Genomic DNA, 42933 nt, shown 5'->3' with positions numbered 1-42933 from the left:
CCCCCCCCCCCCCCCCCCCCCCCCCCCCCCCCCCCCCCCCCCCCCCCCCCCCCCCCCCCCCCCCCCCCCCCCCCCCCCCCCCCCCCCCCCCCCGAGCCCCTGACCGTGGGCCGAGAGCGTGGCGAGCCGGGCCAGCGCGAGGTCGCCGCGGCGCATCATCCAGCCGGTCGCGAGGGCGGCCAGCAGATGCGCGAGGAACATGGGCAGGGTCGGCAGCTCGGGCAGCGGCCCGGCGGCGGCGAGGGCCGTGTCGGTGGCCCCGCCGGCCGTACCGTGCAGGTGACCGCCCTGCGCGAGCCCGTCGGAGGCCCCGGAGACCGTGGCGGGGTCGATCCCCGCGTCGGCCACGATGCGGTGCGCGTCCCCGGGGCTCAGCGATGCCGGACCGGCCCCGCAGATCAGCTTCGCGGCGAAGCGGACCAGTACGTCGTCGGCGCCGGCGCGCACCGTCAGATGGTGCTGGCTCATCCCGAACAGGGCGTGCAGCGCGAGCTGCCCGCCGGTCAGGGCGAGCGCGATGGAGGGCAGCGAACGGGCGCGTCCGGCCAGTGGCGCGGCCACGGCGAGAACACCGGCGAATCCGGCGACGAGCGTCCACCAGGGGACGGCCTGACACGCCGCGATCACATGTCCTGTCGCGGACAGCACGACACAGACCGCGGTGAACACCGCGGCCCTCAGGAGCCGCAGACCGGCTCCGGCGTGTGCGACACGATCAGGCATGGCCGGGTCATCATCGCACTGCGGCCGGCGGCTTCGTACGGCAGGTCCGGAAGATCACCCTCTGTCCCTTACAACGGGGGACCGGCCATTCGCTTCCGCCGAATGGGTTGTTTCACACAGCCGATGTGCTTACGACACGCCTACAAGGGCAATACGTATCGGTATGTCGAGCTGTGGCCAGGAGGCTGGAGCATGAGCATCTGGTGGTCCCTCCATTTGCGGCGCGAAGCCGCGAGCGTCCCGCTGGCGCGCCGTCTCCTGATCGGCACGATGGAGACCGCGGGCGTCGACCCCGACATTTCCTTCGATCTGTCCCTCGCGCTGAGTGAGGCGTGTGCCAACGCCGTCGAACACGGCGGTGACGGTTTCCCCGGCGACCCCGGGCGGTCGTCGGAGGCGTACCGGGTGACGGCCTATCTGGACGGCGAGAAGTGCCGTATCGAGGTGGCCGACTCCGGGCCCGGATTCCCCGCCCGGCGGGCCCTGCGGCGGCCCACCGCCCTCGCCCCCTTCACCGCGGAGGACGGGCGGGGGCTCTCACTGATCGAGCAGCTGGCCGACCACGTCCACTGCCGGAACCGGCCGGGGCGGGGCGCGGTGATCAGCTTCGACAAGATCCTCAAGTGGCGCGAGGAGACCCCGCTGGCGGCACTGAGCGGCACGATCGCCGGAGTCTGACGCCGCACCGCCGGCTCGTGTCTGCGAAGTCCCGAAGTCCCGAAGTCCTGCCCGGCCCGCGACGCCTGGCGCGGCGCCTCGCCGCGTCGTCGGAGCCGGGCCGAGTACGCCCAGTACGAGACCGATCCTCCGCCTCGCGACGCACCGCACCGGCCGCCACGGGCCCCGCCCCGCGGGCGGACGGCGCTGCCGTGGTCAATACACCCAGGGCCCCGGCCCGGCCGCGCCTCTCGCACGACCGGGCCGGTGCCGGGTACTGCTCCGCTCGCTCAGCCCTGCTTGGTGGCCGCCATCCAGGCCTCCACGTCGTCCGACGTACGCGGCAGCCCCGCCGACAGGTTCCGGTTGCCGTCCTCCGTGACGAGGATGTCGTCCTCGATCCGGACGCCGATGCCCCGGTACTCCTCCGGCACCGTGAGGTCGTCCGCCTGGAAGTAGAGCCCCGGCTCCACGGTGAGGCACATACCGGGCTCCAGCGTCCCGTCCACGTACGCCTCCGTGCGCGCCGCCGCGCAGTCGTGGACGTCCAGGCCGAGCATGTGCCCGGTGCCGTGCAGCGTCCAGCGGCGCTGGAGACCCAGCTCCAGGACCCGCTCCACCGGTCCGTCGAGCAGGCCCCACTCCACGAGCCGCTCGGCGAGCACCCGCTGCGACGCGTCGTGGAAGTCCCGGTACTTCGCGCCCGGCTTCACCGCGGCGATACCGGCCTCCTGCGACTCGTACACCGCGTCGTAGATCTTGCGCTGCAACGCGTCGAACCGGCCGTTGATCGGCAGGGTGCGTGTGACGTCCGCCGTGTAGAGGGTGTGGGTCTCCACGCCCGCGTCGAGCAGCAGCAGATCGCCGGGGCGCACGTCCCCGTCGTTGCGCACCCAGTGCAGGGTAGTCGCGTGCGGGCCGGCGGCGCAGATCGAGCCGTAGCCGATGTCGTTGCCCTCCACCCGGGCACGCAGGAAGAACGTTCCCTCGATGTAGCGCTCGCTGGTCGCCTCGGCCCTGTCGAGGATCCTTACGACGTCTTCGAAGCCGCGGACGGTCGAGTCGACGGCCTTCTGGAGCTCGCCGATCTCGAACTCGTCCTTGACGGCGCGCGCCTCGGACAGATGGACGCGCAACTCCTCGTCGCGCTCCGCCGTGACCTTGTCGGCCAGCGCCGCCTCGATCGACGCGTCGTGCCCGCGGACGACCCGCACCGGGCCCGTCGCCTCGCGCAGTGCCCCGGCCAGCTCCCGTACGTCCTTCGCGGGCAGGCCGAGCAGCTGCTCGGCCTCGGCGAGCGAGTGCCGGCGGCCGACCCACAGCTCGCCCTGGCGGCCGTCGAGCCAGAACTCGCCGTTCTCCCTGTTGGAGCGGGGGGTGAGATAGATCGTCGCCCGGTGGCCCTCGCCGCCGGACTCCGGCTCCAGCACGAGGACGCCGTCCTCCGTCTGGTCGCCGGTGAGATACGCGTACTCCGTGGAGGCGCGGAAGCCGTACTCCGTGTCGTTCGACCGGGTCTTCAGGCCGCCCGCGGGAATCACCAGGCGGTCGCCCGGGAAACGCGCGGACAGCGCGGCGCGGCGGGCCGCCGCGTACGGCGCCTGTGCGACGGGCTCCAGATCGCGCAGCTCGGTGTCGGCCCAGCCCGACTTCATGTTCTCGGCCAGCTCGTCGGACACGCTCATGTACAGGCCGTTCTTGCGCTGTTTGACGGGCTTCTCGGCCGACGCCTCGTCGGCGTCATCGAGAACTGTGTCCGGATTTCCCAGGGTCTCCGGGGTCTCCGGTGTTTCCGGGATGAGCTCCTCGGCCACGGTCTGCCTCCTCCTGTACGACAGTGGACCTTTCGGGTCCCGGCACCATCGTATGTCTGTACGGGAGACAGGCCAGGGGGCCTGTGGACAACGCGACCGGCGGGTGTACCACCACTGGAGTGCATCCGTCCGTTTCGCTCCGGAGCGCGCCGCTACTCGAAGAGGGCGGTGAGGACCACCACGTCCTCCGCGCTCCCGCCGGTGTCTCCCACGGAGCGGGCGCCGGGGCCGGCCGCCTCGGGTCCCTCCGGCAGCACCACTCGCAGCACATGGTCGGCGACCGCCCCGGGATCGTCCCTGAGGCTCCTGGGGACGCTCGCCGCCGCCGCGTGCAGCCGCGCGAAGGCCCGGTCCATCGGATCGCCGGTTCGCCGCAGCAGGCCGTCCGTGTACAGCAGCACCGTTTCTCCTGGCGCCGGTGACAGCTCCACGCTCGGCGCCTCCCAGCAGGACAGCATCCCCAGCGGCGCCGACAGGGTCGTCTCGACGAACTCGGTACGCCGCTCCCCCACGATCAGCGGCGGCGCGTGCCCCGCCCCGGCGAGCAGGATCTTGCGGCGCGCGGGTTCGGCGTAGGCGAAGAGCGCGGTGGCGGTGCGTGCCGGTTCGGTCAGCCGCAGCAGCAGTTCGAGGTCGGACAGCACGGCCACGGGGTCCTCGCCCTCCATCACCGCGTACGCCCGCAGGGAGGCGCGCAGCCGCCCCATGGCCGCCAGCGCGCTCGGCCCCGTGCCGCTGACCGAGCCGACGGCCAGCCCCAGCGCGCCCTCGGGCAGCGGCAGCGCGTCGTACCAGTCGCCGCCGCCGCGCCCGCTCGTACGGTGCCGTACGGCGAGCCGCACGCCCGGCACGCGGGGGAGCCGGCGGGGCAGCAGTTCCTCGGCGATCGTGGCCTCGCGGGCACGGGCGGTCTCCACCTCCAGGAGGCGTGCCAGATGCTCGGCGGCGTACCGCGCGTAGAGACCCACCAGATGGCGCTGTCTTTCGACCGGTTCGGCGGGTTCGTCGTAAAACCAGACCGCCGCGCCGATCCGGCCCGCGGTGTCGGTCGCGAGGGAGACCGCGTACGTGGCGCTGTAGCCGAGCCGCAGGGCCACTTGCCGGTGCAGCGGGTCGAGGCCCGGGTCGCCGAGCACGTCGCGGACGGACTCGGCCGCCGTGGCGGGCCGGGCGGTGTCGTCGAGCAGCCGTCCGTAGGAGGACGCGCCGCGCGGTACGGTCTCCAGCTGGCCGATGTCCGCGTGGCTGAGACCGAGTCCTACGGAGGTGACCGAAATGTGCTCGTCCGCCGGGAGCGCTGGTTCGATGACGACCAGACCGCGCGAGGAGCCGACGAGGGCGGCGCCCGCTCGTACGACCTCGTTGAGCGCCGCGTCCACCGAACGGGTCCTGGCCAGGCGTTCGGTGAGTTCGTGCAGGGTGGTCAGGTCGGAGACCCAGCCGGCCAGCCGGTCCTGGATCAGGAGCACGGGGGCGCCGGGGGACTCGTCGAGTGGCGCGACAGTCTGCGCGGGACCCGGAACTACGGAATCGATTCCAGCCACTTTCGGCATGTGCGGAGCGCTCATGGCAACCGGCTTTCTGACTGGTGCGTTTCGCGCAATAGCATCGCAAACCACCGCGTGAATCTGCGCCACTATGAGTGCATCCACATGTACACGCACAACTGAGGCGATGTCCAGCATTGTCACGGCGGAGGCGCTGGTGTCTGCGCTACGTTCAACTTGGCGAGAAAATGCTCCCAACGCTGTATTCTTGCGATCGACTGAGGGAACTCGACAGGGGCCTCCCCGGTGAAGCGCAGGCGACATCGAGGAGGAGCGTCATCCGGCACGTCATGGGTACGTAAACGGTGACGGACAGGGGCAGTTGGGACTGCCCCGGAACCTGACGGACGGCTTCGGCGTCTTAACCGCCGTAGCCCGCGCGCCATCCCGGAACGGCGGGGGGCTGTCACAGCGCGACAGCAGCCCATTGAGTGCGCCACCCATCGCCACGGGTTAGTTGAAGACAGCGTTCGGCCCAGGAGCGGTGAGCCCAGCCGCAGGTTGGCAAAGTCCGACTGTGCCCTGTCCACGGGGGCGGCGGAGCGTCGACGGCACACGTCGACGGTACGCACAGCGATACGCACAGTGAAGCCATGCACACAGATCGACCGGTGTGGCATGTGGACCTCGGCGTTCAACGGAAAGGAACGAGCGCTCATGCGCGAGATCCTCGGAAGGCGACGCAGGCTCCTGTTCAGGCGCAAGGGGATGCCTGCTCCACTCGAAGCGGCGCTCACGTGCGCCACGGCGTGGCAGTGGCCCGTACTTCCCGGAGCCGGCCTGAAGACGTCCGGCGGCCGGGGCGAGCGTGGCCGCGGCTGTGCCTGCCCGGACCCCGAGTGCGCCGTACCCGGCGCACACCCCTTCGATCCCGGCCTGCTGGCCGCGACGACCGACGAGCGCATGGTGCGCTGGTGGTGGACCAACCGGCCCACCGCCCCGATCGTGATGGCCACGGGGGGCACCGCGCCGTGCGCGGTGAGTCTGCCCGCGGCCGCCGGGGAGCGCGCGCTCGCGGCACTGGACGAGATGGGCATGCGGCTCGGCCCGGTCGTGGCCACCCCCACGCGCTGGTCGCTGCTGGTCGCCCCTTACACCCTGGAGCGGCTCGGGGAGCTGCTCTTCGCCATGGACTGGGTGCCCAGCTCGCTCCGCTTCCACGGCGAGGGCGGCTATCTGGTCCTCCCGCCGTCCGAGGCGGTCGGGGGGCAGGTCCGCTGGGAGCGGGCACCGCTGCCCGGCTCGGCGTCGCCGTGGCTCCCGGACGTGGAGGCGGTCGTGGACGCGCTGGTCGAGGCGAGCACGAGCGCACCGGACGGTGGCAGCAGGCTCGCGTACTGAGCGTCTCACGGTGGCTTCGCCCACCGGCCGGAAACCGGGTCGCACCCATCGGTGCGACCCGGTTTCCGTGTCCGTGCCGTCACCGGTGGCCGTCACCCGTACGGGCGTCGTCGGCCCGAGTCGCGGGGAAAGGGCGCACGGCGGCGGGGAACGGGGCGGGGAACGGCGGTGCGGCGGCCGTCGAGCGCCGCGGACCGGCGCTCACGTCGTGTGACGGTATCGAGGCCCGGACGTGTGTACTCACCGGGAACGGCGACACCCGGGGCCGTACGCACAACCGGAATGCGACAGGCCGGGAATTGAGTTCCGGGCTCGGTGCGATGGGCACCGGCGGGCGGACCGCGCGGTCGCACTGCGCGGTCCAAGACGGCGATGAGCCGGGTTCTTGTGAAACTCCGCGTGAACGCACGGCGGGAAAGCCGACGCGGTGCCGGGCGGTGGCGGAGTTCGCGGGAAGTGCCGGCGGCGCCGGGCCGCCGCTGCTCGGATCCGGCGCCAACTCGGCTGCTCCGTCCGCTGGTTGAGCACGCCCGGCACTGGGCGGGACCGACGGCCAGGGGCCGCCGCGAGCGGGCCCGACAACCCTGCAGTCTCCACTCCGGAAATTGCAGGAACACTCTCGGGGAACGCAGACGCCCGGTCGCTGGCGACGGGGGATGCACCAGCGACCGGGCTTCTAGAACGGTAACAAGAGATCGGCGGTTAGCAAATTCGATCTGATGTATTCGGACAAGAAATTACTTGCCGGTACGGGCAGTTGTGACGACTGTCACCGTGGGCGACGAATTTCTTGAGCTTCAGCTGAGGGTCACCTGCCGGTTGGTGAGACCGCCGCGCGCCCGGCGCTCGTCCCCGGTCAGTGGCGCGTCCACCGCCAGCGCAGCGGTCAGCCGCTCCTGGAGCTCCGCCGCCGGCTTCTCGCAGTCCTCGGCGCGCATCGCGCTCGGCAGGTCCCAGACCGGCACCGTGAGCCCGTGCGCCCGGAAGGAACCGACCAGCCGCGTCCCCTCGCCGAGGCTCGACGTACCGGCGGCGTGCAGCCGCGCGAGCGCGTCGAGCAGCTTCTCCTCCGGGTGCGGCATGACCCAGCGCAGATGGTTCTTGTCCGGCGTCTCGCACCAGTACGCGGCGTCCGTGCCGGAGAGCTTCACCGTCGGGATCGCGGCGGCGTTGGCGCGCTCCAGCGAGGCGGACACCTCGGGGGTCGCGTTCTCGGCGTCCGGCACCCAGAACTCGAAGCCCGGGTGCACGACCGGGGCGAAGTCGGCCTCCGGGTCGAGCAGGTCCTGAAGGCGCGGCCCGTCGGCCGGGACACGCTGCGCCGCGACCGGGTTGCCGGGCTCGGCGGCCAGCGCGCGCCGGAGCGTGTCGGCGAGGTCGCGGCTGAGGTCGCCCGACGAGGTGTCGTTCTGGAGCGCGAGCAGGACCGAACCGTCGTCGCGGCGCAGCGCGGGCCACGCCATCGGCAGGACGGTCGCGAGCGTCACGGACGGTACGCCCTCCGGCATGCCGCCCTTGAGGGTCAGTTCGGCGGTCGCGGCGGGCACCAGTTCGCGCAACGCGATCCAGTCGCACTCGCCGGACAGCCCGTCGAAGGGGCGCTGGACCAGCTCGGTGACGGCGTGTGCGGCGGCCCGGCCGTGGCAGGCCTTGTAGCGGCGGCCCGAGCCGCACGGGCAGGGCTCGCGGGCCCCCACGACCGGAATCGGCCCGTCCGTGAGCTGAGCTTTCGCGGACTGAGCCTTCGCGGCCTTGGTCTGGGGGCGCTTCTTGGCCATGGTGGGCTTCTCCCGATAGCGGCAGTGCGTGTCGGGCGCGAGCCTAGCCGTACCGCCCGCGGCCGTGGGCGCAACGCCCCATCGGGGCAGGGCCGGTGGGAGTGCGCGTACCGGCCCGCGTGCGCGGTTCGGCGCTCCGGCCGTGACCGTCGGGTCTGTCAGCCGAGGTCGTCGAACGGGTCGTCGAAGTCGAGTTCCGGCACGTTGACGCGCGTAGCGAAATCCTCGCGGCGGTGTCCTTCGGATACGAGGACCCACACCGTGACCTCACCGGACGCGCTGTCCCGTACGCCCCAGTCCTGGGCGAGCGAGGTGATGATGTTGAGACCGCGACCGCCGCGAGCGGTGACCGAGGGTGTGGCCGGAACCGGTCGTGTCGGGCCGCCGCCGTCCGTCACCTCGACGGTCAGCCGGCCGGCCGGGTCGACCCGCCAGGCCGCGCGCACGTCACCGTCACCGATCTCCGCCCGGCCCAGGGGCCTGCCGTGCCGGCAGGCGTTGCTGAGCAGTTCGGAGAGGATCAGTACGGCATCGTCCACGACCGCGTCCGACACGCCTCGGTCGCGCAGCTGCTCGCGCATCCGACGCCTTGCCTGTCCCACGCCCGCAGGGCCATGGGGAACGGCCATGCTCGACGACGTGGGCACTTCCTGTGCCACCACAAACGCCACCCCCGAGACCTCCTTTGCCCCACGCCACGGTGTGAATGCCCCGATGGCCTGGACCGGAAACCGGCCAAGGGAGGGTCAGTGACGCACTCGACAAGGTCGAACACTTACCGAACGCGCCGGTGTACTCCCCGTCACACCCTGTGTGTGCGAATCCCCGACAAGTCAGGCAAGGCGCCCCAGCTGGGACAGCACCTGTTTGGGGCGGTTGGTGATGATTGCCTCCACACCGAGGCTCGCGCAGAGTTCGACGTCTTCCGGCTCGTTCACCGTCCAGACGTGGACACGGTGCCCCGCTCTGTGCAGTCGCTCCACGTAGCCCGGCTGATTGCGCACGATGCGGATGCCGGGCCCGGCGATCCGGGCCCCCGCCGGCAGCCGTCCGTCACGCAGCCGGGGCGAGACGAACTGCATCAGATAGACGGTGGGCAGGTGCGGCGCCGCGTCGGCGATGCGGTGCAGCGACCTGGCCGAGAAGCTCATGACGCGCACGGGGGACTCGCCGGGCGCCGTGCCGACGAGTCCGAAGCGCGCCAGCAGGTGCAGGAGCCGCTCCTCCACCTGTCCGGCCCAGCGGGTGGGGTGTTTGGTCTCGATGGCCAGCTCGACACGGCGGTCGGTGTCGGCGACCAGTTCCAGCAGGCGCTCCAGCGTCAGTACGGAGGTGAGGGAGCGGTCCTTCCAGTCGGGACTCTCCTCGCTGTCCGTGCTCTCCAGGGTCTCCCGCCACGAACCGAAGTCGAGGGTGGCCAGATCGGCGAGCTCCAGGGCGGCGACGGCGCCGCGTCCGTTGGAGGTGCGGTTCACGCGCCGGTCGTGTACGCACACCAGGTGCCCGTCGGCGGTGAGCCGTACATCGCATTCCAGTGCGTCGGCGCCGTCCTCGATGGCCTTCTTGTAGGCGGCCAGAGTGTGTTCGGGGGCGTCCTCGGAGGCTCCTCGGTGGGCGACGACCTGGATGCTGGGCTGCCGTACGTGGGTCACCCCGCCATGGTGTCACCGAGACGGGGTAAGCGTGGAGCGGCGCCCCTCCGCGGCCGTCCTGCGGATGCGTCCGGTTTGCCCCGTAATAAAGGATGGCGGGGAGACGCACAGGTCCTGCTTACCGTGGCCTGACGTGCTGTGGGAAAAGCTGAGGGCAGAGACATACGAGAGACGTGTACATGCCGAAGAGGCATGCGCAGACAGCCGAACGCGGCGCAAAACAGCGGAACTCTTGCCGAAGACTGATGTGGAACCGAGGAGTAAAAGACTGTGAGCACCGAGAACGAGGGCACAGCGGTCCCGTCCGCCCCGTCCGTACCTCCTGTGCCGGTTGCCGCTCCCGATGGCACACCCGCGTCCGCTCCGGGGGGAGTCACCCAGGACCAGCGGTACCCCGACCAGCCCGGCCGGGCCAGTGAGCCCGGCGGGGCCGGCGGGTTCGGCGGGACCGCGCAGGGTTCGCCGCCGGCCCAGCCACCGTCGGTGCCCCCGTCCGGGTCCGGCCAGGGCTCCGAGCCGACGACGCCGCTGCCCGGAGCGGTACCGGCGTACTACCCCGGCTCGACGGGGTCGACCGGATCGGCCCCCGACGCGGGATGGCCGCCGCCCCCGCCCCCGCCGGCCCAGCCTTCCTACGGAGGCGGTGGCGGCTGGGGCGATCCGCCCGCGTCCGGGCCGAAGCCGTCCCGCAAGCGCCCCGGCGGTCTGATCGCGGCGGTCCTCGCGGCGGCACTGGTCGCCGGTGTGGTCGGCGGCGGGATCGGCTACTGGGCGGCGGACCGCAACAACGACGACAGCGTCCGCGGCGGATCGACCACGGTCTCGGCGGCGGACGCCCCCGACCTCAAGCGGGAGGCGGGCAGCACGGCGGCGGTGGCCGGCAAGGCGCTGCCGAGCGTCGTCACCATCACGGCGCAGGCCCAGGGCGGCGACGGCGGCACGGGCACGGGCTTCGTCTACGACAAGCAGGGCCACATCCTCACGAACAACCATGTGGTGGCGTCGGCGGCCGACGGCGGAGACCTGACGGCGACCTTCTCCAACGGCAAGGAGTATGCGGCCGAGGTCGTGGGCCGCGCCGAGGGGTACGACGTGGCCGTGCTGAAGCTGAAGGACCCGCCGTCCGGGCTGAACCCGCTCGCCCTCGGCAACTCCGACAAGGTGGCGGTCGGCGACTCGACGATCGCGATCGGCGCGCCGTTCGGGCTCTCCAACACCGTCACCACGGGCATCATCAGCGCGAAGAACCGCCCGGTGGCCTCCGGCGACGGCTCCAGCGACAAGAACTCGTACATGAGCGCCCTCCAGACAGACGCCTCCATCAACCCCGGCAACTCCGGCGGTCCGCTGCTGGACGCGCGGGGCGCGGTCATCGGCATGAACTCCGCGATCCAGCCCTCGGGCGGCGGAGGTGGCGGAGGCGGCGGAGGCCAGTCGGGCTCGATCGGTCTGGGCTTCGCCATCCCGATCAACCAGGCGAAGAACGTCGCCGAGCAGCTCATCAAGACCGGCCAGCCCGTCTACCCCGTCATCGGCGCGACGGTCTCCATGTCGGAGGGCGGCGACGGCGCGACGATCTCCGGCGACGGCGGAGGCGGCACCCCGGCGGTGACGCCGGACGGGCCGGCCGCGAAGGCGGGGCTGAAGTCGGGTGACGTGATCACGAAGTTCAACGATGTGCCGATCGACAGCGGACCGACGCTGATCAGCGAGATCTGGACGCACAAGCCCGGCGACAAGATCAAGATCACCTATACGCGCGACGGCAAGGAGTCGCAGGTCGAGGTCACGCTGGGCGAGCGCAAGGGCGATTCGCAGTAAGGGACTTCGAGGGATCGAGCGAGACCACGAGGGGTGGGGTGAGGGACGAGGCGCCGGACACGGCGCCCCGTCCGTCGTGTTGAGGCGGGAGCGGGCGCGGGCGCGGGTGTGTGCGGGGCGCGCCGGGTGCGGAAGGCCGGTTCGCGGAGTCTGCCGGGGGCGGCCGGTGGTCTGCCGGGGTCTGCCGCGAGTCGCGAAGGCCGGCTCGTACGCGACGAGCCGCTGGAGCGGCCGGTCAGGGGCCGACGCCGTCGGCCCCGGTGCTCGGAGCGGCGCTGGTCATGGCGTTCATGGCGCTCGTGGGGGCGGGTGCCGTACCGCAGGGGCGCGCGTCCCGGACGGCAGGTGACGTTCCGGCCCGCAGATGACCGGGCGTCGACGACGGCTTCACCTTCCGTACGAAGGAGGACCGCAGGGCGTGGTACGGCGCGCCGGGGTCGAAGAACGTGGCCCGCATCCGGGCCAGTTCACGCTCCCGGTACACACGCAGCGGCGCGACCGCCTCGTCCCGTTCGCGGGCCGCCTTCTTCTCACTGACGCGCCGCTGCGTACCAGGCGCCGACGCGAGGTGCCCGGCACGGCGCGCGACAACGGACCCGAAGTCCTCGGGCGTGCTGTCGACGACGACGTCGACGAGCCCGATCTCGCGCGCGCGGGCCGCCGTCACCGGCAGGGCCCGCCGGGTCAGGCGCTCGGCCTCCTCGGCGCCCACCCGGCGAGGCAGCGTGTACGTCCAGTACTCCGACCCGTACAGCCCCATCAGCCGGTAGTGCGGGTTGAGTACGGCTCCGCTCCTGCACCAGACCTCGTCGGCGGCCAGGGCCAGCATCGCGCCGCCCGCCGCCGCGTTGCCGCCGAGCGCGCTCACGACCAGCCGGTCCGTGGTGGTCAGGACGGCCTCGACCAGATCGTCCATGGCGTTGATGTTCTCCCAGGACTCCCGCGCGGGATCGTCGGCGGCCTCGATGACGTTCAGATGGATGCCGTTGGAGAAGAAGTCCCGGCTGCCGCCGAGCACCAGCACCGAGGCCGGCCGTGCACAGGCGGAGCGGTACGCCGTGAGGAGCCGCCGGCACTGCTCCGTACTCATCGCGCCACCGGGGAAGGCGAACGACAGGAAGCCGACCCGGCCGTCCTCGCGGTAGCGGATGTCGCTCCATGTCCGGGGGCTCCGCGAATCCTCCCCGGAGTCCTCCTCGAAGCCCGCACGGGGCGGGGCGATCTCGGGCAGCGACGGCGGCAGCCGGTCGCCGAGGGCGAGCACGGCCGGCAGCTTGAAGGTGGCCGGGCCACCCGCCCGGCGCCTGGGCCGCAGCTCCGGAATCCAGACCGCGCCGTCCACCGTCGCGCGGCAGATCGCGCCGGACTGGGTGGCGAGCAGCTGCCCGGGGCGTCCCCACAGGGTGTCCTCGGCGTGGCCGCCGTGCAGATACCACTCCTCATCAAGAAGCTCGTCCAGGACGCCGGGCTGCGAATCGGCCCCGCGGAGCTTGCGTACGACCGTCTCGGTCCGATCCGACGCCCAGTCGATGCGCCGCAGACCCTGCTCGAAGTACGGCCGGACATGGACCTCCGCGCCGGGACCGGCGCTCTCCTGCGGCCGTGGCACGTACGTACCGGAGGCGAAGCGCTCCACCGCGAGCAGCACCGCCTCCAGCGCGGCGTCGGAGATCTCGTTGCGGTAGATGTCGCTCTTCCCGACGCCGTCCGGTACCGGACACCGCGCCGTGGCCCAGACCGCCCCGCCGTCCATCTCTCCCGATGCCTGAAGGACCGTCACCCCCCACTCGGCGGCGCCCATGTGGATCGCCCAGTCCAGGGAGGACGGCCCGCGGTCGCCGACCGGACCCGGATGAACGATCAGACAGACGTGGGCGGACCAGATGTCGGCCGGGATCGCGGTCCTGAGCATGGGGGCGACGATCAGGTCCGGGGCGCCTTTGCGGACGGCTTCGCGCAACTGCTCGTCATCCAGCGCCAGTTCGACACCGACCCGGTGTCCTCGGTCCCCGAGTTCGGCGAAGACCCGCTGGGTCAGACTGTTGAAGGCACTCGCGACCAGCAGGATGTCCATGACCGGCTAGCTCCTTGACCTGCTCCCTCACGCCGGCCCGAGGCCCGGACGCCGGCCGACGGCGATCATGGCCCCGGCCCGTCCGCCGCCGTGGGAGCCCCGCCCGGGGGCACGCCCGGAGACACCCGACCGGTGCTACCCGACCGGTGCCGGGGCGCTTCCGATCGGGGCAGCTCAGCCGGCCTTGTCGACGGAGACGTCGTCGAAGGCCGCCGCGGTGTTGAAGACCCGTACTCCGGTGGCCCCGCTGCGGTACGTGTCGTCGGTCACCGAGATCGCCGGGGTGGTCATGTCGTCGACGTACACCTCGATGGTGGGGCCGACGGCCGAGATCCGCAGATGGTGGTTTGGCCGGGTGGGAAGGGGCAGTTGGGCGGAGCTCAACGGCGTCCAGGCGCCGCCGTCCGCGCGGCCGAGCACGACGTCGCCGGCCGGGCCGATGCCCGCGTAGTAGCCGGCGTAGCTGTCGACACCGACGGCCGGCCGCGTGGCGCGGAAGATCAGACCGGCGTCGCCTCCGCCCGCCCGGTGGTTGAGGCTTCCGCCGTCCGTGCCCTTGCCCGTGCCCGCGCCTGTGCCCGTGGTGACCGTGACGTCGGCGTCGTACGTGAAGTCGGCGAAGTCCGTGTCGAGCAGCGCCTTGCCGCCCGGCGAACTCTCGGCCCGGTAGCTCCCGTCACCGGCCGACCACGAACCGCCGTAGGTCTTCCAGCCGAGGGAGTTGGCGTCGGCGAAGTTGTCCCTGACCCGCATCGTGACGGGTTCGATCGTGCCGTCCGCCCTGAAGTGCATCCGGTCGTGGGCGAGTTGGCGGTTGTTGCCGGCGCTCTCGCTGAGTGGCCTCCGGTGGTAGACGATGTACCAGACGTCCGTGCCGGGCACGTTGACGACGGAGTTGTGCCCGGAGCCCTTCGCGACGGCGGGGTCCTGGGCGAGCACCTTCTCGATCTTTTCGAAGGGGCCGGTCGGTGAGTCGGACATGGCGTACGAGACCGAGTAGTCCGGGCCGGTCCACCCTCCCTCGGACCACATCAGGTAGTACACGCCGTCACGCTTGAACATCTGCGAGCCCTCGACATAGTCGGCGGGCGTGATCTCCTTGTACGTACTGCCGTCGGCGAACGTGCCGAGGCTGGTCATGTCGTCGTTCAGCTTGACGACGTTCGCGTGTCCCCAGCCGCCGTAGTACATGTACGCCTGACCGTCGTCGTCGATGAAGACGTCCTGGTCGATCGGCTGGGCGCCGTTGTGGAACTGTCCGATGAGCGGGTGACCCAGCGCGTCCGAGTAGGGACCTTCGGGCTTGTCCGCCACGGCGACGCCGATACCGCCGAGGCTGGAGTCGTTCTGGATGTCGTTGGCGGCGAAGAACAGGTAGTACTTCCCGTTCCGCTCGACCGGCGCCGGCGCCCACACCGCGTACTCGGCCCACTCGACGTCGTCGGTCGTCAGCACTCTCTCGTGCTTCGTCCAGTTGACCATGTCGGTCGACGAGAAGGCGTCGAGGTAGGTCTGCTCCGCGTACGTCTTCGAGGTGGTCGGGTAGACCCAGTAGGTGCCGTCGTACATGGTGATGTCGGGGTCGGCGTACCAGCCGTCGACGAACGGATTACCGGCCTCGGCGGTCGTGGGGTCCGCCACCGCGACGGTGTCGGCGCCGGGGGTGGTGGCGGTGGCTGTGACGGGGGAGAACATCGCGACGAGGCAGCCGGCGAGCAGTGCGGCTACGGCCTTGGCGTGGAGTCTGAGCATTCGGACGTTCATCGTCGGCAGCTCCGCATGTGGGGGGTCGGTAGCACGCGCACCGTTCTCCACGAGGACATTCCCGCACAGTAAGCGACAGGAACGTACACGTTCCACCAATGCTGCCCGCGCCCCTGAGCACCCGTCAATACACCCGCGCCACCCGGCGGCCCGTCCAACGTGCATCCGGCGACGCGACGAGCGGGAACCGGACGGACGGCGAAGAAGGCTCTGTCCAACCTCTGACCAGGAATGAGCACCGAGGTGCCACAGCCGGTAGTCTGTACCCGCTCCGTCGCTGGTGGGCGGGGCGTGGGTGGGTTGCCCGAGTGGCCTAAGGGAACGGTCTTGAAAACCGTCGTGGCAGCGATGTCACCGTGGGTTCAAATCCCACACCCACCGCAGGTAGCGCGATGAGATCGGCCCCCGGTCGGCCAACCAGGTCGGGGGCCGTTCTCGTGCAGTCGCACCGCGATCGGCTTGTCCCGGATTGCCCCCAGGAGAGCGCGACTTACGTGTGACTGGGGTGTCCACCGAGGGGATGTCACCGCGTCGCGGTCGAGGATCTCGAAGGCGGTCCACCGACCGGGGAACTGTCTGAGCGCATGCTCGCCGACGCGATGCCGTTGCGTGTGGCAACAGAACGATCCAAGCAACATCGGGCCCCGGGCGGCCGGGGGGCTCCGACCGCGGCGCGGCCGGTCCCTGGCAGGGAGCGGCCGCGCCGGAAGGTGGTGAGGGGTCAGGATTCGGAGACGGCCGGGGCCTTCTCCTCGGTCCCGTCAGGAGCCGTACCGCCGTCGTGCCGGCGTACGTACGCCAGGAACGTCTCGAGTTCCCGCTTGACGACCGGGGCCAGGAAGTAGAGGCCGACGATGTTGATGACGGCGAGCGTGAACAGGACGGCGTCCGCCATGTCGATCAGGGTCTGGAGCGTGAGCAGCGAGCCGGCGACGGCGAACAGGGTGTAGATCACCTTGTACGTGATCTCGCTGGTCCGGCTGCGGCCGAAGAGGTACGACCACGCCTTGAGGCCGTAGTAGCCCCAGGTCAGGACGGTGGAGATCGCGAAGAGCATGACCGCGACGGTGAGGATGTAGGGGAACCAGGGCAACACGGTCTCGAAGGCGTCGGACGTGATCGTCACGCCGCCGATCTCCTCGCCGGTGCGGGCCTCCGCCCAGCTCGCGGGGTTGGCGATCACGATCGTGAGTGCTGTCATCGTGCAGATGATCACGGTGTCGATGAACGGCTCCAGCAGGGCCACCAAGCCCTCGCTGGCAGGGTGCTTCGTCTTGACCGCCGAGTGCGCGATCGGTGCGGATCCCAGACCGGCTTCGTTGGAGAACGCGGCACGCTTGAAGCCGATGATGAGCGCGCCGAGCACGCCGCCCGCCACTCCCTCGGGGTTGAACGCACCCTCGACGATGGTCGCGACGGCCGAGGGCACCTCACCGACGTGGACAAGGATGACCACGAGGCAGGCGGCGATGTAGATGCCGGCCATGGCGGGGACCAGTCGGCTGGTGACCGAGGCGATCGAACGGATGCCGCCGAGCAGGACGATGCCGACGAGTGCGGCCACCAGGATGCCGAAGAACAGGGCGCCGGCCGAGGAGCCCACAGCGCCGTCCTCGCCTCCGGTGACCGATACGAGCTGCGCGTAACTCTGGTTGACCTGGAACAGGTTGCCGCCGAAGAGGCCGAAGAAGAGGATCATCGCCGAGGCGAGGACGGCGAGGACCTTTCCGAACCGCGCGCCGCGGCTGCCGAACCGTTCCGCGAAGCCCTTGGGCAGGTAGTGCATGGGCCCGCCGGAGACAGTGCCGTCGGCGTGCTCCTCCCGGTACTTCACACCGAGAGTGACCTCGACGAACTTGCTGGCCATGCCGAGCAGCCCGCACAGGATCATCCAGAATGTCGCCCCGGGGCCGCCGATGCTGACCGCGACCGCGACGCCGGCTATGTTCCCCAGCCCCACGGTCCCGGAGACGGCCGCCGTGAGCGCCTGGAAATGGTTCACCTCGCCGACCGCCGACTTGTCGTCGTACTTGCCGCGCACCACGTCGACAGCCAGCCGGAACCGGCGGAACTGTATGAACCCGAACCAGCCCGTGAAGACGAGACCCGCGACCACCAGCCAGGCCACGATCAACGGCAGATCCGTACCCCCGACGGGGACGGCGTAGAACACCACCTCCCCGAGCCAGGAGGCGATCGGTTCGAAGAAACCGCTGACGGATTCGTCGACCGACTCGGTGAATGAATCAAGTGACATCTGGCTACCTCGGGAGCACAGGCCGACGTCCAGGCGCACGTCGGGTGGGGGCAGGCGTGGGGAGACAGCCATGTCCGGAACCGTCGGGGGCGACCCGGCCCGCGGACCCGGACCCGGCTCACCCTTGGTTCGTACCGGTGCGCACCGGCGTCACCGCCACCGGAAAGAGAGGCTCCGGAAACGGATTTACGCAGTCCTACCATGCCCTTTGCGTACTATTTAGTGATGCGCGTCACACAACCGGGCCCATGGGCCCGCTGGTCATGATCGTTACGCGGATCTGAGCCTCGGTTGAGACAAGGGCCGTCATTCGAATGTCGACGAGGCTCGTCCGGCGGCGTACCGGGGACCGGCCCGGCAGGCCCACCGGGTGCGGACAAGGGCTGGGGGAGCCCGGCCCGCGGATGCGGTCGGAGGGGCGGTTCTAGCGGTGGGGGAATTCGGGCTGAGGGCCGTGCCAGTCCAGGCACAGGACCGTGGCGTCGTCCTCGAGGTGGCCGTCGCCCGCCTCGGTGACTGCGGCGGCCAGAGCGCGGACCACCTCGCGCGGGTGTTCGGTGGCCGATTCGCGGATGAGGTCCGGCAGGTCGACGGAGCGGGCCCGGCGTTCCTGCATGCCGTCGGTGTAGAAGACGACGCGATCACCGGGGCGGAGGTCGAGATCCTGCACCTGGTACTGGCCCTGCCCGACGACACCGAAGGGCAGGTTCACGGACAGCTCCGCCTCCTCGACCGTGCCGTCACGCAGTCGCAGCGGCCAGACGTGACCGGCGTTGACGAGCTGGGCGCCGCTTCCGTCCAGGGCGATGCGCACGAGCTGCCCGGTGGCGAAGGTCCGGCGGCCGTGGTCGAGGAGTGCCTGGTGGATCCGGCGGGCCTGTTCGGTGAGGTCCGTCCTGGCGCGGCGAGCGCTGCGGGAGGCGTTGACCAGGAGGGTGGCCATCAGCGAGGCGTCGACGTCGTGCCCCATCGCGTCGGTGACGGACAGGTGCAGCGTGTCGTGGTCGAGGCTGTAGTCGTAGGTGTCACCGGCGCTCTCGGCCGCCGGAACCAGGGCGCAGGCCAGGGCGAACTCGGCAGCCTCACACGAGGGGGCCGTGGGCAGGAGCTGGTGCTGGATCTCCGCTGCCAGGCTCACCGGGATTGTGCGCCGCCCCCAGTGGTAGAGGTCGGTGAAGCGCCGGTCGGTGACGACGATGTACGCCAGCGCGTGCGCGGCCTCCTCGATCTGCTCCAACACGTCTTCCGTGGCCAGGGGCAGGAACAGTTCGAGGAGCCCGATGGTGTCGCCGCGGTTGGTGACAGGGGCGAGTACCCGCTCCCCGGGTGCGCGCACCGCCTTCTGGGTCCGCAGGACGTCTTCGTAGACGCTGTCGGCGAGGGGGATCCCCTCGGCGTGGATGATCCGATCGGGGCCGCCCCCTTCCTGCCCGGCTGTCGCGTCGCCGACCCGCACCACCCGTCGGCCCACGATGTCGACGAACAGGAACGACACAGAGCGCGCGCCGAACCGGTCGCGCAGATTCCGCGCCACGACATCGAGGGAGCCCACCGGCGCGGCGGCCTCCGCCGCCGCCAGCACCTCTGCCAGTCCGATCCGTTCACGCGTCATATCCGCCTCCCGGGGTTACGCAGGCTCCTGCCCGCCGAGCGGACGGAAATTACCGCCACGTCCCACTCCGGCCCGTATGCGAGGGAAGCCCTTGACCAGATACGGCGACGTCAGCGGCGTCAGGCCGGGGGCGGAGCGCGCTCGCCCCTGCCCGGCCACCTGGCGGAGCGAGCCGTTCCGAGGATCTCGCCGTGCTGGGAGCGCCACCCGGCCCGGCGGTCCTCGGCGCCTACGATGCCCCCGTGAGCAACGAAAGCGGAGTTCCGGAATCACTGGTCGCTCTCCAGCGGACCCTGAACGCGGCGGCCGAGGAAGCCCGTTCGCACGGCTCCTCGCGAGAGGACTGGCGGCCGTGGGTGGAAGCGGCGGCCGCGGCCGAGAACGCCGTCGCGGAACACGCCGCGGCCGCCGGTGTCGACGTGGACGAGCTGCGGTCGGCCGTCGAGAGAGCCGCGCGTACGGCCTGACCGCCACGGGTTGCCACTCCTCGCCCGTCCGATGTGCTCGACGCCCTGGACGGCTCCACCCGGCACCCGGTGGTGCGAGCGGTTCCGTCGTCCCGGGTGCCGGGACACGCTCCCCCGGCGGACCCGGCGGACCCGGCGGACCCGGCGGACCCGGCGGACCCGGCGAACCCGGCGGAGCGTCGGCGCGTCGGCGCGTCGTCAGAGCGGTGTGCGCAGGCTGGAGCGGCCGGCGCGCCAGGCGGTGAGCGTGCGTTCCCCGGCGTGGGCGTCCAGCAGGTCGGTGGCCGCGACGCCGAAGGCGACGTCCGCCTCCAGCCACGGTTCGTCCGCCAGTAGTCCGCCGACCACCTCGCGGCGCACCACCTGTTCGTGGACGGCGTCGGCCTCCACGTGCTCGGCGTAGAAGTGCACGGCCGCTTCTCCCGCGCCCGTACGGCGCATCGCCTGCGCCAGCCGGCGGGAGGGCGGCGACGAGGTGACCTCGACGGCGGCGAAGTGTCCGACCAGGGCGCCGCGCAGCGCGCGGTGCAGGCCGAACATCGACATCAGGTTGACGCTCGCCAGCGTCTCCGCCGTCGCGGCGTCCACGTAGCGGCCGTACGCCGTGTCCAGGCCGAGGTCCGTCATCAGGCCGGCGAACAGCCGTGAGTGCATCCGGTCCGCCCGGCCGCCGCCGTACTCGTCGAACTCCACCGCGACCATGCCCGCCTTGGCCCTGCCCCGCAGCCGGGGGACCACCCACAGGTGCGGGTCCGCCTCCTTGAGGTGGTAGAGCGAACGCTGGGCGGCGTACTCGCGCAGCTGCCACAGCTCACCCTCGTCGCGGAGGAAGTGCGAGAGCCCCGTGCCGTCCACCGGCTCGGTCAGAATCCCGGCGAACGCCTCGTCGGCGGTGCGCGGCCGGTCCTCGGTGTCCGCGCGCAGGGCGTCCAGGAAGCGGCGTTCCAGTCCCGCCCGCAGCCCGAGCAGGGCCGGGTCCCACTCCCAGGCGGGGTCGACGCCCCCGAAGCCGCGGTAGTGCAGTTCGTAGCAGAGGTAGAGCGCCAGGTGCAGGTCGTCGCCGTACGGGTCGGCGGCCCGGACGGCGCCGTCCGGCGGCGGCGGGGCGCTGCCCCGGCCGGGACCGCTCCGCAGCATGCGCAGAACCCCGTCGCTGAGGGTGCCGCGGCCGGCGGGCGGGACGGGCTCGCCAGGTTCCGCTTCGGTCAGTTCCGCCGAATTCACTCCTCGGCCCCCTCACCGGCGGCACTCGTGTCGTCCGGATCGCGTTCACGGCCGGTCCGATGTGTCCCGGAGTCCTTGGTCCTGCGGCGGTGGCTGGTGTCGCACCAGGGGTAGGTCCTGCTGCGCCGGCAGGCGCACAGGGCCACGGTGAACCGGTCCGACCGCACGGTGCTCCCGTCCTCCAGCGTCACTTCCACCGGTCCCTCGACGAGGAACGGTCCGTCCCGTGTCGGGGTGACGCGGCAGGGGGCGTTGCGTGTGTCACGAGTGTCAGGCGTGTTCTTTATGTCGTGAATGTTACGAGTGTCACGCGGCGCGTTCGGCACGGATGATCACCAGCTCTTCCTTGTCGTCTCCGGGCGCGATCAGGCCGCGGTCCAGCAGCCACTGCCGCCGCGACGACAGGACGGGACCGAAGGGCACGGAGCGCCGGTCCGTCACCCCGGCCGGCAGGCCCGCGCGCTCCAGCATGGCCAGCGTCGCGGGTACCCCGCACAGCGCCGAGTGGACGAGGAGCAGCGCCCCGCCGGGCCGGAGCAGCTTCGCCGCCCCGTCGCACAGCCGGTCGATGATCAGGCGCCCGTCCCGGCCCGCGTCCCACGCCCTGGCGGGGCCCCGGACGGGCGGGCCGGCGTCGGGCGCGGGCACGTACGGCGGATTGCTGAGGATGAGATGGAACCGCCTGCCGACGGCAGGGGCCAGCAGGTCGCCCCGGACGGCCTCGACGCTCAGCCCGGCGAGCACCGCGTTCGCGCGGGTGGCGAGCACCGCGCGGCGGGTACGGTCCACGGCCGTCACCCGCGCACCCCGCCGCGCCGCGGCGAGTGCGAGGAAGCCCGATCCCGTTCCCACGTCCAGGACCGCCGTCCCGGTGCCGACCGTCTCCTGTTCCAGCGCGTCACGCAGCAGCAGCGTGTCCTCCTGGGGGCCGTAGACGCCGCGCGGCAGCATCACCCGGCCGCCCTTGTCGTACGTACCGATCAGACCGAGCACCGGCGCACCTCCTCGCTCATCGCTCCCGCCGGACCCACCGGGCCCGCCGCTTTCAACGCCCCCGCCGCTCCGGCCGGACCCGCGCCGACGGAACCGCCGGGACCACGGGAACCAGCGGGGCGGGCGGTCTCACCGATCGTGGAGAGGCAGGACTGGTCTCCTCCGAATGGAGGGCCAAACACACCACAGAGCGCATACGTCACTTTCTTCACCGTCCTCCCGTGCCCACGAAGCCGCGCTTCTCACGGCGCGGCCCTCATCGGTCGCGGATCACACATCCGGCCCCCGGCCCCGCAGTGCGGCAGGGCACGTGCCGGCCGCCGGTGCCCCGCAGCCCGACCGGCGCCCGCCTGGGCGGACGGCCCCGCCGGCCCCCGGCTGCCCGTCGAGGGCCTCGACGCCCGTCGTCCGGCGTCGGCGAACGGCTTCGCCACTGCGCCACTGCGAGGCCGTTCGGTACGGCTCCGACGACGACCGTGTCCGGCATGGCGCCTCCTGGGGGTTCGCGTCGGGCCCGTGTCAGGGCCGGGACGGCCGCGCGGGCGCACCGCCGCTCCGGCCGGTTCAGACAGCGGCGCGCGGCCGGGGGGAGCGCTCCACCACGTCCGCCAGCCGGGCCAGCATCGTGCGGTGCCGCAGCTGGGCCAGGGCGTCCACGACCGTGTTGTGGAGCATTCCGCCCGGTCCGCGCAGGGGATGTTCGTCGATGACGACGAGGGCGTTCTCGCCCCACGGGCGGATGTCGAGGGCGATCCGGGCGGTGCCGAGGGGGCCACTGTCGGCCTCCAGCTCCAGCACTCCGGGCTTCTCGCACCGGCGGACGGTCGTGGTGCCGGACGCCGTCCACCGTCCCAGCCGGATCGTGTACGTGATGCTGGATCCGACCTCCGGCCACGTCCCGTCCCCGGGGCGGGAGCCGGACGTACCGACCACCCAGTCCCCGTAGCGCGAACCGTCCGCGAGGACCGCCCACACTTCCGCCACGGGCCTCTCGATCAATCGGTGTCGTACGGCCATCGGCCCTCCAGCCCTGGTCCACGGCCCCGAGTGGGTCGGCCGCCGGGATTCGGCGCGCCCACCCGCATGCCTCTCACTGTCGCAGGCGTTCGGCCGGGCCGCCGCTTGTCGGCCGGCGGCGGAGCGCTACGCGTCCCGCTTGGTGTGGGAGAGCAGGTTTCTGCGTATCGCGCTGTCGGAGCGGGGCGTGGCGCGGGGGCCGTGCCATTCGAGGAACAGGACGGTGGCGTCGTCCTGGAGCCGGCCGTCCTGGTAGTCGAGGACGCTGTGCACGAGTCGGCGCAGGGTCTCGGGGACGGGCAGGCCCTCGGCGTTGTGGCTCAGGATGAAGTCCACGAAGCGGGCGAGCCCGAACTCCTCACCGTCGGGGTTCTTCGCCTCGGTGATGCCGTCGGTGTGGAGGACCAGGCGGTCGCCGGGGTGCAGTTGTTCGTGGCAGAGGGTCGCCCCGACGCCCAGGTCGGTGCCCAGGGGGTGGGCCGGCGGACAGGACAGCATGCCCGTCCAGGTCTCGTCGTGGCGGATGATCACGGGCGCGTGATGGCCGTGGCTGATCCAGTCGATCCTGCCCGTGTTGCTGTCCAGGTCGAGCAGGACGGCGGTGCAGTACCGATCGCCGCCGAGCTGTTCGATCAGGGTGCGTTCGACGAACTCGCCGGTCTCGGTCAGGTCCACGTGCTGACGGCGGGCGTTGCGGCAGGCGGCCACGGCCAGGTTGGCGGTGATGCCGGCCGTCACGTCGTGTCCCATCGCGTCGAAGACACCCAGGTGCACCACGCCGTCGGACAGCGCGTAGTCGAAGGCGTCACCGCCGACCTCGTAGGCGGGCTCCAGCGCCGCGCTGATCGTGACCTGCCCGTTGGCGAACGACCGCGGCGGCATCAGGTTCCACTGGAGCTCCGCGGCCACCGTCATCGGCTGCTTGCGGACCAGCCGGGCGTAGGAGTCGCTCTGGTCGCGCACCGAGATGACCAGCAGGGTGAGCATCGACGCCAGACGCTGCAACAGCAGGGTCTGCTCCGGCGAACCGTCGGTGTCGGCTCGCAGGGCACCCAGCCGCTCCGCCCCGTTCAGCAGCGGTGTCCACCACGGCCCCGGCCCCTCCCCGGCGGGCCCCACCGGTGCGAGGCCCGTGAACGAGAGACCCGCCGCCGTGCTGTCGATCCGCAGTTCACCGGCTTCGTCGCCGGAGCCCGACCCGCAGTCCGGCCCCCGGCCGGTGAGCAGGCGGAGAACGTCTTCCTGGAGATCGGCCAGATAGATCAGGGGGTTGCCGAGCCCCGCGCGGGCGGCCTGCTCACGCACCAGGCCCGGCAACTGCTCCAGGGACAGCCCGTGACTGGCGTCCAGCAGCCCGGCGAACATGCGGTCGACGTCGGACACAGCATCACCCGCTCTGGCTCCGTGACCATCCGCGTCCGTCCGGAACCCTGATGGGTCGTCCCGCACGACGCGCACGCCGGGAAGCCGCTGAAGACCGTGCCCCATCAGCGTAGAGGCGATGTGGCCGGACCGCAGGACGGTGCCCCGCTCCGGCCGCGCTCAGAACGCGTAGCGGACGCGCAGCCACGGCGCGTGGTCGGCCAGCAACTGCCGCATCCGCGTGAGGGACCGCCCCTTGATCTCCTGGGAGTACCGCACGTTGAGGTCTCCGTTCTGCGAGCGCTTGACCGTCTGGGCGGCCGGCTGCCACAGCACCTCCTCGGCACGGGGGTGCCAGCCGAGATTGACCTCGTGGAGCGCCTGGTTGTGCGTGAGCATGATGATCTCGGCCGCCGCCTGCTTCTTCACCCGGGCGGGCAGTACGTCGTCGAGACGGGTGAGCAGGTCGGCCCAGTCCCGCTGCCACCCCGGGCGCAGGACGACGGGCGAGAGGTTGAAGTGGACCTCGTACCCGGCGTCGAGGAAGTCGGGGGCCGCGGCGATCCTGTCCGGGACCGGGCTGGTGCGGATGTCCAGCAGCCGGGCGTCGTCGGGAGGCATGAGCGAGAAGCGCACGCGGGTACGCCCCTGGGGGTCGAGCGCGAGCAGGTCCGGGTTGACGAACTTGGTCGCGAACGACGCCTTCGCGGTCGGCAGGCCGCGGAACGCGGCGACCAGGTCCGCCGTGTTGTCGCAGAGCAGGGCGTCGACCGAGCAGTCGCCGTTCTCGCCGATGTCGTAGACCCAGGCCCGCGGATCGCACTGGTTGGGTTCGGTCTTCGGGCCCTGGGCCCGTACGTGGCGTTGGACGTGCGCCACGACGGCCTCGATGTTGGTGAAGAGGGTGATGGGGTTGGCGTAACCCTTGCGGCGCGGGACGTAGCAGTACGCGCAGGCCATCGCGCACCCGTTGGAAGCGCCCGGGGCGATCCAGTCGGCCGACCTGCCGTTGGGGCGGGTGTGGAGCGTCTGCTTCACCCCGAGGACGAGTGTCTCGGTCTTGACCCGGACCCACCGGGCGATGTTGCCGTCACTGCCGTGCAGCGAGGGGATCCGCCAGTGGCTCCCGACCTCGGTCACCCGCGCCCCCGGCAGCCGCGCCATGATCTGCCGCCCGCGCGGAGAGTCCAGCGCGGCCGGTTCCGCGAAGACCTCCCGCACGTCGAGGAGGCGGCGGGCCTGCGGGCCGTCCCGGAACGCCCCGCCCGTGTCCGGGGCCGGTGTGACGTCCTGCCAGCCGAAGAGCGCCGGCTGCTCGGCGTGTTCGGACGGGCCGGTCGACGACGGCTCGTTGCTGCGGTTCACACCGCATTCTCACCTTTCGCCAACGCTGCTGGGACGGCGCCCCGGCATCCTCGCGGTCATGGGACGGACACTCGACACCAGGGCGCAGGTCACGCGCCTGCTCCAACGCACGGGTTTCGACGCGAACGCGGACGCGGTGGACGCCGCGGAGAAGTCCGGCTTCGCGGAGACCCTCGACCGGGTGCTGGCCGGCGGGCGGGACCCCGGCGCCGACGCGACGCCCGCACCCCGGCCGGGGCCCCTGCCACCGCGCAACACCCAGGCCAAGGAGCGTCTGGAGAAGCGCAAGCGGCAGGACGGGCGTACGGAAGGCGAGGACGACGGTGCCAAGCGGGCCGCGTTCCCGGCCACCGCCACCGCTCCCTCCGACGACGCGAGTCCGGCCCCGGACCCCGGCGGCCGGACCGACGAGAAGCCCGGCGGTGCGGACGGGGAGCGAGAGGACGACCCCGTACGCAAGCAGTACCGGCAGGAACTGCGCCGACAGCGCCAGGAGTTGACGCTGTGGTGGCTGGACCGCATGGTCGCGGCCGAGCGTCCGTGGGCCGAGAAGCGCACACTCCTGTGGCACAACCACTGGGCCACCTCGATCCAGAAGGTGAAATCCGCAGCGGCGATGCTCCGGCAGAACGAGACACTGCGGCGGCTGGGCGGCGGCGACTTCCGCACGCTGGCCCGCGCCATGGTCACGGACCCCGCGCTGATGGTGTGGCTGGACGCCGACGGCAGTACGGCGAAGGCCCCGAACGAGAACCTGGCGCGCGAGCTGATGGAGCTGTTCGTGCTCGGCGTGGGCAACTACACCGAGACCGACGTGCGCCAGGCGGCGGCGGCTCTCACCGGCTGGACCCTCGACCGGAGGGCCCACCCCTGGGAGTCCCGCTTCCAGCCGCGCCGCCACGATCAGGGTCCGCAGACAGTCGTCGGTACGAAGGCGGGCTTCACCGCCCAGACCCTCGTCGACCATCTGGTGAGCCTGCCCGACTCGCACGCCCATGTGGCGCGACGCATGTGGGGCGCGCTGGTCGGCAGTGAGAACGGCCCGGCCGATGCGGCTCTGGCGCGGGTCACCGCGGCGTACGGCGCGCGGCGCGACAGCACGGCGATGTTCCGGGCGATGTTCACCGACGAAGCCTTCACGGACGCCGACAACGTGCTGGTCAAGCAGCCGGTGGAGTACGTGGTCGGCAGCCTGCGCGCCTTCGGCGTACGGCCCTCGAAGCTGCCGGAGAAGGTCCGGGAGCCGCTGCTGACCCGGACCCTGGCCGGGCTCGGTCAGGTGCCGTTCGCGCCGGAGAGCGTCGGCGGCTGGCCGGCCGGTGCCGCCTGGCTGACCACGGCCGCCGCGCAGGTCCGGATCGGTTTCGCGCAGGCACTCGTCCGGCAGGCCGATCTGAGCGACGTGGAGAAGGCGTCGGCGAAGGAACGTCCGGAGCTGCTGGCCCGGAAGCTCGGCGTCCCGAGCTGGGGCGACAGCACCCGCGGCGTCCTCACCGCCGCCGCGAGCGACCCGCGCAGGATCACGGCCGTCGCGTTGACCGCCCCCGAACACCTCGTACTGAGCTGAAGGAGAGAGCGCACGTGGACACCTGGACCCGACGCAAGTTCCTCACCACCAGTGGTGTGGTCGGCGGGGCCGCGCTCGCCGCCGGCGCCACCGCGTGGGGTGTGGACGAACTGCTCGCGACCGGCTCCGGCGAACCGGACGCCGACGCGGCCACCCTCGTACTCGTCACCCTCTACGGCGGCAACGACGGCCTCAACACCCTGGTGCCGGCCGCCGATCCCCGCTACCAGGACCTGCGTGGCGATCTCGCCTACGACGAGGACGAGGTCCTGGCACTGGGCGAAGGGCTCGGCCTCAACCCGGGGATGAAGGGCATGAAGGCCCTCTGGGACGAGAAGAGGCTCGCGGTCGTACGCGGGGTGTCCTACCCGAAGCCGGACCACAGCCACTTCCGTTCGATGGGGATCTGGCAGACCGCGTCACCCGCCGGGCCGGTGCCCTCCGGATGGCTGGGCCGCTGGCTGGACCACGCCGGCGGCGGCGACCCGCTCAAGGGGGTCTCCGTGGGCGCCACCCTGCCGCCGCTGATGGCCGGGGAGAGCACCGCCGGCGCGGCCGTACGGCTGGGCGGCCGCGAGCTGCCGGACGCCTGGCGGCGCACCTGCTCCGAACTGTCGCGCGTCGGCGACGGCGCCCATCCGCTGCTGAAGCGGGCCGGGACCTCGCTGGCCGATCTCACGGAAGTCTCCTCGGCCTTCAGCAACGCGGAGGAGCCGGACACCCAGGATCCCGGCGAGCCCCGCGACGAGGACGAGGGGAACGAGGGAGCCTCCGCCGGCGGTCAGGGCGAACTCGGCGCCCAGCTCGACGTCGTGGCCAGGGCCATCGAGGCGGGGGTGTCCACCCGTGCCTACAGCGTCAGCCTCGGCGGCTTCGACACCCATGCCAACGAGAAGGCCACCCAGTCCCGGCTGCTGGGCGCGCTCGACAGCGATCTGAGCCGCTTCCTGGAGCGCGTCCGCAGGACGGGGGCCGGCCGGAAGGTCGTGGTCGTCGTGTACTCGGAATTCGGCCGCCGCCCCCGCGCCAACGCCAACCAGGGCACCGACCACGGCACCGCGGGACCGGTGTTCGTGATCGGCGAACCGGTCAAGGGGGGCTTCTACGGCGACCAGCCGAGCCTGACCGACCTCACCGACGACGATCTGCGCACCACGACGGACTTCCGCGACGTGTACGCCACCGTGCTGCGCGACGTCCTGGACACCGACCCGGCGAAGATCCTCGACGGCCACGACAGGACGCTGGCGTTCCTCTGACGACCGTTCCTCTGACGACCCTCCCGTAGCACCGCCCGCTGGGTCGTGTCTTCGATGTCCCGCCTGGCCCGCGACGCCTGGCGCGGCGTATCGCCGCGTGGTCGTAAGTCGGCCGGGTACGCCCGGTGCGAGACCGGTCCTCCGCCTCGCGACGCACCGCGCCGGCCGCCGCGGGCCCCGGCCCTGCGGGCGGACGGCGCTACTTCGAAGACACGGCCTGACGCCCCGGGGATGCCAGTGGCAGGTGGACGCTCACGCGTGTGCCGCCGCCCGCCTCGCTGGAGAGGCCGACGGTGCCCGCGTGCGCCTCGGCCACCGCCGCGACGATCGCCAGCCCCAGTCCGCTGCCCTCGCCGCTGTGCGCGGGGTCGGCCCGGTAGAAGCGGTCGAACACGCGGGGCAGCGCCCCGGCCGCGATCCCCGGGCCCTCGTCCGCGACCTCCAGCACGGCGGTGGCGGGGCCGGCCGGCCTCCGGCCGTCCCCGGAGGAGGACGTACGGACGGTCCGGACCGTGATCCGCGCCGGGGTCCCGGCCGGGGTGTGGTTGCGCACGTTCGCCAGCAGGTTGTCCACGACACGGCGCAGCTGCTCGGCGTCCCCGTGCACCACGGCCCCCTCCTCCGCCCGGAGCGTCAGCGGGCTCCCGGGGTCCACGACGCGGACGGCGGCGACCGCGTCACGGGCGACGGCGGCCAGATCCACGGGCCCGCGCCGCCCGGCCGGCACCGTGTCCGGGACGGTGTCCAGCCGGGCGAGCAGCAGCAGGTCGTTCACGAGGCGCCGCATGCGCAGGGCCTCGGTGGTGATGCCGTTCATCGCCCGCTCGCGCTGCTCGGGCACGGCCAGCACGCCCTGGTGGTGCAGGTCGGCGTAGCCGAGCACCGCCGTGACGGGGGTGCGCAGTTCGTGCGAGGCGTCGGCGACGAACCGGCGCAGCCGGTCCTGGGCGGCCTGCTGTCTGTCCAGCATCGTGTTGAGTGCCAGACCGAGCCGGCCCACCTCGGTGTCCTCCCCCGCCGGAGCGACCCGGCCCTCGGTGTGTCCGGCGGCGATCGTGTCCGCGGCGTGCGCCATCGTCTCCAGCGGTCGCAGACCGCGGCGCAGGATCCACAGTCCGGCACCGGCCAGCAGGACCAGCGCGCCGCCCGTCGCGGCGGCCTCCGCGACCAGCAACCGCCGCATGGTGCCTTCCAGTTGATCCAGCGGCACGGCCGCGACGAGCGTGCCGCGGCCCGGTACCCGCTGGGTCAGCAGCCGGTACTCCGGGCCGCCCGCCCGTACCGAACCCACTGTGACCGGCTCGCGCCGGCCCGGCTTCGGCAGGGGATCCGGCACCCGCGGGGCGGCGTCCGCCGGGTCGCGCAGACCGGGCGCCAGCTCCCGTACGCTCCCGTCGGGCCGGTGGAGCTGGAGGTGGAACTCCGACGCCCCCAGCAGCCGTACGTCGCCGCCGAGCACCCCGCCGGGGCCGGACTCCGTCAACTGCTGTGCCACGCGCTGGCGTACGGCGCGCAGTGTGATGTCGGTGCGGTCGGTGAGATAGCCGCGCAGCGCCCCGTAGACCACCGCGTCCAGGGCGAGCAGCACCGTGGCCGCGAGCACGAGCACCGCCAGCAGCAGCCGCCCGCGCAGAGAACGCGGCCGTACCGCCAGCCGCGCGGCGGGGCGGGGGCTCACCGGCTCTCCGGTGCGCGCAGCGTGTAGCCGATGCCGCGACGGGTCTCGATCAGGGACGGCCCCAGCGCGTCCAGCTTGCGGCGCAGATAGGAGATGTACGTCTTCACCACTCCCGGATCGCCGTCGCCGAAGTCCCAGACGTGTTCGAGGAGTTGCTCGTGCGTCAGCACCCGGCCCTGATGCGCCAGCAGATGGCACAGCAGCCGGTACTCCGTGGGCGAGAGCTCCACCCGCCGGCCCGCCCGGCGTACCTCGTAGGTGGCGGTGTCCACCTCCAGGTCGGCGCAGCTGAGCACGGTCCGAGCCGTCCGGCCCTCGCCCCGGCGCAGTACGGCCCGCACCCGGGCGGCGACCTCCGCCAGCCGGAAGGGCTTGGTGATGTAGTCGTCGGCCCCCAGATCCAGTCCGTCCACCACGTCCGCCCCGCTCTCCCGGGCGGTGAGGAAGACCACCGGCACCTCGGAGCCTCCCTGGCGCAGGCGCCGGACCACCTCGAAACCGTCCAGGTCCGGCAGCATCACATCGAGCAGTACGAGGTGGGGGGCGTGCTCCCGTACGGCGGCGAGCGCGTCGCGGCCGGTGGCCGCCTCCGTCACCTCGTACCCGAGGAACCGCAGCGAGGTAGCCAGCACATCCAGGATGGCCGGCTCGTCGTCCACGACGAGAAGCCGGCTGCCGCCGCCCGGTGATTCGTTCGGTGTGCTCATGGACAGGCATCCTGACACCCCGGGCCCGGCCGGGTCCCGCGCGTCCGACCAGGCCGCGAACGGCCGCGCAAGGCGAAATGGGCCTCACTGTACGGGAGTTGGCGACTCTACCGGCCGGTATGTCCTTGTTCCCGAAAAGGCGACCCGTTACGGACGCTTGGTCATACTCTGGCCGCCTGCCGGGCCCTTTGGGGGGTGCCCGGCCTCGATCAGAAGGACGTCCATGCGCTACTCCCGCACGCTCTCCACTGTCGCCGCGATCGCCGCGGTGGCCGCCGGAACGGTTCTGTTGCCCTCGCAGGCGCAGGCCGCCGGGTCGGTCCACCTGTACAAGATCTACTACGACAGCCCCGGCACGGACACCCGCTCCAACGCCAGCCTCAACGGCGAGTACGTGCAGATCCGCAACACCACCACCAGGGCGGTCAGTCTGACGGGCTGGTCGGTGGTGGACGGGTCGAACCACAAGTACACGTTCGGCAGTTACTCCCTCGCGCGGGGCAAGACCGTGACCGTACGTACGGGGAGGGGCACCAACACCGCGGCCAACCGCTACCAGGGGCGCGCCGCGTACGTCTGGAACAACGACCGCGACAAGGCGACGCTCAAGAAGTCCACGGGGGCCGTGGTGGACACCTGCTCGTACAACTCGACACGGGTCGACCACAAGGTCTGCTGATCCGGGGCGGCGCCGGTGCTCACCCACTCGACGAGAGGGCGGGCGCCGGCGCCGGCCGCCCGGGGTATAAGGCCCCGGTCCATGCCCCGATCCATGCCCCGGTCATCGATCCTCCACATCCCGACGCACAACCAGCTCTGGAATTCCGGTGTCTAGCAGGTGACCAGTGGGACAAGTCGTCCCGCTTCCGTACGTTCGAGGAGACCCACCGTGCGTCAGCACAAACGCCTCTCGCGCCTGACTTCGACAACCGTGGCCGCGGCAGCGGCCGCCGCGGCCCTGCCGCTCGCCCTCGCCCCCGGTGCCCACGCGGACGAGCCCGTCGCGCCGGATCTGACCGTGTCCGAGCTGTCGGGGAATCAGCTCAGGCCCGGCGAGGTCCGCGACGACTCCGTCACGCTCACCAACAACGGCACCGCCGCCACGGACGGTGTCACCTTCCGGCTGCGGCTCACCCGCGGACTGGCCTTCACCGAGCCCGTCGACGGCTGTACGTACTCGACGGTGGGGGACAGGATCAGGCAGGCGGTGTGCGAGCTGGACGTCGGTATCGCGCCGGGCGAGAGCTACACGGTGCCGGTGAGGTTCAAGGTGCTGAAGAAGGCGCTGATGGAGGTCGTCGAGTACGGCACGAGCCGCACCGGTGAGGACCCGGGGGAGGGTTACGACGAGGCGCACCGGCGCCTCGCGCTGGACACCGACAACTCGGCCGACCTCGTCGCCACGGGGGACAAGGCCAAGGGGAGGCCCGGCAGCCAGGTCATCGTCACGCCGTCGATCCGCAACGACGGACCGGGCTGGATCCAGAACAACGAGAGCGACGACCACCCCGCTCTCCTCGTGAACGTGCCCGAGGGCACCAAGGCCGTCGAAGTCCCCGCCGAGTGCAGGCCGTTCGGGATCGACGGACCGACCGGTCCTTCGGAGCCGGGGCACCCGAAGTACGTCTGCCAGGAGGACGACTACACCCTGGAGGTCGGTGAGACCGAGGCGTTCGCCTTCGTCCTGAAGATCGACAAGGGGCGGAAGGCGGACACGTCCGGCGAGGTCAAGGCCACGTCCAACTACGACATCGACCCCGTCTACGACACCGACAAGGCCAACAACTCCGCCGCGTTGAGCATCGACGTCCTGTAAGCGGGGGAGCGCAGGAAGGCGGGCGGGGGCCCGGGGGCGTTCGCCGGCGACAGCGCCGGTGGCCGCCCCTTCCGGGTGCCCTCTCCCGCCTTCCTGCGCTCCCGTCTTCCCGCCCCTCTCGCGTACCTACGCCGGTCCCGCCGTCAGACGGGAGGCCGACGCGATCGTCGCGCGCGCCTCGCGTTCGGTGAGGCCCGTCCGTACGGCGGCGTCGACGAGCGTCTCCAGGAGGGAGTCGCCGAAGCCGTGTTCGTACGCCCGGCAGGCCGCCCAGAACAGCCGGGTGTTGCGCTGACCCGCGTGCGCGGCGAGCACGAACTGGACGAGGCCGTGCCCCTGCGCGGGACGGCCCCGGTGGCTTCCCGGCCCCGAGTGGCGCCCGCGCTCGGGGGGCGTGAGCAGGCGCAGCAGGGCGCGCGGGCAGGGTGCGGGGGTGAGGCCGGCGGCGCCGGGGGCGAGACGGTACGCGCCCCGGGCGGTGACGGAGCCGGGGCCGACGAGATAGCCGCCCGCGCCCCGTACGTCGATGCCGGGTGCCAGGCGCCCCGCCGAGTTGGGGACGGTGATCCCGGCCGGACCCGACAGCCAGATGTGCCGGCCGCCGCTCGGGGTGAGTACGACCACGGTCTCCGGCAGCGTGAACAGGTGCTGGAAGGCGAGCTGCTGGAGCGCGGCGACCGAATCCGGGGCCGGGCCGGACGCCCCGGTCGGCGTCACGTCCAGGTCGACGCCGATCAGATGGTGCGGCGCCCGCCCGCAGGCGATGCCGTACCCCGTCGCCCAGGGCGCGGCGGCGAACAGCGCCCGTACGGCGGCGGGGTCGGTCGTGGCGTCGTGCACGCCGTGGCCCGGCAGGCCGCACTCACCGCGGCACATACCCGGCCCGCCCGCACCGCCCGGCACGGCTCCACCGCCCGCACCGCCCGTCGCGCCCGGACCGGGCTCGTTGCGGTGTGGTGAGCGCAGCGCGGGGAGCTTGCTGGCGGACAGCGGGATGACGGGGAAGCCGCTCTCGGCCGCGGAGAGGGCGTGAGCGAGGGCCAGGGTGGTCGAGTGCCGGGCGGTGATGGCCATGCGTCCATGTTCGCACTGATGTTCGAAGAACGGGAGTGGGAAAGATTGGCCGAAAGCGTGCCGAAACGCTTCGCCTCTTGCGGGAGCCGGGTTGTGGCGTGGTCCGTACGGCCCGGTACGAGACGAACTGGCCTGTTGATGTCAGGAAGGGGGTTTATCGACTTGTCCTCACGCTTGCGAGGGAATAACCCCCTCGGGGCTGGTTCGCCGGGGATTCGGTGGGCAATTCTTGATCCGCGACGTCGAGCACAACGTCGGGGCGGTCGGCCAACTGCCCGGACAAGAGCCGTACTTCTCATTCACGAAGATCTCGTTCCTGGAGGAACTGACATGGCACGTTTCCGTACAGCCCGCGTCTTCGCCGCCGTCGCCGCCCTGCCTCTTGCCGCGGCCCTCTTCACCACCTCTGCCTCGGCCGACGACTTCGCGGACGACGGATCGAACGCCAGCGTGGCCACGATCGTGGGCAGCGGCGTCGGTGACGACAATTCCGGTAATTCGACGACCACCCAGCAGGTCGCCACGGGTGCCGGTGCGTCCAACCAGAACAACACCGCCAACGTGAACGGCTCCGGCTTCACGGTGATCGACCAGTCCAACGAGAATGTCGCGGTGAACTTCGTCAATCTCTGGTGACACGGCCCGACGGGGGGCTTGGCTGAGGGGTCAGCCACGGTCTGCGCGACGGTACTCCGGTGTCGGCGCGCAGACCGTCCTCATATGTACCCGTCCTCGTGTGCGTCCGTGCGGCGCCCGCTCGTCCGGCGCCCGTACCCCGTCACCGCACGCCGTCGCCACCCCTGGTCGTACACGCCGCGCCGCGCTCCGCCTCCTCATCAAGGTGTACGGCTCCGACACCACCGCCCTCGCGTGCGCGGCCCGCACGGCTCCCACCTGCGGGGCCCGTCCGCACAAGGGCTCAGGACCGTTCCGCCACGCGGGGCTCAAGATCCACACCGGCTCACCGCCTCGGGCGCCGACCCTGACGAGCGTCCACCGCTCCTCCACCTTCAGTAGGTGAAGCCGGTACTCCCCCTACTCCCTGAGGCGGACGCAGCTTCGGGACCTGGGGCCGATCCCCCGGGAGGGGCCCGCTCCTAGCGTGGAGCCATGACCACGCCCGTCTGCACGAGCGCCTCCAAGGCCGTCTCGTATTCGCCGTACCACCCGAACTCGCACCCACCCGCGCACTCCGCGCACCAGCCGCAGTCACACGCGCCCTACAAGTCCTTCTCGTCGTACGTACGGGCGCGGGGGCCCGTGCTGCTGCGTACCGCGCGCTCGCTCACCGCCAATCCGAGCGACGCCGAGGACCTTCTCCAGACCGCTCTCACCAAGACGTACGTCGCCTGGGACCGGATCGAGGACCACCGTGCCCTCGACGGATACGTCCGCCGCGCCCTGGTCAACACCCGTACCTCGCAGTGGCGCAAGCGCAAGGTCGACGAGTTCGCCTGCGAGGAACTGCCCGAGCCGGCCGGCCTCCCGGCGCCGGACCCCGCCGAGGAGCGCGTGCTGCACGACGCGATGTGGCGCGCGGTGATGAAGCTGCCGGACCGCCAGCGCGCGATGGTGGTGCTCCGTTACTACGAGGACCTCAGCGAGGTGCAGACCGCCGAGGTGCTGGGGGTCTCCGTCGGCACGGTGAAGAGCGCGGTGTCGCGGGCGCTGGGGAAGCTCCGCGAGGATCCGGAGCTGGTGCCCGTCCGCTGAGTTCGCGACCGTGTTTTCTACTCCCGGGTAGTGACATACCGCGTGGTATGTGCGCAGAATCGCCGCACAGCTTGTCGACACGCCGCGCTTCTGTCGCGTAGCGCCAGCGCCCACCGGGAGGACGCCGTGCTGAGCACCATGCAGGACGTACCGCTGACAGTGACCCGCATCCTGCGCCACGGGATGACCATCCACGCGAAGTCACAGGTCACCACCTGGACCGGGGAGAGCGAGCCGCAGCGCCGCAGTTTCGCGGAGGTCGGCGCGCGTGCGGCACAGCTCGCCGGCGCCCTGCGCGACGAACTCGGTGTCACGGGTGACGAGCGGATCGCCACCCTCATGTGGAACAACGCCGAACATGTCGAGGCGTACTTCGCGATTCCCTCCATGGGGGCCGTCCTCCACACCCTCAACCTGCGGCTTCCGCCCGAGCAGTTGGTCTGGATCGTCAACCACGCAGCCGACCGCGTCGTCCTCGCGAACGGCTCACTGCTGCCGCTCCTCGTGCCGCTCCTGCCCCATCTGCCGACCGTCGAGCACGTGGTCGTCACCGGCCCCGGTGACCGGGGGCCGCTCGCCGAAGCCGCCGCAGCGACCGACGGCCGTGTCCGGGTGCACGAGTACGAGGACCTCATCGCCGGGCGCCCCACCACGTACGACTGGCCCGAGCTGGACGAGCGCGCCGCCGCCGCCATGTGCTACACCTCCGGCACCACCGGCGACCCCAAGGGCGTCGTCTACTCGCACCGTTCGATCTATCTGCACTCGATGCAGGTCAACATGGCCGAGTCGATGGGGCTGACGGACAAGGACTCGACCCTCGTCGTCGTCCCGCAGTTCCATGTGAACGCCTGGGGTCTGCCGCACGCCACCTTCATGACCGGCATCAGCATGCTGATGCCCGACCGCTTCCTCCAGCCGGAGCCGCTGGCCGACATGATCGAGCGCGAGAAGCCCTCGCACGCCGCCGCCGTGCCGACGATCTGGCAGGGACTCCTCGCCGAGGTCACCGCCAGGCCGCGAGATCTGAGCTCCATGGTCCGTGTCACGATCGGCGGCTCCGCCTGTCCGCCCGCGCTGATGGAGGCGTACGACAAGCTCGGCGTCCGGCTCTGCCACGCCTGGGGCATGACGGAGACCTCGCCGCTCGGCACGACGTCCAACCCGCCCGCCGGTCTCACCGCCGAGGAGGAGTGGCCCTACCGCGTCACACAGGGCCGGTTCCCCGTCGGCGTCGAGGCGCGGCTGACCGGTCCCGGAGGCGACACCCTGCCCTGGGACAACGAGTCGGCCGGCGAGCTGGAGGTGCGGGGCGCCTGGATCGCCGCCGCGTACTACGGCGGCGTGGACGCCGAACCGCTCAGGCCCGAGGACAAGTTCAGCGAGGACGGCTGGCTCAAGACGGGCGACGTCGGCGTCATCAGCCCCGACGGCTATCTCACCCTCACCGACCGCGCGAAGGACGTCATCAAGTCCGGCGGCGAGTGGATCTCCAGTGTGGAACTGGAGAACGCGCTCATGGGCCATCCGGACGTCGCGGAGGCGGCGGTCGTCGCCGTGCCCGACGACCGGTGGGGCGAACGCCCGCTCGCGACAGTCGTGTTGAAGGACGGCGCGAGCGCCGACTACGAGTCGCTCAAGAGCTTCCTCGCCGAGAGGATCGCCAAGTGGCAGCTCCCGGAGAGGTGGTCGGTCGTGGACTCGGTGCCGAAGACGAGCGTCGGAAAGTTCGACAAGAAGGTGATCCGCAAGCGGTACGCGGACGGTGAGCTGGACGTCACCCGTCTCTGAGGGGTGTCCTTTCCCCGCCGTCGCACCGACTGACCCTGGGGCGAACCTGCTTGAGGGTCAGTTGGTGCCGATCTTCGCCAGCAGTTCCACGATCCGCGACTGCACGTCCTCACTCGTGGACCGCTCGGCGAGGAAGAGCACGGTCTCCCCGGCGGAGAGCTGCGGCAGTTCGGCGCGGTCGATGCTCGTCGAGGTGTAGACGACCAGCGGCGTACGGTTCAACTGGCCGTTCGCGCGCAGCCAGTCGATGATGCCCGCGCGCCTGCGCCGTACCTGCATCAGGTCCATGACCACCAGGTTCGGGCGCATCTGACCCGCGAGCGTGACCGCCTCGCTGTCCGTGCCCGCGCGTGCCACCTGCATACCGCGGCGTTCCAGCGTCGCCGTCAGCGCGAGCGCGATCTCCTCGCTCTCCTCGATCAGCAGCACGCGCGACGGGTGCTGTTCGCTGTCGCGCGGCGCCAGGGCCTTGAGCAGTACGGCCGGGTCGGCCCCGTACGCCGCCTCGCGCGTCGCCTGCCCGAGCCCGGCCGTCACGAGCACCGGGACCTCGGCCGCGACGGCGGCCTGGCGCAGCGACTGGAGCGCGGTCCGGGTGATCGGACCGGTCAGCGGGTCGACGAAGAGCGCCGCGGGGAAGGCGGCGATCTGCGCGTCGACCTCCTCACGGGAGTGCACGATCACCGGGCGGTAGCCGCGGTCGCTCAGCGCCTGCTGCGTGGAGACGTCGGGGGCGGGCCAGACCAGCAGCCGGCGCGGGTTGTCCAGCGGCTCGGGCGGCAGTTCGTCGTCGACGGGGCGGGGCTGCGGGCGGTTCGCGACCTCGACCGCGCCGCCGGGGCCGTCCAGCGGCTGGGGACCTTCCGCGCCCTCGTCCGGGGCCCCTATGGCGTAGGCGCGCCCCTCGGAGTGGGGGCCGTGGCCGAGGGAACCGCCCTGGCCGCCGTGGGAGGGGCCGGAGGGGTGCGGGGCCTGAGGCGCGGAGCCGGGGGCGGGCGCGGTTCCGGTGCGGGGGTCCTCGGGTTCCTGCGGGGCGGACAGCCTGCGGCGGCGGCCCGAGCCGAGGGTCTGGTTCTGCTGCTTGCTGATCTGCTGCGAGAAGGGCACGCCCTGGCCGAGCGTACGGACGCTGAACGCCCGTCCCTGTGTGGAGTCCGCCGACACCGGCTCCTCCTCGGGGAGGGGCTGCGCGGGGGGCAACGGCTGTGCGGCGCGCGGGTCTTGGCGGGCACTGCCCTTGCCGTCGCTGTCGCCCTTGTCGTTGCCGCTCGCCGGACCCGCGCCCGTGGCCGCGCTGTCGGCGTCGTCGTGCGCGTGGGCGTGCTCGGCGGCCTGGGCCGACGCCGGTACCGCTCCGGCGACGGGCCACGACGGCTGCCGGCCGGGCGCGCCCGGCATCACGCCGGCGCCCGAGGCGGTGGGCATCGAGGGCGACCAGCTGTTGGGGTCCGCGGGCGGGGGCTCGGTCTCGGCCGCCGCGAGTGCCTCACGCGGGTCGTTCGTGGCGGCGACCGGGTGCGGCTTCAGCGGTGTGTGGTCCGCGCGGGGGTCCGACCGGGCGGTGTCGTGCCGTCCCGGCACGGACGCGTCGGGCGCGCCCTGGGCACCGGGGGCCGGCACGCGGTCCGCGTCGGCGGGCGGGAGCGCGAACTGCGCGCGGGGCGCCGCCGCGTCGGCTGCGGGCGCGGATACCGGCGCCGGGCGCTGCTGCGCGGGCGCCAGCGCACGCCGGGGCCGACGGATGGCCGGCGGCTGAGCCGGTGTCGCGGATGCGGCCGGTGGCTGGGCTTGCTGCGGTGCCTGCTGGGGCGCGTGCTGTTGGGCCTGCTGCGGTACGGGCGACGGGCCGGCGGGCAGGGCCGGCAGGGCGTGCTGGCCGTCACGCCGGGCACGGCGCCCCGTACCCGCCGCCGCGGCCTCCTGCCGCGCGCCGTTCTGCGCTCCGTGCGGTACGCCCTGCGGCGGCACCGCCTGCCCGAGGGCCGCGCGCCCGGTCGGGTGCGCTCCCTCGGCGGCCGTCACGACCGCTCCCTCGGAGGCCGAGGACGCAGGGGACGCCGGCGAAGCCGGCGAGGGAGGGGCCGACACCGCCGGTTCGGCGCCGGTTCCGGGCCCGGTCGCGTTCTCCGCCGGGCTCGGCCGGCCGCGCCTGCGGCCCGTACCGCCGGTGCTCCCGCCCGAATCCTGGGCCGGGATGAGTTCCTGGGGACTCTGCCCCGCCGCCGGCTGCCGCTCCGTGCCCGAGTCCGCCCCCGACTCCGGACCGGGAGCCGATTCCGTATGACGAGCCCTGCGCCGCCCCGTGGGCTCGCCGGGCTCCTCGCCCGCCGCCCCGAGGAACGCGTCCGTGGACGCCCGGCGCGCCCGCCGCCGCCCGCCGCCCGGCCGGCCGGAGCCCCCGGTCGACCCGCCATCCGGGGCCGCGCCCTCCGGGGCCCCGCCCTGACTGCCCTCGGTGACGGGGGCGGGCGGCTGGAACGTGCCCGACCCCTCCCCCAGCGGCACCTCCAGCACATACGCGCTGCCGCCCATGCCCGGCATCTCGTGCGTCTGGAGCACACCACCGTGCGCCCGCACGATCCCGCGCACGATCGGCTCGTGCACCGGATCGCCCCCGGCGAACGGCCCGCGCACCTCGATCCGTACGACATCACCGCGCTGCGCCGCCGCCACCACGATCGTCGAGTCGACGTAACCGCCGCCCGGCACCGCCCGCGTCCGCCCGGTCGAGTCCACGCCCGCCACGTCCGCCGTGAGATGCGCGAGCGCCGTCGCCAGCCGTACCGGATCGACCTCCGCCTCGATCGGCGGCGCGTGCACGGCGAACTGCGCCCGGCCGGGTCCGATCAGCTCGACCGCGCCCTCGACACCGGCCGCCACGACCGCGTCGAGCAGCACGTTCACCTTGCTCAGCTGGTCCAGGCCCTCGTCCAGCCGCTGGTAGCCGAGGACGTTGTCCACCAGCGTCGTCATCCGGGCGTACCCGGCCGACAGGTGGTGCAGCATCTGGTTCGCCTCGGGCCACAGCTGCCCCGCCGGGTCGGCGGCGAGCGTCGACAGCTCACCGCGCAACTCCTCCAACGGCCCCCGCAGCGCGCCGCCCAGGACGGCCGCCAGCTGGTGGTGACGGCGGGCCGTGTCGTCGTAGCGCTCCGCCAACTCCTCGATCTCGGCGGCGTACCGGTCGCTGCGGTCCGCCAGTTCGGCGGTGTGCCGCTCGACGGCGGCGGCGAGCTCCGCCGCGTGGCGCTCGGCCGCCTCCGCCAGCTCCGCCGCGTGCCGCTCGGCGGTCTCGGTGGCCTCGGTGGTGTGCGCCTCGACCAGTTCCTCGTACGGACGCCGGTCGGTGAACGTCATCACCGCGCCGACGAGCTGCTCCCCGTCCCGTACGGGCGCGGTGGTCAGGTCGACGGGCACCTGCTTGCCGTTCTTCGCCCACAGCACCTGCCCGCGCACCCGGTGCTTGCGGCCGGACTTGAGCGTGTCGGCGAGCGGCGACTCCTCGTACGGGAACGGCTCACCGTCCCCGCGCGAGTGCAGGATCAGCGGGTGCAGCTCCTGGCCGCCCAGATCACTGGCCCGGAAGCCGAGGATCTGCGCGGCGGCGGGGTTGACGAGCACGACGCGGCCGTCGGTGTCCGTACCGACCACGCCCTCGGCGGCGGCCCGCAGGATCATCTCGGTCTGCCGCTGCGAACGCGCCAGCTCCGCCTCGGTGTCGACGGTCCCCGAGAGGTCGCGGACGACGAGCATCAGAAGCTCGTCACCGGTGTAGTTGTGCAGGTCGTACGCCTGCTGGCCGTCCTCCAGGTTGGCGCTGGTGACCTCGACGGGGAACTCGGTGCCGTCCGTGCGCCGCGCGATCATCCGCGTCGGCTTCGTACGGCCCCGCTCGTCGCTGGCCTCCGGCCGGCGCATCGAACCGGGGATCAGCCGCGGGTCGAACTCCGGCAGGAGATCGAGCAGACCGCGGCCGACCAGGGCCGTACCGGGGGTTTCGAAGGTTTCGAGGGCGATGGCGTTGGCGTTGACGACGGTCCCGTTGCCGTTGACCAGCACCAGACCGTCGGGAAGCGCGTCAAGTATCGCCGCGAGGCGAGCAGCGCCTCGGGATGGCCTGCCACTCACGACGACGCTTCCTCCCTGGACCACTGCACCTTGCGGACGGCCGGTCCCATCTTGCCCTTCTGAGTCTCAGCCTGTCACGGGAGGGAGTCTAAGCGCTGGGGGCGGGACGGGACGGCGGATGAGGGGGAGCTCTCACCAAGGTTGTGTGCGGACCCCGTACCCACCGTGTCAGCCGCGGGCGGCGGGGAGTACGGGGAGTACGGGGACGAGGTTCTGCCAGCGGGAGATCTCGCAGCCGTTCTTGCGGCTGAACGTCGCGTCGACGCTCCGCCCCTGCCACGTCCCGGTGACCCGGGCGGTGGCGGGCCCGCCCATCTGCATGGTGCACATCTGGCCCTCGGGCACCGGGGCGAACGGGTCCTTGCCCTCGCCGGCGAGGGCGTCGAGCCGCGCGCACGCGGACCTCGCCTCGGGGTGCGTACCGCCGGTGGGGCCGCACGTCAGCTCGTACGTACCGTCCGCCCGGGTGATGTTGGTGTCGACGACGGTCAGGGTGAGCCGGTCCTGCGCCCGCTGCTCCTGGAACAGCGGCGGCAGGGCGGTCCACGCGAGATCGAGCGGCCCGGCGGCGGCGGTGGGCGCGAAGGCGGCCACGGCCGCGAGCGAGGCGGCGACGGCGGCGGTGCGGGTGAGGGAGGAACGACGCGACACGGGAGCTCCTGACGACAGACGATTCCGGAGGGCCCGACGGTGCGCGCCCGCCATCACTAACGCGCGTGAGCCCGAGTCGTTGCGCACCGGCCCGGAACACGAAGAAGCGCTTTGCCCTGCGGGGTTCCCGCCTAGTACCGTGGGCGGCGATTGGTGACACGGCGCTCGGCTGTGTCATCATCTGACACGCACCATCCGCGCCCGCGCGGGTGTGCTGGAGGCGTCGCCTAGTCCGGTCTATGGCGCCGCACTGCTAATGCGGTTTCGGGGTAACCCCCTGATCGAGGGTTCAAATCCCTCCGCCTCCGCGCACGAACCACCGAAGCCCCGTCCACCTGGCCGGGGCTTCGGCCGTTCCGGGCCGACGGGTCCACCGGAGGGCCGTTTCGCCGTGTTTCCGCAGCTCAGACCTGGTCCGGCTAATGGATTTCACGTGACGCCGCAGGTCATGTAGTGTTGTTCTCGCAACGCAGCCGGGCCCGAAAAGCCCAGCACACCAAGCACTCGTAGCTTAACGGATAGAGCATCTGACTACGGATCAGAAGGTTGCAGGTTCGAATCCTGCCGAGTGCACACAGGTCAACGGCCCCCCGGACATCGTCCGGGGGGCCGTTGACGTGAGCGGATGACATCAACGTCGTTCGTCGGCAGGGAAGGACGCCGCGGCCGACACCCAATGGGGAGGGCCGGGCATGGGGACCGCCGGGTCGCTGTCGATCGGATGGAGGACGTACCGGGAGTGGACGCCCCGGCCGAGCCCTAGAGCAGGCCAACCGCCCTGAACGCCGGCGGCCACCAGCAGGATCGTCCCCAGTGATCCTGCGATCACCCTCAGAACGTCGGGGGAGAATCTCGGGTCAATCGCGCCACCGGGCACCCACCTGGCCAGCAGGTCGCAGACCCTCGATCCGACGTCGCGGCGGTCAAGGATCCCGGAGCCGACTCCCTGTCCCCAACGGGCCCGGCGGGCAACGTCGATGGGCTTCGGGCCCAGTTCGCGGGTTGGGCCCGGGGTTGGGTCTTGGGACCCATGCCGGTGGGTGTCGGCTGTTCGTATGTTTCTCATGTCGCCAGCGGGAAC

At 72.0% G+C, this 42933-nt stretch carries 32 protein-coding genes and 3 tRNA genes; 14 read left to right on the top strand and 21 right to left on the bottom strand.

Annotation, left to right across the window (positions count from 1 at the left end):
• The coding region (locus ACZ61E_RS29635) for a hypothetical protein (protein ID WP_469703158.1) at positions 1-723 on the bottom strand (723 nt) is incomplete at its 3' end.
• Between the two features lie 192 nt (positions 724-915).
• Here ACZ61E_RS29635 and ACZ61E_RS29630 point away from each other — a divergent pair.
• Positions 916-1401: an ATP-binding protein gene (locus ACZ61E_RS29630; RefSeq protein WP_469703156.1), complete on the top strand. Its 486-nt coding sequence runs from the start codon at positions 916-918 to the stop codon at positions 1399-1401.
• Between the two features lie 269 nt (positions 1402-1670).
• Here the strand turns inward: ACZ61E_RS29630 and ACZ61E_RS29625 are convergent, their stop codons facing one another.
• Positions 1671-3194 carry an aminopeptidase P family protein gene (locus tag ACZ61E_RS29625; protein WP_469703155.1) on the bottom strand — a complete coding sequence of 508 codons (1524 nt, stop codon included), beginning with the start codon at positions 3192-3194 and terminating at the stop codon, positions 1671-1673.
• Positions 3195-3346: 152 nt separating this feature from the next.
• A complete protein-coding gene (locus tag ACZ61E_RS29620; RefSeq protein WP_469703154.1) occupies positions 3347-4879 on the bottom strand; it encodes a PP2C family protein-serine/threonine phosphatase in 1533 nt (510 codons plus the stop codon).
• Between the two features lie 519 nt (positions 4880-5398).
• Between ACZ61E_RS29620 and ACZ61E_RS29615 the strand changes: the two genes are divergently transcribed.
• Positions 5399-6082, top strand: coding sequence for a bifunctional DNA primase/polymerase (locus tag ACZ61E_RS29615; RefSeq protein WP_469703153.1), 684 nt, complete (start codon positions 5399-5401; stop codon positions 6080-6082).
• Between the two features lie 797 nt (positions 6083-6879).
• Here ACZ61E_RS29615 and ACZ61E_RS29610 read toward each other — a convergent pair.
• From ACZ61E_RS29610 to ACZ61E_RS29600, 3 genes are all read right to left on the bottom strand, one after another.
• Positions 6880-7860: a DUF5926 family protein gene (locus ACZ61E_RS29610; protein ID WP_469703152.1), complete on the bottom strand. Its 981-nt coding sequence runs from the start codon at positions 7858-7860 to the stop codon at positions 6880-6882.
• Positions 7861-8018: 158 nt separating this feature from the next.
• On the bottom strand, positions 8019-8576 hold the full coding sequence (locus ACZ61E_RS29605) for an ATP-binding protein (RefSeq protein ID WP_469703162.1): 558 nt from the start codon (positions 8574-8576) through the stop codon (positions 8019-8021).
• Between the two features lie 117 nt (positions 8577-8693).
• Positions 8694-9512, bottom strand: coding sequence for a glycerophosphodiester phosphodiesterase (locus ACZ61E_RS29600; protein ID WP_469703151.1), 819 nt, complete (start codon positions 9510-9512; stop codon positions 8694-8696).
• 270 nt (positions 9513-9782) lie between these two features.
• Here ACZ61E_RS29600 and ACZ61E_RS29595 point away from each other — a divergent pair, with 270 nt between their 5' ends.
• On the top strand, positions 9783-11333 hold the full coding sequence (locus tag ACZ61E_RS29595) for a S1C family serine protease (RefSeq protein ID WP_469703149.1): 1551 nt from the start codon (positions 9783-9785) through the stop codon (positions 11331-11333).
• Between the two features lie 235 nt (positions 11334-11568).
• Here ACZ61E_RS29595 and ACZ61E_RS29590 read toward each other — a convergent pair whose 3' ends face one another.
• A complete protein-coding gene (locus tag ACZ61E_RS29590) occupies positions 11569-13407 on the bottom strand; it encodes a hydrogenase maturation protein (protein ID WP_469703148.1) in 1839 nt (612 codons plus the stop codon).
• Between the two features lie 174 nt (positions 13408-13581).
• Positions 13582-15159: a family 43 glycosylhydrolase gene (locus ACZ61E_RS29585; RefSeq protein WP_469703147.1), complete on the bottom strand. Its 1578-nt coding sequence runs from the start codon at positions 15157-15159 to the stop codon at positions 13582-13584.
• Positions 15160-15465: 306 nt separating this feature from the next.
• On the opposite strand from ACZ61E_RS29585, the gene ACZ61E_RS29580 reads away from it, so the two are divergent.
• Positions 15466-15552, top strand: a tRNA-Ser gene (locus ACZ61E_RS29580).
• 340 nt (positions 15553-15892) lie between these two features.
• On the opposite strand, the gene ACZ61E_RS29575 is transcribed toward ACZ61E_RS29580, so the two are convergent.
• Positions 15893-17428, bottom strand: a complete 1536-nt coding sequence (locus ACZ61E_RS29575) for an alanine/glycine:cation symporter family protein (RefSeq protein ID WP_469703145.1) — start codon at positions 17426-17428, stop codon at positions 15893-15895.
• Between the two features lie 424 nt (positions 17429-17852).
• Positions 17853-19040, bottom strand: a complete 1188-nt coding sequence (locus ACZ61E_RS29570; RefSeq protein ID WP_469703144.1) for a SpoIIE family protein phosphatase — start codon at positions 19038-19040, stop codon at positions 17853-17855.
• Positions 19041-19282: 242 nt separating this feature from the next.
• Between ACZ61E_RS29570 and ACZ61E_RS29565 the strand changes: the two genes are divergently transcribed.
• A complete protein-coding gene (locus ACZ61E_RS29565; RefSeq protein WP_469703142.1) occupies positions 19283-19507 on the top strand; it encodes a hypothetical protein in 225 nt (74 codons plus the stop codon).
• Positions 19508-19705: 198 nt separating this feature from the next.
• Here ACZ61E_RS29565 and ACZ61E_RS29560 read toward each other — a convergent pair whose 3' ends face one another.
• The 6 genes from ACZ61E_RS29560 to ACZ61E_RS29535 form a co-directional block, all read right to left on the bottom strand.
• Positions 19706-20731: an iron-containing redox enzyme family protein gene (locus tag ACZ61E_RS29560; protein ID WP_469703141.1), complete on the bottom strand. Its 1026-nt coding sequence runs from the start codon at positions 20729-20731 to the stop codon at positions 19706-19708.
• Entirely contained in the window at positions 20728-21018 is a 291-nt protein-coding gene (locus ACZ61E_RS29555; RefSeq protein WP_469703161.1) for a CDGSH iron-sulfur domain-containing protein, read from the bottom strand. Before ACZ61E_RS29555 ends, ACZ61E_RS29560 begins: the two co-directional genes overlap by 4 nt.
• A 19-nt stretch (positions 21019-21037) precedes the next feature.
• On the bottom strand, positions 21038-21682 hold the full coding sequence (locus ACZ61E_RS29550) for a HemK2/MTQ2 family protein methyltransferase (RefSeq protein ID WP_469703159.1): 645 nt from the start codon (positions 21680-21682) through the stop codon (positions 21038-21040).
• Between the two features lie 606 nt (positions 21683-22288).
• The gene (locus tag ACZ61E_RS29545; RefSeq protein WP_469703139.1) at positions 22289-22741 is read right to left on the bottom strand and encodes an SRPBCC family protein; all 453 of its coding nucleotides are present in this window, start codon (positions 22739-22741) and stop codon (positions 22289-22291) included.
• Between the two features lie 126 nt (positions 22742-22867).
• Positions 22868-24124: a PP2C family protein-serine/threonine phosphatase gene (locus ACZ61E_RS29540; RefSeq protein ID WP_469703138.1), complete on the bottom strand. Its 1257-nt coding sequence runs from the start codon at positions 24122-24124 to the stop codon at positions 22868-22870.
• 159 nt (positions 24125-24283) lie between these two features.
• A complete protein-coding gene (locus ACZ61E_RS29535; RefSeq protein ID WP_469703136.1) occupies positions 24284-25468 on the bottom strand; it encodes a spore photoproduct lyase family protein in 1185 nt (394 codons plus the stop codon).
• 58 nt (positions 25469-25526) lie between these two features.
• Here ACZ61E_RS29535 and ACZ61E_RS29530 point away from each other — a divergent pair, with 58 nt between their 5' ends.
• Together ACZ61E_RS29530 and ACZ61E_RS29525 are read left to right on the top strand one after the other, a co-directional pair.
• Entirely contained in the window at positions 25527-27035 is a 1509-nt protein-coding gene (locus tag ACZ61E_RS29530; RefSeq protein ID WP_469703134.1) for a DUF1800 domain-containing protein, read from the top strand.
• A 14-nt stretch (positions 27036-27049) separates the two neighbouring features.
• Entirely contained in the window at positions 27050-28294 is a 1245-nt protein-coding gene (locus tag ACZ61E_RS29525; RefSeq protein ID WP_469703132.1) for a DUF1501 domain-containing protein, read from the top strand.
• Positions 28295-28493: 199 nt separating this feature from the next.
• On the opposite strand, the gene ACZ61E_RS29520 is transcribed toward ACZ61E_RS29525, so the two are convergent.
• Together ACZ61E_RS29520 and ACZ61E_RS29515 are read right to left on the bottom strand one after the other, a co-directional pair.
• The gene (locus tag ACZ61E_RS29520) at positions 28494-29972 is read right to left on the bottom strand and encodes a sensor histidine kinase (RefSeq protein ID WP_469703131.1); all 1479 of its coding nucleotides are present in this window, start codon (positions 29970-29972) and stop codon (positions 28494-28496) included.
• Positions 29969-30679: a response regulator transcription factor gene (locus tag ACZ61E_RS29515; RefSeq protein WP_469703130.1), complete on the bottom strand. Its 711-nt coding sequence runs from the start codon at positions 30677-30679 to the stop codon at positions 29969-29971. The genes ACZ61E_RS29520 and ACZ61E_RS29515 overlap by 4 nt, the downstream gene beginning before the upstream one ends.
• Before the next feature lie 223 nt (positions 30680-30902).
• On the opposite strand from ACZ61E_RS29515, the gene ACZ61E_RS29510 reads away from it, so the two are divergent.
• The gene (locus ACZ61E_RS29510) at positions 30903-31358 is read left to right on the top strand and encodes a lamin tail domain-containing protein (RefSeq protein ID WP_469703128.1); all 456 of its coding nucleotides are present in this window, start codon (positions 30903-30905) and stop codon (positions 31356-31358) included.
• Between the two features lie 210 nt (positions 31359-31568).
• Positions 31569-32495, top strand: coding sequence for a COG1361 family protein (locus ACZ61E_RS29505; protein WP_469703126.1), 927 nt, complete (start codon positions 31569-31571; stop codon positions 32493-32495).
• A 126-nt stretch (positions 32496-32621) separates the two neighbouring features.
• Here the strand turns inward: ACZ61E_RS29505 and ACZ61E_RS29500 are convergent, their stop codons facing one another.
• Positions 32622-33569: a bifunctional DNA primase/polymerase gene (locus ACZ61E_RS29500; protein WP_469703124.1), complete on the bottom strand. Its 948-nt coding sequence runs from the start codon at positions 33567-33569 to the stop codon at positions 32622-32624.
• A gap of 330 nt (positions 33570-33899) precedes the next feature.
• Between ACZ61E_RS29500 and ACZ61E_RS29495 the strand changes: the two genes are divergently transcribed.
• The 3 genes from ACZ61E_RS29495 to ACZ61E_RS29485 all read left to right on the top strand — a co-directional run bounded on the left by ACZ61E_RS29495 (position 33900) and on the right by ACZ61E_RS29485 (position 37073).
• Positions 33900-34205: a hypothetical protein gene (locus ACZ61E_RS29495; protein ID WP_469703122.1), complete on the top strand. Its 306-nt coding sequence runs from the start codon at positions 33900-33902 to the stop codon at positions 34203-34205.
• A gap of 474 nt (positions 34206-34679) precedes the next feature.
• A complete protein-coding gene (locus ACZ61E_RS29490) occupies positions 34680-35282 on the top strand; it encodes a SigE family RNA polymerase sigma factor (protein WP_469703120.1) in 603 nt (200 codons plus the stop codon).
• Between the two features lie 126 nt (positions 35283-35408).
• Positions 35409-37073, top strand: coding sequence for a long-chain fatty acid--CoA ligase (locus tag ACZ61E_RS29485; protein WP_469703119.1), 1665 nt, complete (start codon positions 35409-35411; stop codon positions 37071-37073).
• Between the two features lie 57 nt (positions 37074-37130).
• On the opposite strand, the gene ACZ61E_RS29480 is transcribed toward ACZ61E_RS29485, so the two are convergent.
• Both ACZ61E_RS29480 and ACZ61E_RS29475 read right to left on the bottom strand, forming a co-directional pair.
• Complete coding sequence (locus tag ACZ61E_RS29480) at positions 37131-41201, bottom strand: hybrid sensor histidine kinase/response regulator (RefSeq protein WP_469703118.1); 4071 nt, start codon at positions 41199-41201, stop codon at positions 37131-37133.
• Positions 41202-41369: 168 nt separating this feature from the next.
• A complete protein-coding gene (locus ACZ61E_RS29475) occupies positions 41370-41852 on the bottom strand; it encodes an SSI family serine proteinase inhibitor (RefSeq protein WP_469703116.1) in 483 nt (160 codons plus the stop codon).
• Positions 41853-42068: 216 nt separating this feature from the next.
• On the opposite strand from ACZ61E_RS29475, the gene ACZ61E_RS29470 reads away from it, so the two are divergent.
• Both ACZ61E_RS29470 and ACZ61E_RS29465 read left to right on the top strand, forming a co-directional pair.
• Positions 42069-42160: transfer RNA gene (locus tag ACZ61E_RS29470), tRNA-Ser, on the top strand.
• 192 nt (positions 42161-42352) lie between these two features.
• A tRNA-Arg gene (locus ACZ61E_RS29465) sits at positions 42353-42425 on the top strand.
• Positions 42426-42933: the final 508 nt, after the last annotated feature.

The organism is Streptomyces sp. NPDC104581 (assembly GCF_055583685.1).
This window is presented reverse-complemented; position numbering and strand designations above follow the sequence as displayed.

Excerpts from the sequence above, each read along its gene's own strand:
- ACZ61E_RS29630 (WP_469703156.1), top strand. The coding sequence starts at position 916 with ATGAGCATCTGGTGGTCCCTCCATTTGCGGCGCGAAGCCGCGAGCGTC.
- ACZ61E_RS29620 (WP_469703154.1), bottom strand. The coding sequence starts at position 4,879 with ATGCTGGACATCGCCTCAGTTGTGCGTGTACATGTGGATGCACTCATA.
- ACZ61E_RS29615 (WP_469703153.1), top strand. The coding sequence starts at position 5,399 with ATGCGCGAGATCCTCGGAAGGCGACGCAGGCTCCTGTTCAGGCGCAAG.
- ACZ61E_RS29610 (WP_469703152.1), bottom strand. The coding sequence starts at position 7,860 with ATGGCCAAGAAGCGCCCCCAGACCAAGGCCGCGAAGGCTCAGTCCGCG.
- ACZ61E_RS29590 (WP_469703148.1), bottom strand. The coding sequence starts at position 13,407 with ATGGACATCCTGCTGGTCGCGAGTGCCTTCAACAGTCTGACCCAGCGG.
- ACZ61E_RS29585 (WP_469703147.1), bottom strand. The coding sequence starts at position 15,159 with ATGCTCAGACTCCACGCCAAGGCCGTAGCCGCACTGCTCGCCGGCTGC.
- ACZ61E_RS29575 (WP_469703145.1), bottom strand. The coding sequence starts at position 17,428 with ATGTCACTTGATTCATTCACCGAGTCGGTCGACGAATCCGTCAGCGGT.
- ACZ61E_RS29570 (WP_469703144.1), bottom strand. The coding sequence starts at position 19,040 with ATGACGCGTGAACGGATCGGACTGGCAGAGGTGCTGGCGGCGGCGGAG.
- ACZ61E_RS29550 (WP_469703159.1), bottom strand. The coding sequence starts at position 21,682 with ATGCTGCCGCGCGGCGTCTACGGCCCCCAGGAGGACACGCTGCTGCTG.
- ACZ61E_RS29545 (WP_469703139.1), bottom strand. The coding sequence starts at position 22,741 with ATGGCCGTACGACACCGATTGATCGAGAGGCCCGTGGCGGAAGTGTGG.
- ACZ61E_RS29530 (WP_469703134.1), top strand. The coding sequence starts at position 25,527 with ATGGGACGGACACTCGACACCAGGGCGCAGGTCACGCGCCTGCTCCAA.
- ACZ61E_RS29515 (WP_469703130.1), bottom strand. The coding sequence starts at position 30,679 with ATGAGCACACCGAACGAATCACCGGGCGGCGGCAGCCGGCTTCTCGTC.
- ACZ61E_RS29510 (WP_469703128.1), top strand. The coding sequence starts at position 30,903 with ATGCGCTACTCCCGCACGCTCTCCACTGTCGCCGCGATCGCCGCGGTG.
- ACZ61E_RS29500 (WP_469703124.1), bottom strand. The coding sequence starts at position 33,569 with ATGGCCATCACCGCCCGGCACTCGACCACCCTGGCCCTCGCTCACGCC.
- ACZ61E_RS29495 (WP_469703122.1), top strand. The coding sequence starts at position 33,900 with ATGGCACGTTTCCGTACAGCCCGCGTCTTCGCCGCCGTCGCCGCCCTG.
- ACZ61E_RS29490 (WP_469703120.1), top strand. The coding sequence starts at position 34,680 with ATGACCACGCCCGTCTGCACGAGCGCCTCCAAGGCCGTCTCGTATTCG.